Raw genomic sequence first — 57,404 nt, 5'->3', positions numbered from 1 at the left:
ACTACTACGCGCAAGGGAAGTCGCTTCTCGACTCGGCGGTCGAGGCCGCACGCGTTCGCTTCCGACCGATTGTCATGACCTCGCTGGCATTCACGCTCGGCGTCGTTCCGCTGGCAATTGCCACGGGGCCGAGCGCGGCAAGCCAGAACGCCATCGGCACCGGTGTTCTTGGTGGGATGATCTCGGCGACCGTGCTTGCGATCTTCTTCGTGCCGGCCTTCTTCGTCTTTGTCCTAAAGGTCATGCGGACGAAGCGCCCTGTCGAAGATGACGGTGTTGAGGCCACCCCTCAATCCGCGGAGGCCACCCGTCCCTGATGAGGTGGGCAATAAACTCAGCAGCATGAAAATGGCAGCCGTGAGGATCCCCGACACGGCTGCCATTGTCGTACTAGCTGAGCAAGGAGACCACGCCGCTGGCAACATCGTAGCGGCCTGCGACAACTTTCAGCTCGTTGTCCTTCAGGGCCTTTGCGATGATCGTCGATGTTCGGCTGAGCAGAGTGGCCTGGATTTTCGCATTCACATCGATGGCGGCATCGAGGTTGTCGCCTGCTGCATTCACCGCCGGCCAGATTGGCGCATAGAGGGCTCCGATCTGCCCAGGAACGGCCTTGCCCTCGATGGTCGCTTTGACCGCACCGCAATTGCTGTGACCGAGGACCATGAGCAGCTTGGCTCCCAGAACGGCAATCCCGTATTCGAGACTGGCGGTAACCTCCGGCGTCGCGATATTTCCGGCGATGCGAACAACGAAGAGGTGCCCGATGCTCTGGTCGAAGACAAGCTCTACCGGCACCCGGGAGTCTGCGCAGGACAGCACTGCGGCGAATGGCTCCTGCTTCTCCGCTGTTTTCGATTTGAGGATCGAAAGGTCCTCGTTGGGGGACTGAAGGCGTCCTTCGGTGAAGCGCTTGTTTCCATCAAGCATGGCCTGGAGCGCCTGATCCGGCGTCAATGCGCTTTGTGCGACCGCCGGCCGGGAAGACGACATTACCGCTCCAGTGATCAATCCCGCGGTGCCGATGGCGCCACATAAAAAGCGGCGGCGGGAAAAGGCGGCCTCGCTGATCGCCTCCGTTCCGTCTTTCGAGCAACCAAAACAACCGCAGGACATGCGATGATCTTGCGCGAAATTCTGCATGGTTCGACTCCTGGCTTTGAGACGGATCCTCAAAAATCGTCGCTTCTGGAATCCGCACGAAAATAGAGCTTCTGAATGATCGCCATGATCAGAGCAGTCGCCTATCCAAAGACAATCCACCCATTCACCGCCTCGAAGACCGAGAGTTGCCGCCATTCCTTTCCAAGAACGATGTCTCCGTAGCCGACTGTGGTGAACGTGGCGGTCGAGAAATAGGCAGCATCTTCCAAGGTAGGCAGGGCGCCCAAAGCGTAATAGACGGAGGCCCAGAGGCAGATGTCGAGCACGATCGGCACCATCAGGTAGCTGACCCACACGACCGTTGCGGCGGTGGCGTGGCGACCAAGGTATTCGGGGTCGATCCGCCTGAAGGTGCGCAGCCCCACTTCCATGAAAACGGCCTGGATGGAGACGGTGGCCGCAATCAATCCGATCGCAAGAAGAAGTTTGGCAATCACGATGCCTCCAGCCGACATCAGTAAAACGATGGCGCGCGATCGGTCGGATTGTCGTTCACCACGCCCAATCGTGCTCACGCAGAGCATAGCGTTTGGTTCATTTGATGCATTGAGCAGGATCAACGGCGAAAGGAACATGGTGCAATCCGCATGCGTATTTGCTGGGTCTTGATCAAGGTCAATGCGTGATGCCCCAAGGAGTCTGTAGACTTCCCCGGACGCGTTAGAACCAGACGGAGCCTGTCGTGCAAAACGCTCGGTCGACACCGGGAGCCTCGAGGCTCAATGCAACAAGGGATGCGGTGATCGGCGAGATCCGCAACGCGCCGCTTCTTTCGCTCCTCATCTTTGTGCCGGTGGTTTTGATCACCGAGATGGTTTCGCCGGAGGCTCACACGCTTTTGTTCTTTTTGTCCGTGCTCGCGATCGTTCCCCTCGCGGCACTCCTCAGCCGCGCAACGGAAGCCGTATCGACGCGGACGGGAGATGCTGTTGGAGGCTTGCTGAATGCTACGCTCGGAAACCTGACTGAACTTGTGATCTCGCTCGCAGCCCTGCAGGCCGGCCAGTATCTGTTGGTGAAGGCATCCATTGCCGGCGCAATTGTCACCAACACGCTCTTCATGTTGGGAGGTTCGTTCCTGCTCGGTGGTCTCAGATACCACGTACAGGAATTCAATCGCGTTAGTGCGCGCTTCCAGGCCTGCCTCTTGTTCCTGGCGACCGTCGCGGTTCTGGTGCCGTCACTGGTCGGCAATGTCGACCAAGGCGCAGCGACGCTGCACAAGCTTAGCCTCGGCTTGGCGGTGATCCTGATCCTGGTCTACGCAATGGGAATGCTGTTCTCCCTGAAAACGCACCGCGAACTCTTTGCAAGTGTTTCGGAAGCGTCGGAGGAGCACAGCAGCTGGTCTCTCGCCACGAGCATCACGGTCCTGATTGTCGTCACCTTATTCGTCGCGCTTATCAGCGAAGTCTTCGTGCGATCGGTCCAGGCGGCTGCGGAAGGCATGGGAATGACGCCTGCATTCGTCGGTTTCATCGTCGTAGCCCTTGTCGGCGCGGCAGCGGAAATGACCACGGCCTTTTCGGCCGCGCGCGCAAACAGGCTCGACCTGAGTGTCGGGATCGCGCTTGGCAGCGCTTCCCAGATCGCATTGTTCGTCGCGCCTGTTCTTGTCATCGTCAGCTACTTCATCGGCCCCGAACCGATGTCGTTGCAGTTCTGGCCGGGTGCGGTGGCGATGATGTTTATCGCGACGATGGCCGCAGCTTTGCTTTCGAATGGCGGACGTGGTGCTTGGTACGTCGGCGTGCTGGCGCTTGCGGTTTACGCCATCTTCGGCCTGACGCTGTTCCTGTTGCCGCCCGCCAGTCCCTCCTGAAGAGTTCCGACCGAACTTGCGCACGCACGCGCCTCTCCAAACGAAGCGCCTGATGGCTCGGGCTTTCGCAGGATGAGGCGTAAAATGCGCTGCGTAAGGCCGACTTAGCCCAGATTCAGCGACAAAATCGAATGTCTGTGGCGCGCACTCCTTGACACCTTGATCAGCGCAGCAAACTAATTCCTTGTTGCACAGGAGGAGCACATGGCCGACGAGACCAGCATGACCAGCAATGCCGATACCGTAACCGCCGATTCCGCGCCCAAGGCTGCGGAGCCGAAGAAGACGCGCGCGCCGCGCGCCAAGAAGGTAACCTCTGACGTTGCGAGCTCCGGTGCGAAGGTCGCTCCTGCTGCATCAACTGCGGCGGCGACAAAGACCGGCAAGCGGACGCGTGCTGCGCGGGCCAAGCCGACGGTCGCGGAAGTTTCAAGCGCCGCGACGAAGACCAGCAAGCCACGCGCCGCCAAGCCTGCGGTCGTCGCGAAGAAGGCACCTGCTTCCGCGAAGGATGAGATGTCTGACCTCCTTCGCTTGGAAGAAGAAAATCAGAAGCTCCGCAAGCTGCTTTCGGAAAAGCTCCGCAACGAAAATGCGGACCTTCGCAAGCGTCTTGGCATGGGCTGACGACCCAGGGCGACAGCGCCAAAGCGAGCGTTATTTCTGCCATATCAGGACGGAGATTTCGGCGTCGGCGACCGCCGCCGGAATCTCAACTCGGATGCGTGATCAAGCACGAGGTTGAGAAGTAATGGCAAGGTCCCCTTGGAAATTTCTTGTCGGACTGACAAAGCGGCGCGGCAAGGAAGAGGCGGAGCCGGCGGCGAACACGCCTGCAACGTTATCGCCGATCGAGGCGCAAGAGGAAACGGCGGCAAACGATCGTCAAGGCGCGCTAGCCGCCGACATCAAATCTGACGCTGACGCCGCTGCTGAAGAGCCGAAGCTGCGTTCTGACGAGGTGGTCCCTTCGCCGGCGAGCGCTCCGCAGGCCGGTATCTCCAAGCCGCAAATCTCCGCCAGATCCCGAAAGACAGCAGTCCCTGGGAGACAGGCGAAGCCAGTCGAACTGCCCGCTTCGCGTACAGAGGTTCAGCCAAGTTCACGCGCGGATATCTCCACCGAAATCCACGAACTGGATGATGAGATCAAACACTTGCGCCGCCAATTGGCCGAACGACTTCAATCGCAGAATGCCCAGTTGAAGAAGATGCTGGAGCGATTTGAGCGGTAAAGCGTCGCCGGTGAAGACATGCCTTTCCACCTCGACCCGGCAGTGCGGTTTCGATACGAGGAGTGAGTTAAAGACAAAAAAAGGTCGGAACGACATATCGTACCGGCCTTTTTCGCTCGCCCCAGTTACGCCCGCCAGTACATCCGTGGTCAACCGCAAGAGACGATGGTGAGATTGAGTGTACAGCTTTCGGACGGTCTTTCAACCGGACTAAACGCCGCTCCGGATTAGCTAAAAGGCTGAGCTTGTTCGCCTCCACGTCGGCTCGAGCGGCAAGTCGAACCGAGCGAGCGATCTTGCGGAAGAGCAGCCTTGTGCTGTCCCGCAGAACCTCCGTCATAGGGGGCGTAAGAAGCCGCCGACAACGCAGGTGAAGCGGTCGCCTGTTTCAGCATCAAACTGTTGATGGAGCCGGTGTGCGTTACCGTAACATACAGGCACTGCCACTAACTTTCGTGCAAGGTGCCCCGGTTCAAGCTCACACCCATTCGAGAGGGGATGAAATGCTGAAGGGCGGATTTCGACTGGCGGCCATCGCACTGGCCTCCGTTGCATACATGACGGCGGCATCGGCGCAGACGATGAGTTACGCGGACGCCGTAACGAAGTTGGCGAACGATTGCGGTGCGGATATTCAGAAACTCTGCAAGGGGCTCAATCTCGGCGGTGGACGCATTGCCGATTGCCTGCAGCAGAATTCAGCCAAGGTGTCGGACACCTGCAAGGGGTCGCTGACGGCGGCGTTCCAATCGATCTCGCAGCGCGAGCACGCGCAGACGGTCTACAAGGGAGTTTGCCAGCGCGACATGTCGAAGAGCTGCTCCGGTATCAAGGGAGACGGTTTCGTGCTGGCGTGCCTGGTGAAGAAGGAAAGCCGCGTCAGCAAGGAATGCAACCAGGTGATCACCGATGCAGGCTGGAGGTAAGCAGATGAGACGCATTCTTTTGAAGACGACGCTGCTGTTTGCCGTGGCCCTTCTTCCGGGCCTCGCACCGGCTCAGGAAGTCTCCCAGGATCGCATCGTCAAGGGACTGGGCAAGCTGACATCCGCGGCGCCGGCGATCGACCTCGAACTTCTGCGCCAGGAAGCGATCAATGGCGGCAACAAGCAGATGGGTGAGCTGCCAAACTGGAAACGGCTGGCAAAGCTGCCCCAGATGGTTGTCGAGATCAATTTCGAGAATGACTCCGTTGCCATTCAGCCGGCGTCCTATCGCACGCTCGGCATGATTGCCGATGCCCTACATCACCCGAATATGTGGGCCTACAATTTCCTGATTGTGGGTCATGCGAGCTCAACGGGCGATGAGAAGCACAACCTCGATCTCAGCGAGCGTCGGGCTGCCGCGATCAAGGAAGCGCTCTCGACGACCTTTGCCGTCGATCCTCAGCGCCTGTATTCACTCGGCGTCGGAGAATACCTGCCGATCGACGGCACCCAGGGCGACGCGTCGAACAACAGGCGTGTGCAGCTCATAAACCTTGGCGTCTTCAAGAAGAAATCCTGAGCTGACCGGCTCTAGGTGCGGCGAAACTGAAGCCGACGCGAATGTCGGCTTCGGTCCAAATTTTCCGTCAAACCGGTTCCCCAAATCGGTGCGTGTATCCACCTTCCTGAAAGTCGTCGAAGCCGTGCGACCAACGCTTGCCCGGCCAGACATAGTCCACTCGGCCTTCCGCCGGCCGGTAGATGGCCGTGTAGAGAGTGGGGTAAGAACCGCTCCTGGAATATAGCGGCGGTCGCAGGAACAAGTCGGTCAGCCGCGACAACGACATGCATGGCTCTTCAAGAGCCTGCTGGATTGCGAGCTGCCGTGTCATGGAAGATGACGAGGGGCGGCTGGTTCGCTGATGGTTCGTGCAGGCCTTCAACCGCGAGATGATCGGTCGCTGGCGAGGCCCGAGCAACAACGTCGCGTAGTGGCCTGAACGATCGAGCACGGTGACGTTCTGAGGAAGAGCAACGGGTATCCGGCAAAGCGCTGCGACGGCCTGATCGACGCGGCGACACGTTTCGAGAATATACCGGATCACCAGGATGATCGAAAAACCGACGCCCTGCGTGCGTCCACCACCGAGCGTGACGCTTGCCGCCAATCCTTCCTCGTTCATGCCATCGACGCAACCTCCCCATGGTCTCTGCGCCTTGGAAATCACTCTCAAGCTCGACCACGCCGACATCTCAAATCGCTCGGAGACGATCTCGGGTGGATAGTCGAAGTTGCGGATCAATGCCGGACCCTCCGGCCCGAGCCATACCGCCTGACTGCAGCCAAAACGCTCAGGCGCGGGCCGGTAGTGGCTCAGCATCCGATGAGCCACCTCGTCATCTCCAACCAGAGCGCAGGCGCTGTCATAGTATGGCATCAATTCGGGCATGTGCTGCAGGAGGGCGGTGCGACAGTCGTTGGCGGTCGGCGTGGCCGACGCGGCTTGCCCGAAATACCACTTCTCGGCTTCGGCTCGCCCGGCAACGAACCGGGACAGCCATGCGTCCCCAGGCCGATCTTCCCGTGCAGTGACGAAGGTCTTCTCCATAGCGGCGGCAGTATAAGAACGGCTTTGGCGGAGTGGCAAGTCGCGTTCCGCGATACGGCCAATAGCTGTTGGACTGCTTCGGCTTGTCTCGGGTGGCAGTCGCCGTTCGGCGGATGTGCGATACCGTAATATACGCCCTGTGCGGGCCTCTATCATGCATAATAGCTTCCGGTCCCGATCAAGCGATCGGGGCAAAAAGGGCGAATGCATCGAATGGAATCCTCGACGAATGACGCGTGTCACGAAGGCGCGCCGGTGCCCGGTCCTGGCTTGTTCGCCCCATCGAAATCGTGTGCTTCCGAAGTGGAGGCCATCCAGAGGAGACGTGCAATGATCAGATTGAAACCGTTGCTTGCCGCTTCATTCGCCGTGATGCTCGTTGCAAATCTGCCCACCGCATCATGGGCGACTGACCAAGCACAACAGCGGCGTGCCGGTCGCGACGTCAAGCAGGAGACCCGGCAAGGTTCGCGTCATGCAAAGCAAGATTGTCGCGCTGCCAACCAGCAGAGCAATGCCGCGTGTCGGCAAGACAAACGGCAGACAAAACAAAGTGGTCGTGAGACGGCGCGCGATCTCAAGTACTGATTGCGCGTGGGCGACTTGAAGAGTGTCGGACTGCGAAAAACGGTGGTCCGGCCTCAGGAAACGGCATACTGGCGGGCGAATATCCATTCCGCCAACGGTTGCTCCAGCACCCGCTGCGGCTGATCAAGACAAAACGAGAGAAGACTCGCATTCGGGCACTCTGGGGATAGCGCGATGGGCTGGAATCGACTGTATAGCTTGAGAAGCTACATCAAGTCGTCGCTGTGGCTCGTGCCATTTCTAGCCCTCATTTTCTACATCCTTGCAATTCGACTGGTCTATCTGCTCGAGCCGTGGCTGATGTGGACCGAACGGTGGCCCTGGGGGCTCGCTGGTTCTCAGAGGTTGCTGGAGACGATCATCACGATGACGTTGACGTTCGTCGTGTTTACGTTCGGCTCGCTACTGGTGGCGATCCAGATTGCTGGAGGCCAACTCACACCCCGGATTATCGCGACGACCTTGCTACGCGACAATGCGATCCGCTTTACCGTCGGTCTGTTCATTTTCACTCTGTTGTTCGCGACAGGGGCGCTGGCGAGGTTGGAGACCGACGTCCATCAGGCGGTCGTCGGTGTCGCGGGCATCCTCGGCTTCCTGTCCATCGCCGCCTTTCTTTACCTGATCGACTATGCGGCCCGCCTCCTCAGGCCGGTGAGCATTGTCCTGAGGGTGAGCGAAGAAGGGCGGGCCGTCATCGAAGAGGTCTATCCTACGATGGCGACGGATGACGAAGTGGATTGCTCCCACAACCCGAGACCAAGCGAGCGGCCGGCAAAGACTATTCTCTATAGCGGAAGGCCAGCCATCATCGTGGCCGTCAATACGAAGGCCTTGTTCATCCTGGCTGAGAAGACAGGCTCCGTGGTGGAACTGGTCCCACGGGTGGGTGACTTCGTCGCCTCCGGCGAGCTTCTTTTTCGGCTTTATGGCGCTAGCGTTCCGGAAGAATCCGCCTTGCGAACGATGATCGCTTTCGGGCCGGAGCGAACCCTCGAGCAGGACGCGACGTTCGCCTTCCGGATCATCGTGGATATCGCCATCAAGGCGCTCTCGAAGGCCATAAACGACCCGACGACTGCCGTTCTCGCCATCGATCAATTGCAGCGCCTGCTTTGCTACGTCGGCAAACGCAGCCTCGTTGGAGAGGCACTTCTGAACGAGTCCGGAGAACTGCGCGTCGTCTGTCGTACGCCGGATTGGGAGGATTTCGTGAAGGTGACATTCAGTGAGATCAGGTTCTACGGCGCTGAAAATTTTCAGATCGCACGCCGTCTGCGCGCCGTGCTGGAATATGCCCTGCAGGTGCTGCCCGAATTCCGGCGCCCTCCGCTCCGAACCGAAATGGATCTGCTCGATCGGCGATTGACCGAGCTCTATCATTTTCCGGAGGACCTTGCGCTCGCCAGGATAGCCGATTCGCAGGGCTTGGGTGGCGGGAAAACTACCGTTGCCCAGCCCACGCCGACAATCACGATGTGATTTCGCGCGACCTGCAATGGAAGCGAAAGGCGGGGCGCAAAGCCGCGCCACCGGCAATCCGGATGACTACTGCGTCACTTGTACGAGGTCGGCGTCCAGGCGCTTGCGAACCAGGTTCGGCATCTTGGCAATTTTAATCGCCTCAAGGTTGGAAGGGGTATCGCCTACCTGGATCAGCGCAACCATACCCATGCCAACATGCGGTGTGCATCTGACGACATAGGCGCCGGGCAGGTCGAATTGTCATGCCAGAAGTCGATGGACGTTCTGGATTTTCTGACGTCCAGAAAGGGCTTTCAAACGGAGCCTCATACGGCGATCGTCAAGGGAAGCAACGACGAAAGCTATAGCATGACGCTTGTCCGCCTTCAGTCGGATGCGTTCACCGAGTTTCTCGAGGGACCAACCGTTGCTGTGATTGTTGAGCCGATGGTTGCAACACCGCTGAGGGACCGCCGCGAGGTCCTGATGCAAACCTACAAGCTCACGCCCACCGAAGTCCGGATCGCAATCAGCATCGCATCCGGCAATTCTCCGAAGGAGGTGGCCGTCGCCGATCGCATCGGATACGAGACAGTCAGAACCCATGTCAGAAACATCTATTCCAAGCTTGGGATCAACTCCCAGATCGGCCTTGAGTCGCCGTTGATGCGCTGATTGGTCCATCTGTCGCCGCAGGCTTAGGCCAGCCTCGTCGCTGCCAACGATTTGAGCGACTGCAGCGCTTTCCGCTCCCACGCTCCGGCGCCCTGTCGCCGGGCGAAGTCGAGCGCATCTCGAAAAGACGCCTCCGCGTCATTCTCCCGACCGAGACGAACTTCGACTTCGCCTCGCAGTCTGAGAAGCTCGGCAGTGAAGTAGTTTTCACCGGTCCGCTCCACCAGCGCAAATGCTTCGTCCAGCGTTGCGGCTGCCCGTTCGATGTTGCCTGTTCGCAGGTAGCTTCCGGCGAGCAGGCCGAGGTAGCACGACCTGTCGATTTCCTGTTCGCCGAGGTTGGCGTAGGTCTCTTCCATCCTCTCGATACCGAGGAGCTTGTGTTCGCCATGCTCCATGATCCAGCCCTGGAAGAACGAGGCGACGTTTGCCCACATGCGAAAGCCGTTGTCTCTTGACAGCTTCGAGAGCTCATCGACCTTATGTTGAAGGGGAACGAAATCGTCGCGAAGACCGTAGAGGATGCAGCAGTTGCCGAGGCAAGCAGCCAGTCGGTAGGCGGAGTGCCCTCGCGCATCGAATTCCGCGGCGGTGTACAGCTCGGTTGCTCTGGTTTCGTCGCCCATCAACTGCAGCGTCCATGAGAGGTAGAGCATCGTCATGCTCGGGAAGTCGCTGCCAATTTCCTTGGTACGGTCCATGTGCAGCAAGGCGCGCTCCAAGTGATCCCGAGCTTGTTCCAGGTGCCCTTGCGAAAAGAGGCACATACCCCTGAATTGCAAACCGAGCACAAGCGCCTTGATGCTGCTGCGCGAGTTGCCGATCAACAGGAGTTCGTTGCCTGCCCATTCGGCATCGGCGAAACGTCCCGAGTTGAGTGCGGTGCCAAAGAGGCCGTCCAGCGCGTGGATGGGCGCATCCACATCACCCAGCTTCTCGCTGAGGCGGATGACGTTGCGGTAAGCCGCACTGCCTTCCGATGTCACGAAGCCGAAGGTGGCATAGAGGACATCGCCGCGTTCGAGCTCAAGCTTGAGCTCCATCCGGTCTCGTTTTAGAGAGGCTGGGCATCTCGCAAGACAGGCAAGGCCATTGGCAAACATGTTTGCCGCTTCCACCTTGGCCCAGGTTCGGCCGGTATTGAGGCCTGCGGCAAGCCATCTTTCCGCTGCCTTCTCGAAGAGACCAGCTTCGGCGAAATGCTGAGCTAGCACCTCTGGGTGCTCTTTCGATAGCTTCGGATTGATGCTCTCGATGGTGCGAGCCACCTCGCCGTGGAGTTCGCGGTACCGTTCCTTGAGAAGGGTTTCCCGCGCTGCTTCCTGCAGGAGAGCATGCGTGAACGCGTAGTTTGCCTTGCCGGTCGTGGCCTGCCGGGTAACCAGTCCGGCCTCCACCAGTCGCTGCAGCGCCGGCTCAACAACAGCCGGAGCGAGGCCGCACACCTGAGCGACAACGGGAAGCTCGAACTCGCGACCTACGACCGCCGCCACTTGGGCGATCATCTTCCCAGGACCGATCTTGTCGAGCCGCGACAGCAGCGAGGATTGGATGGAGCTTGGCAAGTTGATCGCGGATTTGTGGGGGCTTTGCGTGGGCTCTTCGAAAGAGAGACCACTTTCCAGGGCGGCTCGTCCCAGTTCTTCCAGGTAGAGCGGAACGCCCTCGCTTTTTTCCAGCAGAAGTCTGCCGGTTTCGTCTGCGAGATCCTGTCCGGCAACGAGGCTCTGCAGAAGCGTAACTGCATCCTCTTCGGAAAGGCGATCAAGCGCGATTTGGTGGAGCGCAGGCGCGTTGAGCTGCCAGGGTTCACGGGAGGTCACGAGGAACAGGATGGGAAAAGGTCCAGGTTCCGCGATCAACGCGTCAAGCAGATCTCGCGACGAGGGATCGATCCATTGCTCATCCTCGATCGACAGAAGAACTGGCTCGATCTGAGCGAGGTGATGTAGCCAGTCGATCAGGATTCGATGCGACAGGTCGCGGTGCTGCGCCGGCGAGCGTGCGCCGACCAGCTCATGAGAGTGATCGATCGCCAGGAGATCGGAAAACACAGGCAGCGATTCTGTAATCGGGACATCGCTCAACGCAAGAACGGCTTTGAGCTTCGCCATTGCGACGTCCGGCGTGTCGCTTGTGCTTATGCTGGCGTAGCGCTTCAGCAGTGTCAGGAAGGGAAAAAGAGCGCTATTGGAATATGTGTTAGAGCACTGAAGTGTTAGATAGGCACCTCGCGGAATGCGGCGCTGGACCTCGAAAAGCAGTCGCGATTTTCCGATTCCCGGTTCGCCGACGATGAGAGCTGCCTGGCCGCGCTTCTGTGTGAGCACCTCTCGCCACAAAGCGAGCAGGCTCGCGATTTCCGGCTCACGACCGACGAGCTCCGTCAGCTCCCGTCGCTTTGCGAAGCGATTTTCGAGCATCTTCGGCCTGTCTGCCCGCCAGACATGAACATCATTGGGGAAACCCTTCAGCGACTGCGAACCGAAATCAGAAAACTCGAAGGCGCCGACGGTCGCGTCGTAAGTCCGCTGATCCGTCAGGATCGTTTGCGGTTCGGCGATCGTCTGAAGGCGTTGAGCGAGGTTGGGGATCGACCCCAGCGCCACTGTCGAAACGCCGGCCGGTGCGCCGACAAAGTCCCCAACGACAACCAGGCCGCCGGCGATCCCGATCCGCACACGCAACGGCGGCTCGCCTGAGACCGTGATCCCGGGGATCAGCTGTAGGATCTCGAAAGCGAGTTCGAGCGCGCGTTCGGCGTCATCTTCCTCCGCGATCGGATAACCGAACAGCGCCTGAAAAGCGTCGCCGACATAGTTGGCGGTGATGCCGTTGTGCTTTCGTACGGCCGCGGTGCATTCCGCCAGATAGGTCTTTGTCAGTTGGGTGAAGTCTTCCGGGTCCATGCGGGTTGCGTATCCCGTCGAGTCGACCAGGTCGCAGAAAAGGATCGTCAGTTGGCGGCGCTCTGCCGAGGTCGCAAAAGCTTTGGCGGCTTCCCCGGCATTTAGCAGTCTTATCGCTGCTGCTATTTTCTTGCGCGGGCCAAGAGGAAGATCCATTTCGCGCAGATCTTCTTCCGAGAGCATGCGAAGGCTGTCGCTGTCGATCTGCGATAGCGCGAAAACGCCAGCGAGGTGCTCAAGCCCCAAACCCTTCAGCCATTCCCTCACTTCTTCCATCGAAGCTCCCGGCAAACTGGTGACCCACTCGCTCGCTCCTTAGGCATCGGAAACGAGGATAGCATCTCTCCGGCCGGGCCAGAAGCAACATAAGGCAAAAGACATCTTCCGCCACAACCTGGGCGAGTTTTGGTTTGTGGTGCAGTTGGACGTTGGTCAAGTTGACGCGTCAGTTGCATTCAACGTCCGCGAAAACGAGTTCGCCACGTTCGGCATATTGAATGCCGGTTTGGTCGAAGCAGAACCGCTTCGGCAGGATTCGCGCAAGGTAGCGTTGGCCGCACATCGCTGGCAGGTCAGCCCGGAACTCGCGTGGGGTTGTGGCGGGTGCCGGCTCGGTAAATCGCCGGTGGCCGACATAGGAAAGGTTGCGGATGGTCATCAGGCCGCCGGCGCTGCCAACGTTGCCGGCGATCGCAACGAAGCCGTCGTCCCTTGCTTCGGCGACCGCAGGATACTCTTCTTCCTCAGGAGGCTTCCGAGATTGGGGTATGGCGACCGATCTGATCGCGATGTTGAACCGAACGTCGTCGCGCTGCGGAATGCCCCCGTAGTCGTTGAGGTAGCGCCAGTTCAGGCGAAGGACGCGGTCAGCGCCGCCGTCATCGGCGGTGGATGAAAGTATGGCGATGTGCAGGTCCGTCGGTCGAGAGCCGTCTCCACCCGATGGTTTGGCGGGAGGAGGGCAGGCGGTGTAGAGCGGGCGGTAATTGCATTCGGCGCCGCCTGCTTCCCAGATGCAGTTGCTCAATTGTCGCCAGTCGTCTTCGTCGATCTGATGCCCGCCGGCACCAACCTTGCCACCATCCCGCGGAACCATCCAGGGGTGGATCTTGCCTTGTCCGGAGCGGCGGGCCCAGTCGGTTCGGTGTGCATCGATCTCGCGGAGTTTCCGCAGTTCCGCTCGAACGCTGACGGTGTCGGACCAGGATGGGGCGGTGATGACGGGGTCTCGCCCCGCCGCGTCCGCGGCAAGCCGCTGGCCGGTAACCTGCGTGGTCAAGGTATGGCATTCGGTGCAGGTTCCGGAAGGGTCCTGCAAGGTTTGCGCTCGGGCAAGATCCGTCGCGTAGGCGGTGGTATAGGCCGAGCCGATGACACGAAACGGCAGGCGTTCCTCATGCGGCATCTTCGGAATGTAGTCCCCAAGGCTAAACGCCGAAGCGCTCTCGCCGGTTGCTCCGCCTTCATATCCGATACGGGCCTGACCCATGTGCGGGCTGATCACGTAAGGGCTCTTGTTGTCGTGACAGGCTGAGCATTGGATCTGGAATGTCGGGTCATAGAGCCCTGCGGCTTCCCTCCGCCCGCTTTCATCATGATACGATCGGCCGCCTGGTGGAGTGAAGGCTCGCCTCCAGTCGAAGTGAGATCGGTCCTTGCTGCCGTCGAAGAAGACAATTTCTCCGCTTTGTCTGTTGAAGCCGATCACGCCCAAACGCGCGAAAGTCGGATTATCCCTTTGCCAGTACGGTTCGGGATCGATCTCCTGATGCGGGCTGGATTTTCGGCAGAGCGCGGTCCATTCGACGTTCCCGATGACCTCGCGGCTAACGCGGGAATTCATGCCGCAATAAGTGACGTTGCCGGCAAGCGAGGGCTTGTCGCAGCGGGCGATCTGCGTACTCCATTTGACGACCCTGCCGGCGGCATCGCGATGTTCGAATTGCAACGGCCTTCCGGCGATACCGGGATTCGGTTTGAGGTCGACGATGTTGCCGTCGATCTCCAGAGGGATGATCTTTGCAGCGCTGTCGCCGCAATCGATATCGGGAATGGGACCAAAGACGGCGCGTACCTCATCTCCAAATCGCGTGATGATGTCGGTGCCAGCGGATGCCGGCGCCCAGAGGACATCGCCGTTCCAGCGGTTTACAAGTTCGGCGAAGGAAACGGCCGCACTGCTTGCTGCCGCAGGTCGGACCACTTCAGGCGTGTTGCGGAGGCGGCTCGGAACCGACCCGGCTCTCGTTGCTGCCGCAAGTCGATGGCCGGGATCGACGGCAATCCACGCAGAACCCGTCACCAATGCGGTTGAGCAGACGAGCAATCCGAAAGCGAGAGGCCGCATCGGCGGCATTTTGCTCAGCGAGCCCTGAGCGCGACTTTCGGCCCGTCCGGAAGGACCAGGACCATCGCGAATTTCCAAGTGCCCGCGTCTCTCTTGAACGTCGTTATCATCGTCGCCGTGTAGTCGAGAACAGGTGTCTCGATCTCGGCGAACTGGATGGTCACGACGATGGTGGACTTCCCTTCCACCGTGTCTTTGTCGACCAGATTGAGGAGCGTATTGCTTTCGATATGGCGCCTTCGACCACGATCTCCCATCAGAGAGTTGATCTGCTTGAGATACTCGATCACCTGAGCCTTGCCGGTCTTCTTTTCCAGCTGATTGCGCCCTGCACAGGTTTCGTAGGTGGCGCCATCCAGCAGCATGTTCTCGACACCCTGATCGCTGGAGTCATCGAGCGCCCAGTTGTAGCGATGCAGGAGGTCCATGATTTCCTGCCGGTCGGAAAGCGCGGGATTTTGAACCGTGCGGAGATAATCCGGTCGAAGCATGAAGGTGCACTGCGTTGTTTGCGCTTCGGCTGAGCTCGCGAGAGAGAGCCCTGCGGTTGCCGCCAACGCCAATGCGGCCAGCTGCGAGCGAACGGAATGCCTTTTTCTCATGGATGCCATGCTCTGCCCCCATCAGTTAAGAATGACATGTTTGAACGCGAAGGTCTGCGAAGCTGATATGGAACGTCGTTCACTAGACAATTGGCCGGGCGTTGTGATCGCCATCACCTGCTGAACACTGCCGGCGACCGAGTTCGAGGAAAGCCCCCAACCCACAAGGTATATCGCTTATATTAGGCTACGCTTATTGTCTGGTCGTGACAATTCCGAGATTGCGAACCTCTCTCGACATCGGCGGGCACGCCGACGAACGCCTTGTCAGACGATCGCGGGCGCAATGATCTTCCGGCGCACGAACACGTTCTGGAACAGTGTCTGCACTGCCGGGCCGCGACCGGAGCCTGGGCCAAGACTAGCTCTGACCATCGCCGCCGCGACCGTTTCATAGAAGTGCTCGCCGAACGGGGCATCGCCAAGCGCGTCGACGAGGATGTCGCGCATGTCACAGCTGACCTGCTGCAAGTCTTCGGGCTTGGCTGCCTTGTTCCCGACCCTGATCGCCAGCATGCCGGCAAGAATTTCGAAGAAGGCGCCGGTGAAGACCCGGGAGAAGGAATGCGGATTTGCAGCGACCTCGGTTGCCGAGCCGGTATTGTTCAGACCAGCCGGATCCTTGTAGAGGTGGTTGTTCCAAGCGTTGCGAAGGCAAGCGACATCGGCCTGCTTCGGGTCCTCCATGCGTAGAGCGGCGCCAAACTGTTGCGCGACACGCGAGAGGCTGGAATCGCTCCAGAAATTCCGACCGGCGGTTTCCTGAAGCACGGCAGCGCAGAATGTGGGAAGCTGCATCGCGCAGAGTATGGCGCTCATGTCTCCGAACGATTCGTGAAACGCGTCCGTTTCCAGAAAGCCTCGGTCAAACAGATCCGGGCGGAGCGCATCCAGTATGGCGTGACCGAGTTCGTGGCAGAGCAGGTCGGGGCTTGCCCCGGAGTAGACAACCACTTCCGGATGTCCAACAGGCGAGCCGTGATAGAAGCTGAGCGACTGTCCGTCATACTTGGATTGCAGCGCCACATCGCGGTCGAGATACACATCGAGAACCGCCATCCCGTTCCACTCCGCGGGCGGAGTGCTGCTCGCCGCCCAGAAGTCGGCGGCTCTGCGTAGTGTCGATGCGGCGTTCCAATAGCGGAAATCCTCGGTGGTCTTGTCGCTGCTATAGGGGCGAGCGGCGGGAAAATTGAAGGCCAACGGCAGTTTTGCGACATCAGGTATCGGCGCGGTGGTGAACCTGCCGACCAGGGCGGGGTCTTTTTCCCAAACGGTAATTGTACCTGGCATAAGCGCCTCCCTCTACGACCGTTTTAAAGACAATGATCTTCATTCTCAGAGCTTTAAAGTCATGCGCATCAAACGGCGGTGAACCGCCGAGGAACTTGGAGACTTCGAACTTCCTGTACCGATGCTGAGCGGCGGTCTGTCGCCGCGGCGTCTGAGGGGCCTTCATGGCATCAACAACCGCAAGGTTGGATGGCCCCTTTTACGCGCATATTTTAGGACGACATCCTTGGGCTGTCCACATGTCTTTTGACGGCGTGCTCAATCTCAGGCGGAACCTCGGACGACAATGCCGCATGGCAACCGTTCGACGCCCGGCTCGAGCTTTTCCCCGCGGGAAAGGCCGAGGATCGCCAAGCCCGCGCGGTGCCCGAGCTCCTTGAGTTCCATGTCGATCGTCGTCAGTGGGGGACGCGTCTGCTTGGACACGACCTCCCAGTTGTCGAACCCGATGACTGCGACGTCGTTGGGGATCGAGATCCCCCGATCACGAAGCGCGTCGATCACGCCGCGCGCAATCTCGTCGCTGCCACAGAAGATTGCATCGGGTTTCGGGCCCGATTTGGAATAGACCTCATCGATTGCGGAGTGTCCCCATTCCTCGGACCAGTCGCCGAACATCACCTGTCCGGAAGATCCCACAAGCTCCCTGTAGGCATCCGCACGGATGCGGGCTGCGAGATAGTTCTGCTCGCCGGTGATATGCATGATGCGTGACCTGCCGAGGGTCTGGAGATGCTGCACGGCGATGCGCGCACCCTGGGCGTCATCAGGGTGGAAGCTCACGCTGTCGGCAGGTCCCTGCGCGAATGCGTAGATAACCGGAATCCGGAGTTTCACGAGTTCGGGCGGCGGCTCAAGATCGATGCGCGTAGCGGTGAAGATGATCCCGTCGACCTGGCGGTCCAGCAGGGCATCGAGATGAAGCTTGGCAAGCCGCGGATCATTGTTGGTCGCGCAGAGAAAGAGCGAGACACCATGGTCGACGAGGATTTCGGACACGCCTGCCGCCATCGGGAGCGTCAATCGACCATAGGTATCGTTTGTCAGCATTCCGATCGCATGGCTGCGCTTTGTCAGCAACCCACGCGCGAGTGCGTTTGGCCTGAAGCCAAGCTCATCGGCAATCCGTTTGACCTTTTCGCGCGTCTCGGCGTTCGTCCGGCCCGTCCCGTTCAGCGCGTTCGAAGCTGTCGAAATGCTGACACCCGCGGCTTTTGCCACGTCGCGAATTGTCCTGCGTCCATGGTCTGAATCGTTCAAACTCGCTCTCTCCTAGCTTGCCTGCTAAAACCTTTTAACAGAAAAAATATAGAAGCTAAAAGGTTTTATCAGAAAGTCGTGTGCATCGGGCTATGGTCATGTCGACATGTAATATTTTCTCATCTAACGTTGCGTTCGTCCTGAGGTCCTGGAGCCTCGCATAAGAGAAGGGGAACCCGCATGTACCGTCTAAGAACTACGATTGCAGCTGTTGCACTGTTGGCGAGCACTTCTCTCGCGAGCGCTGAAGAAATCACGCTATGGGTGCGTACGTCATCGGGGGCAGTGCTCCAGGGGCTTGCTGAAAAATATAACGCCGCCCATTCCGACAAGGTCAATGTCACCCAGATCACGGCTGAACAGATGGTGCCGAAACTTGGTGCCGCGATCGCCGGCGGCGCAGCGCCCGATGGCGCGGTTCTCGACCTCATCTACCTCCCGACCTTTGCCGCGAACGACAGCCTTGAAGACATCAGCGACTTCGTAAAGGGTCTTCCTTACGCTGCCGCGCTCAGCCCCTCGCATATTCGTCTGGCCACTTATGATGGCAAGGTGTACGGCGTCCCCGCATTGCCCGACGCTTCGGTCATTGCCTACAACACGGACCTCTTCAAGAAGGCGGGTCTCGACCCGGACAAGGCGCCGGCCTCCCTCGAGGAGATTGCTGCCGATGCAAAGAAGATTCACGCACTCGACAAGGAAACCTACGGCTTCTATTTCGTCGCCAATTCCGGCAGCTGGCTGATCTACGACTTCCTACCGCATCTCTGGGCCGCCAGCGCCGATGTGCTGAGTGATGACGGCCGCACAGCGACCGTCGATACGCCGGCGCTGCGCGACACCGTCGCGGCTTATCGCGACATGTGGAAGTCCGGCGCCATCCATCCGACCTCGCGTTCGGGCAATGGCAACAACGCGGTCGAAGCCTTCGCATCGGGCAAGGTCGGCATCCTCATGACCGGCTCGTATATCGTCAACTTGCTCACCAGCAAGTATCCGGATGTGAAGTTCGCGGTTGCTCCGATCCCCGGCCCGAAGGGCGGCGCGTCGAGCTTTGCCGGCGGCGATACGCTGGCGCTCATCAAGGGCGTCAGCGAGGAAAAGAAGAAGGTCGCCCTCGACTTCGTGAAGTTCTACATGGAGCCGGAACAGCAGGTCTACATCACGCAGGAATCCGGCATGCCGTCGCGCACCGACCTCGCCAAGGAAGCCTACGCGAAGTTCGATCAGCGCAACCTCATTGCCTACGACATCCTGGCGAAGGCCCGCACGCCTTACACGTTCTCGTCGGATGAGTTGTTCGTCAGCCGCACCGGTCCGTTCCTCAACCTGATCCAGGGCACGATCTTCGGCGATGACGTGGATGGATCGATCAAGAAGGCGCAGGCCGACTTCACCAAGATCCTCGACCGCACCAACCCGTAACGGCTGAGCGCGGGGCGGCCTTTCGCCCCGCACTTCTCCAGTTGCTGATGTGCATTTTCGAGTTCTTCGAGGAATGATTGTGGTCGACACACCGACAAAGGATATGAAACAGCCGATCTCCGGGGAGCCGGAGCCACAGGGCTGGCTTGGATTGGCATTTATCCTGCCTGGCTTCCTGCTTATCCTGGTTCTGTTTCTGGTTCCGCTCGCCATGACGATATGGATGAGCTTCTACAACTGGCCCCTGCTTGGGCGGAAGAAATTCATCGGCCTTGCCAATTACGGTGAGTTGCTTGGCGATATGCAGCTCTGGCACTCGCTGGGCTTCACCATGCTCTACACGGTGCTCGTAACCGTCGCGATCTTTGCTGTGGCCTTTCCGTTGGCGCTGCTTGTCGATCGCCCGCTGCGATCTGCCGGCTTCTTCCGTACGATCTTCTTCATGCCCGTTGTCATTGGCTTCGGCGCGGCATCGACACTCTGGATGTGGTTGCTCAACCCCGATAGCGGCGTTTTTGCCCAGGTGTTGCGCGGCATCGGCCTTATCAGCGCAGCACCCCGGCCGCTTGAAAGCTTCTGGCCGGCGCTTGCCGTGATCATCCTGATGGTCGTCTGGAAGACCGCCGGCTTCACCATGGTCATTCTGCTGACCGGTCTACAGGGTATTTCCAACGATGTGATCGAGGCTGCCAAGATCGACGGCGCCAGCGTCTTCAGCCGCTTTCGCCGGATCACGCTGCCGCTGATGCGCAATTCGCTTGTGCTGGCCCTGGTCCTCAACGTCACCTCGTCGATGCTCGCCTTCGATCAGTTCTTCATCATCACGCAAGGCGGCCCCGAAAACAGCACGATCTCGGCTGTGTTCTCGATCTATCTCGCATCCTTCTCATCCTACCGGCTCGGTTACGGCTCTGCGCTCTCCTTTGCGCTGCTGATCGTCCTGGTTGCCATTAGTGCCATTCAATTCGTGCTGTTGCGCGAACGCGCGGAGGAAGGCTGATGACCTCCACCCAATCCACTTCGAGCAGCAATACGCGCGGTGGTCAGGCCGGCTATCTGTTCTTCCTGCTCGCTTCGATCCTGCTTGCGATCTTCTTCATCATGCCGATCGTCTGGTCGCTGGCGAATTCGTTCAAGCCAGCCGCGGAAGCGCTCGCCAATCCGGCCGCGTTGTTCTCGAAGACCTTCTCGCTGGAAAACTACCGCCGCCTCGAGAATGTCGGTGCCGGATGGTACGTTTATGCGGGCAATTCCGTGCTGATCGCGGTCGGGACGGTGCTGCTGACAATCACCGTCTCGGTTCCCGCCGGCTATGGCTTCTCCAAGTTCAAGTTCCCCGGTCAGTCGATGCTGTTTGTCCTGATCATGGCGACGATGATGATCCCGTTTCAGTCTATCCTGACGCCGCTGTTCCTGATCCTGAAGATGCTCAGCCTGCAAAACAGCCTGTTCGGCCTCGTTCTGATCTACGTTACGTTCCAGCTGCCGTTTTCGGTGTTCATGATGCGCAACGCCTTTGATGCCGTTCCCAAGGCGCTGATCGAAGCGGCGCGCATCGACGGTGCCTCGCAGGCGACGATCCTGCGGCGCATCATGTTGCCGATCGCCTTGCCTGGCGTCGCGACGGTGGCGATGTTCGCCTTCCTGAATTCGTGGAACGAGTTCCTGGCCGCACTCATCTTCCTGTCGGATCAGAACAAGTTCACTCTGCCGATCATGCTGGTGAACGTGTCGTCGGGCCTCTACGGCATCATCGATTGGGGCGCGCTGCAGGCCGGCATCGCGGTCACCATGATCCCCTGCATCATCCTCTTCCTTCTTCTGCAACGCTACTATGTGCGCGGCCTGACGGCCGGCGCCGTGAAATGAGAAGCGGCCCGTCCGCCCAAGGAGTCTTCATGTCTAATGCCCAGAAAGCACAGCGGCTGCCGATCGACCGCTACGTTCCGGCCGACCACGCTCGCGTCACCTTCGACGGCGGTTTCTGGAAAAGCTGGACGGAAACCGTCCGCGATGTCACCATTACCACTCAGCACATGCGGCTGGACGAGGAAGGCTTCCTGGAAGTTCTCGACTTCGACAAGCCGGCCGGTCCGCTTGCGCGCCCGATCCAGCCGAGCGGCCTGTCGATGCAGCACTTCTTCGATTCCGATTTCGGCAAGTGGATCGAAGCCGCCAGCTACACGCTGAAAAACAATCCCAATCCTGATGTCGAGGCGAAGATCGATGCGATCGTCGAGAAGCTCGAGCACGGCCAGATGGCTGATGGCTATCTGAACAGCTGGTTCATTCGCCGCGAGCCGGAGAACCGTTGGACCAACCTGCGTGATCTTCACGAGATGTATTCAATGGGCCATCTCCTCGAAGGAGCCGTCGCCTATTTCGAAGCGACCGGAAAGCGCCGCTTTCTCGACGTGATGATCCGTGCGGTCGATCATATCATCGATACGTTCGGTCGCGAGCCGGGCAAGCTTCGCGGCTACGACGCGCACGAGGAGATAGAGCTGGCACTCGTCAAGCTCTACCGCGTGACCAAGGATCCGCGCCACCTGAAGCTGGCGACCTACTTTGTCGATGAGCGCGGCCAGATGCCTTCCTATTACGACGAGGAAGCGCGCAAGCGTGGCGAGGATCCCGCAAGCTACGTGTTCCAGACTTACGCCTACAGCCAGGCTCACATGCCGGTGCGCGAACAGACCCAGGTTGTCGGTCATGCCGTTCGCGCGATGTACCTGTTCTCCGCCATGGCGGATCTCGCTGTCGAGAACGACGATGAGAGCCTGAAGAGCGCCTGTGACCGGCTGTTCGACAATCTGGTCGGGCGCCAGCTTTATGTCACCGGCGGCCTTGGCCCATCGGCGTCCAACGAAGGCTTCACACGCGAATACGATCTGCCGAACGAGACCGCCTATGCCGAGACCTGTGCGGCTGTCGCGCTCGGCTTCTTCAGCCACCGCATGGCCCAGATCGAGCTCGACAGCAAATTCACCGACAAGCTTGAGACGGTGCTCTACAATGGCGCCCTTTCCGGAATTTCGCGCGACGGCGAGCATTATTTCTACGAGAACGTCTTGGAGAGCCATGGCCAGAACCGTCGCTGGAAGTGGCACTACTGCCCTTGCTGCCCGACCAACATTGCTCGGTTCATCACGTCGCTCGGCCAGTATTTCTATTCCACGAAGGCCGATGAGGTGGCGATCCATCTCTACGGTGAGAACACGGCCGAACTTTCCGTCGGCAACGCCTTCCTGCGCCTGCGGCAGAAAAGCCAGTACCCTTGGAATGGGGATGTCGCCATCTCGCTTAGCCTTGATCAGGCAAAGCGCTTCACGTTGCGGCTTCGCATTCCAGGCTGGTGCCGCGATGCGCGTGTCTTCGTCAATGGCGAGACCATCAAGCTCGATGTCACCAAGGGCTACGCCGCGATCGAGCGGGAATGGAAAGACGGCGATACAGTCAGGCTGGCCTTCGATATGCCGGTCGACCGCCTTTACGCCCATCCTGCGGCGACTGAAGACAATGGCCGCTTTGCGCTTCGGCGCGGCCCGGTGATTTTCTGCGTGGAGGAGGCCGATCTCGGCACCGAACCACAACGGCTGAGGTTGCCGACGCAGGGCAAGATCGCCGCAAATTTCGACGAGACGCTTCTTGGCGGAGCGACCGTGCTTGAAGGTGATGCGCTCGAAGCGGATGCGTCCGATTGGCAGGACACGCTCTATCGCACACAGCCGCCGGCACTCAAGCCAACGCGCTTCAAGGCAATCCCGTATCACCTCTGGGCAAACAGAGAGCCGGGCGCCATGGCCGTCTGGCTGCACGAGAAGTAGGGGAACACGATGGCTCGCCTTGAACTTCGCAATATAGTCAAATCTTACGGCATCTACGAAGCCGTACGCGGCATCAACCTCACGATCGAGGATAACGAGTTTGTCGTCTTCGTCGGTCCGTCGGGCTGCGGCAAGTCTACGACGCTGCGCATGATCGCCGGCCTGGAACATATCACCGGTGGCGACATCGTCATCGGCGATCAGGTCGTCAATCGGCTGGGGCCCGGCAAGCGCGACATTGCCATGGTTTTCCAGAATTATGCGCTCTATCCGCATATGAGCGTCAGGGAGAACATTTCGTTCTGCCTGGAGCAGCAGAAGCTCCCTAAGGCGCAGATCGACGAGCGTATCAACCGCGCCGCCGAGACGCTGCATATCACCGAACTTTTGTCGCGACGTCCGGGCCAGCTTTCGGGCGGGCAGCGTCAGCGTGTCGCCATGGGGCGCGCCATCGTACGCAACCCGAAGGTCTTCCTGTTCGACGAACCGCTTTCCAATCTTGACGCCAAGCTGCGCGTTCAGATGCGTACCGAGATCAAGCGCCTGCACCAATTGCTGCCCACCACGACTGTTTATGTTACCCATGACCAGGTCGAGGCGATGACGATGGCCGATCGTGTCGTCGTCATGAACGGCGGCATCATCGAGCAGGCGGGGCCGCCGCAAGAGCTATACCATCGTCCGGTCAGTCAGTTCGTAGCGGGCTTCATCGGCTCGCCGTCGATGAACTTCCTGAACGCGAGGCTTGAGAGTGTTGGAGACGGATTGGTTGTCATTCTCGACGATGGCAGCCGGCTAGCCGTTCCCGCATCCCGGACCGCAGAATATAAACAGCATGCGGGCAAGCCCGTCGTATTCGGCATCCGGCCTGAATCGATATCGAGCCTGACGCCGAAACCCGGTTTTGAAATGGTAGAGGCGAATATCGATCTCGTTGAACCGTTGGGGCCGGAAACGATGATCTACTTCAATATTGGGCCGGTCATTCTCTGCGCGAACGTCGATCCTGAAAGTGAGCCACGTCCGGGGTCGCGCGTGCCGCTTTCGTTCAATATGAACCGCATGCACCTTTTCGATCCGGCCGGGGGCCGGTCACTGTCATCCTGAGGGCGTCAAGGATGACCAAGTAGAAGCGTTCTGGCCGGCATCGTTGCCGACCAGAACAGGGCACGCTTGGTTCTAGTCCAGGGGGCCTCCACGCTCGCGCACCATCTGGCGGAGGCGGGAGAAGACTGCCGAGGACTGGCGAACGCCGTCATGCTCAAACTCGTTGGTCACCCAGGCTTGGACATTGCCGACATCCCTCGCTGTTGCCAGCGATAGTTCGGCATCGACATACATGTCGTCGAAGTAGACGGCGGCAGCCACGGGGATTTCGCTCGATGCAAGCCGAGCGGGATCGTAGAGCGGTTCGAATTGGTCGTAGCGTGCAAGTGCCTCGACCGCATCGCGGAACGGCCGCAGCGAGCGGATTTCCTCAAACATCCACGGGTACATCATTTCGCCGGTCAGGAGCAGCGGTCGGCTTCCTTCGCCAAACTCTGAAAATTCCGGCCGTACCCGTTCGGCGGCCCAAGCGGTCGCGCCCACGCCCTGGCCATAGATGCTCTCCTGCAGGGCGGCGAACATCGGATTGCCGTCATAGGAGGTGAGGGACATGACGGACGCCAGGAAGGCGTCGGAGAAGCGTGTTTCCTCGTGGTCGAAGAAAGCCTCATCGATCAGCCAGTGGATATTTTCGTATCCCGGCGCCATGCCGAAATCGATGCCGACGGTCTGCAATCTGCGGATCGTCAACCGGTCGCCATCCGGAAGACGGACATCCTCGGACGCGATCTTGTCCGCGATCCGACCGATGCGGTCGCGATCGTCTGGGTATCGCTTGTAGTATTCCCGGTTCTTGGCGGCGACGCGCGGATAGGTGCGTCTGTAGACCTCGTCTGCCTTTGCCGAGAACCCTGCAAGACCGCCCGTAATATAGCAGGCTGCCAGCCCCTCGGGAGCCCGCGACAGATAGGTCAGGGTCAGGAAGCCGCCGTAGCTCTGGCCGAGCGTCTCCCAACGAACGCCGCCAAATACGCTCTTCCTGAGATGCTCGCAGTCGGCAACGATGCTATCGGCGCGGAAATGGCTGAGATAGTGGGCTCCCGCATTTCCATCGGCAAACGCCGCCATGGTGGCGCTCTCGATGCGGGTGCTTCTGCCGGTGCCACGCTGGTCGAGCAGCACGACGCGGTAATTCTTGAGCGCTTCCCCGAGCCACGATGGACCTCCGCCCACCGGGCGCGGCGACTTGCCGCCCGGGCCGCCCTGCAGGAAAAGCAGTATGGGCAGCGTTTCCTTCTTGCGAGCGGGATCGCAGACCTCGCGCGCGAAAACCTTGATTGTCGCGCCATCCGCCTTCTTCCAATCGAGCGGCACATCAACGAGGTGGTCACGGACGTGGACGCCGGGGATCGTGTATTCGCTGACGAGCATAATGAAATCCTGGAGAATGTTGTGTCCCAACCGGGCTACAGCCGACGCTCGCAGGGATCAAGCCCCGAATTGTACTGCGTCGGAAAATGTCCGTAGAACGTCTTTCCACTTAAACACGTAGTTTCAATGAGGTAATGCATTATTCTGAAGTGATTTATGTGGTTTCTTCGAGCGGAGCCGATATTCGTCTGCGACCACCGGCACATTGGACCATTTTCTTACCAAAAGTCGTTATAGATATCATATAGATGCGGCGTATCTCAAAAGTAATGGTGGAGGTGATAAATGAGCGCCTTAGCGTCTCATATCCATTCCAGAGCGACGCTCGACGCTCAGCGAAAGGACCGACATCGATCGCCGATAAGTTCTCGCACGCCTACGGATCAGCAGACGTCTGTAAGTATGCCGATTATGCCAAGCAGGACGCTGGACAGGCTCAGGACGGCGCAAATCACGGCCCAGAAAATGGCCTTCCTGCGCGGCTCCGACGCCCGCTCGCTATGGCTCAACGTGGCACCGACCCAGCCGGCTTGGGCCAGAACAGGATCCGCGGGCTCAAACGACACTACTCCGTCCGACCATCGCGGACCGGCGCCTTCGCGAAGCGCTTCCCATCCGCAATGGGCCGACAGGCAGCTTGTGAAAAAAGCACATAGAGCAAGCAATACGGAAACCGTCGGCATCACATCCCCCCACTGCCTGATGAACAACACGCTTAAGGCCCGTCGCGGACGTCTACGCGGCGGGCCGGCCAGGTTGGTTGTGATGTTGACGCCACGGCGCCACCCCGGCATGCACTTACAATAACACGCAGCCGGCGTGTAATCCCATCGGTAATTCGGGTGATGCTAATGTGCTCCTTGCGTTCATCGGGTGTGTCGTCCAAGAGGCCAAACCCTTTCGACAAGCACGTGCGACAGGCGCAATGAATCTGGTTCGCGTCGCTGCGCAGTAAACCTCGCGTCAATGAAATCGTGCCACTCTCGCGACGATCAGATGTCGGGATGGAGGAACATGATGGTGCTGTCGTCCCTGATAGAAAAATTAACGCGCCGCGGCGCTCCTTCCGACCTTGGCGCCATGGGCCGTTCCGGGGACGTCAAACATCTGCAAAAGGTGTTCGATCACTGCTCACGGGCGGCGAGGATCGGTGTCTGGGAATGCGCGCTCGCGGACGAGAAGCTTTATTGGACCGACATGGTCTACGATATCTTCGACCTGCCGCCGAACACGCCATTGGTGCGCGACGAGATCGTGGCGCTTTATTCGCCTGAAACTATGAGCGAGCTTCATCGGCTCCGTTCCGCCGCGATCGAGCAGCGCGGCGGCTTCTCGCTCGATGCTGAGATCGTCACCCATAAAGGTAACCGCCGCTGGGTCAGGATCACGGCCTCCGTCGAATGTGAAAACGGTGTGCCGGTGCGCATCTTCGGCCTCAAGCAGGACGTCACCGCAGAGATGATCATGATGCGCGAGATTCGTCGCAGGGCCGAATTCGACCACCTGACCGGACTGCATAACAGGTTCAAGTTCCATGAGCGGCTTGACCAGTTGTGCGACTTGGGATCCGACACCGCTCTCCTGCTGGTGGATCTGGACGGCTTCAAGAACGTCAACGACACGCTCGGCCACAAGCAGGGCGACCTGTGCCTGATCGATGCGGCGGCTCGCCTCAGCAGTGCAGCGGAAGGCGCGGATCTCGTGGCCAGGATCGGAGGCGACGAGTTCGCGGTGATCTACAGCGGTAGCGCCGCGAAACACATCGAGCACATCGCCAGCAGGATCGTCGGCGCTCTCAATTGGCAATTGGGCGAGGGGGCATGCATTGGCGCATCGATCGGCGTCGCCCACAGCCTGCCGGGGATCAGTTCCGGCGTCCTCTACGAGGAGGCGGACAAGGCCATGTACGAGGCGAAGACGCAAGGGCGGAACCGCTTCGTCCTGTTTCGCCCTCAATCGAACTCCCTGAGTGCCGCGTAGCACCGCAAGAAATCGAATGCACAGCTGTGCAATTCTTTTTTGAAATAACCCCATTGTCATGAGTCTGTTACGCATGGGGGATAGCACGGCCTTCTACATCCGAGCCAATGGAGAAGGTTATGAACAGACGCGATTTCCTCGTCACCACCACTGCCGCAGCCGGCATGCTGATGCTTCCGCGCCTCGCATCGGCGGCGACAACGACGATCGATCTCTATAGCGGATCTGACGCGAACATCATTGACTTTTGGAACAACACCGTCCGTCCGGCCTTCGAAAAGGCCCACCCGGATCTCGCGGTGAAGATCACCGATGCAGGCGACAATACCGGCTTGCGCGCGATTGCAGACCGTGCCTTGGCCGCATTGAAGACCAACACAAATCCGCAGGCTGATATCTTCGAGCATTTCGATCCGCGCCTTCCGCCAGCTGGTGCGCAAGCTGGCCTGTGGGTCGAGTTCTCGGCGCAGAACATCGAAGGCTTCGATCACGTCAATCCGCTGGCAGTCGATAGCAAATACTCGTTTCCTTATCGCGGATCGCAGGTTCTGCTGGCTTACGACAAGGCCAAGCTGGATCCGAAGGATGCGCCCAAAACCTGGGAACAGCTGACGGCCTGGATCAAGGCCAATCCCGGCCAGTTCATCTACAACCGTCCGGACAAGGGCGGCTCGGGCGGCAACTTCGTTCGTCGTGCTATTCACGAAACCAACGGTCGCGACCCGAAGAAATTCACGATCGACAACTTCACGGCTGATTATGCCAACCAGGCACTGACACCGGCTTGGGCGCTGCTCAACGACCTCGCACCGTCGCTCTACGAAAAGGGCGCCTATACGGCTGGAAATACGCAGTCGATCCAGCTGCTCGCGCAGGGTGTCGTGACGATGACGCCCGTATGGTCCGACCAGGTCTTGCAGGCGATCTCGCAGGGAGTTCTTCCGGAGACTACGGGTCTTGTCCAGCTTGGCGACCTGGCACTCTGCGGCGGCTTCTCGCGCATGACGGTGTTTTCGAACGGCGCCAATAAGGATGCGGCGATGACGCTCGCGGCATTCCTTCTGACGCAGGAAATGCAGGAAGCCATCATCACCGAAATCGGCGGCTTCCCTGGCATCTCGTGGGATCACATCTCCGATGAGCTGCGCCAGAAGTATGCCGACGTCATCCCGGCCACGATCCCGACCTTCCCGGGTGGCGATTGGGAAACGACGATCAACGACGGCTGGTACCGCAACGTCGCGCCGGGCATCAGCCGCACCTGATGCGCAGGGCAATGACACTTCCGCTGCTGGCGCGGCATTCCGCGCCGGCGAGCAACAAGGGTTGGGTGGGGCTTCCGTTGGTTGCCCTGCCTGTTCTGCTGCTGGCCTGGCTGATCATCTATCCAATCTTCTCGGCGGTGGCGAGCACGGTCTTTATCGCTCAGCCTGACGGCACTTCGGCGCTGTCGTTCGCCTCCTATCACTTCTTCTTCAGTGACCAGTACAGCCGCAACAATCTCTGGATCACGCTCTGGACGACGTTGATCTGCGGCCTCATGCTTCTGGCAACCGGTCTTCCGATCGCCCTGTATCTGCGATTTTCGCGCGGCCCGCTGTCGGCCTATGTCCAGGGACTGGCGATCTTCCCGATGTTCGTGCCGTCGATCATCCTGTCTTATGCGCTGATCCGCACCATCGGGCCGAACGGTGCGGTGGATGTACTGCTCAATGCTGTTGGTCTGCCGAAGCTGCCATCGCCTTATCTGACACCGTGGGGACCGGTCATCGGCCTCGTCTGGGACAACCTGCCGCTGACCGTCCTGATGCTAACGGCCGGATTGGGGAGCATTCCGAAGAGCTCGATCGAGGCCGCGCGCGATGTCGGTGCTTCGCCGCTGCGTGTCTTCCTGTCAATCATTCTGCCGCGCATGGGAAATTCCCTGCTGGTGACGACGTCCTTCGCGATCCTCGGCATCTTCTCGTCATTCACCTTGCCCTACCTGCTCGGACCGGCCTCGCCGGAAATGATGGGGCCCTTCATGCAGCGCACCTTCTCCGACATGAACGATCCCGTCAATGCCTTGACGCAGGCGGTCATTGCCTTCGGCTTCTGCCTCGTATTCGGGATCTTCTACGTTCGCTCCATTGCTCGAAACAGGGGAGGCAAATGATGAAGCCACTGAACGTGGCCATCGCCGAGGCGGATTGGATCGGCGTCCTGCTGGCATTGCTGTTGACGCTTTTCATCGCCCTGCCGCTTGTCGTCGTCGGAACCTGGGCCTTCAGCGAGGTCTGGCGCTACCCTGCCGTTATCCCGCAGCAGTTCGGACTTCGCTACTGGTCGCTGACGCTGTCGCGGAAGGATGTCTGGGATGCGCTCTTCCTCAGCCTGCGCCTCGCGACGACGGTCACCGTTCTTTCTGCGGTCATTTGCCTTCCGGCCGCCTATGCTTTTGCGCGCATGAAATTTCCGGGCAGGAACGTCCTCTTTCTGTCGTTCCTTGCCTCCCATGCCTTTCCGAAATTCGGCCTGCTGGTCGCGATAGCCGGCATCTTCCTGCAGATCGGGCTGATCAGCACGTTTTGGGGTGTGGTCCTCATTCAGCTGGTCGGTACGCTGATGCTGATGATCTGGATTCCGGTCGCGGCCTTCCAGAACGTCGACCGGCGGATGGAGGAGGCGGCGCGCGACGCGGGGGCTTCCCCGTTGCGCGTTTTCTGGTCGATCACATTGCCGCAGGCGGCACCGACGATCGTGGCCGCCGTGCTGCTGACATTTGTCGGCACGTTCTATGAAACGGAAGGGGCGTGGCTGATCGGAGCACCTGAAATCCGCACAATGCCGGTCCTGATGGTCACGTTCATCAACAACCAGATCGTCGTTCAGTACGGCGCGGTGCTTTCCGTCATGCTGTGGGTGCCGTCTTTCATCGCACTCATGTTCGCTCGCAGAGTGGTCGGCACCGGAACCTTCGCGAAGGGGCTGGGAGCATGATGTTCATTACGGCGAATGACGCCAGGAAGGGCTCCACATGGCGCGCTTGACCATAAAGGGTATCTCGAAGAGCTTCGGCTCCTCCCACGCGGTTCGCGATGTCTCGCTCGATGTCGAGGATGGAGAACTGGTTTGCCTGCTCGGCCCCTCCGGCTCGGGCAAGTCGACACTGCTTCGCATGATCGGCGGTTTCGAAGCGCCGACCGCCGGAAGCATCTTGATCGATGCCAAGGATGTGACGTCGTTGCCGCCGGAAAAGCGCCCGACGGGGATGGTGTTCCAGAGCCATGCGCTGTGGACCCATATGGATGTCTTCAACAACATCGCGTTCGGCCTGAAACTGCGCCGCCTTCCCAAGGCGGAGATCCGCGAACGCGCCGAGCAGGCTTTGGCGCTCGTTGGTCTCGCCGATTACGGAAAGCGCGTGACCACGCAGCTTTCGGGCGGCCAGCAGCAGCGTGTGGCGCTTGCCCGGTCGCTCGTGCTCGAACCGAAGATCCTCTTGCTCGACGAACCCTTCGCAAGTCTCGACCAGCATCTGCGCGAGCGGTTGCGTGAAGAGGTGCGCGATATCCAGCAGCGGCTGGGCATCACGACGCTTTTCGTCACGCACGGGCAGGACGAGGCACTGGCGCTGGCCGACCGGATCGTTGTCATGCGCGACGGCAGCACCGAGCAGATCGGGCCGCCGGACCGTATCTATCGAGAGCCGGAGACCGAATTTGTCGCCGGCTTCATCGGTTCGATGAACTTCATTCGCACGACAATCAAAGCTGGACTGAGTGAGCATGCGGCCTTCGCGCTCCCGGTCCCCGTCGCGGATGGCGATGTCGTGCTTGCGGTCCGCCCGGAAGCTCTGTCGCTTGCTGCGGCCAAGGGGGCGGGCGCCGGTATCGTTCACCGCAGTATCGACTTCGGCACCCACAAGGTCGTCGACGTTGATCTTGCCGACGCGACGCGGGTGAAAGTCATGACATCGAGCGACAGCAACTGGACAAAGGGTATGCCGGTGAATCTCCTCGCTACGGCGTTCAGAGTTTTCCGCGACAATCGCCTGGTGCACGAGTTCACCACATCGGAGTCGCGACAGAATGATCGGGTGTTTGGACATGCTTGACGGGCGCGGGATTGCAGTGGAACGAGCCGGACATCGTACCTGGCTGAAATGGCATCGTGGACACCGCTTCGCCGGTGATATTTCTTTTACGAGCGAGCGCATCGTCGAGGGAATGGAACTCGGAGCCAGCGTGGAGATCGACCTCGTGGGCTTCGGCGGAGACGGTTTCGCGGTCCTGCACGACGAGACGCTTGATGCCGCGACGACGGGTACAGGCCCGGTTCGGGAGGCGTCCGAGACCTATCTGCGCGGTCTCCATCTCCGCGATCCCTTCGGAGCGCCGAGTGCGCATAAAGTGATGATGCTCGACGATCTCGCGCGCCTCCTGGCCGAGATCGACCGCGATCCCAGAGCCGGTCTGCAGCTTGACCTCAAGGAGAACTCGAACAGCATTCGAGACGCAGACATTGCCGCATTCGCGGCGGCCATTGCACCGGTTGCGGACTCCGTCATTCTTTCAGGCGGCGACGCTCTTGCTGTCGAGCGGCTCTCGAAAGCCGTGCCAGAAATGGCGATCGGTTACGATCCATGTCACGACGGAGCGATCGAACGACTCATGGAAACGCGTGATTTTGCAGGCTTCGTAGCGGGCGCAGTGCATGCGTCGCCTCGCGCGAGAATGATCTATCTCAATCGCCGCCTGGTTCTCTTCGCCGATCAGGCAGGCTTTGATATGATCGCGGCCTTCCACGATACGGGCCGGGTCGTTGATGCCTACACGATCAACTCCGCGGTTCCGTCAGCCTTGCCAACCGTGAGACGGCTGCTCGAGCTGAAAGCCGACCAGATCACGACCGATGACCCGGTTGGTCTGGAGCGGCTTCTGATGGAAGATCAGGCCTGAAAGCCTTCGACGAGCCAAGGGTGGAGAAGCTGGTTTCCGGCGAGGATGTCGCCGTTCTCTGTGACAGGGCCGCCGTTGAAGGCGGTAACCACGCCGCCGGCCTCGCGCACGAGCAGCGCAGATGCTCCGTAGTCGTGCAACGATAGCCCGTCCTCAAAGAAACCGTCGAGGCGGCCACAAGCGACATAAGCGATCGACAGCGCTGCCGAACCCAACCTCCGCACGCCTGCGGTGGTCGCCATCAAACGCTTCAATGCGGCGAAATAGACGCTCTCGGAAACGGCTTTCAGTTGGCCGGGCACCGGCAAGCCGGCACCGACAAGCACGTCTTCGGTTCCCTTGGAGCTCACACATTCGATCCGCTGCCCATCGAGATACGCACCGCCACCACGCTCGGCGCTGAAAAGCTCGTCCAGCATTGCATCATAGACGACGCCAGCCACGAGCTCACCGTTTTCGACGATCGAGATGGTCATGCCGAAGTGGGGGATGCCCCAGGCGAAGTTCGTCGTTCCGTCGATCGGGTCGATATAGATCACCGGCGCTCCGTCCGCGGCGTTGCGGTTGCCGACTGCCTCTTCGCCCTTGATGGCATAGGTCGGAAAGGACTTGTTCAACTCATCGACGATGATCCGTTCGACGGCAACGTCGATCTCGGTCTGATAGTCCCGCGGTGCTTTGGCCAGCAGTTCGCCATCCATGCGACGGCGGAGCGACGAGCGCGCCTTGGTTCCACCGATGAGGACGGCTTCAGCGAGCGCCGTGAGGCGTCGAGAGGCGTCTGGGGAGATGCGGGAGGACACTTTAGCGGCTTCGGAGGAGTTTGGATTCGACATCATTCGAAAGCTCATGGCAGAGCCCTATGAACCTTTGATGACGAGATTTTTCCCTTGTGGCGCCAAGCGAAATTTCTCTGAATAATGTGTCCCTTCAGATGCTTGAAGCTCAACTTAGCATTTCGCGACGAACGCACACATTCCGGACAGAGACACCGTGAGAGCTACCGATCGCCCTTTGCCGAAAGGGCAAGAAGTCCGAGCGCGACGGTAAACAACAGGGTTGTTACGAACCGGTCCGGATATTGAAGGAAATCCGGGATCGTATCCGGGTCAGGGCCGTCGAACGACACGTACTGACCGTAGACGAGCACCAAGAGCGCAATCGCCGCTGAAAATCCCGCGATTCTGGCAAGCTTGACCATCCTGTTCTCTCCGCAACTTTACGGGGACGTTCCCGACGCGACCTCGGTAAAACGACCTGGTCGTTAAACGGGTCAATTGGGTCGAAAGTGGGATTGGTGCCGTTGCGCGGTCAGCGGTTGACGACTGTCCGGCGATAATGCGGGAGGATGTGATCGCGTGTCAGAGGCGCGAGCGGAACGCTCGCGGCGCCGTTGATCGAAATCCAGCGGATTTCGGCGATCTCGGCCGTTGGGCGGGCTATCTGATCGCCGATCTCGACTTCGAAAACATCGGCGACGACGAGATGGTCGGGTTCGTTTGCCGCCCCTGCCTGGAAATGGCCCAAGTACCGCATGCTTGGGCTGGATATCTCCAACCCGAGTTCTTCCTGCAGTTCTCGAACAAGCGCCTGCTCGGCTGTCTCATCAGGCTCCAGCTTGCCTCCGGGCTGCATGAAGGCCGACGTCCCTTTCTTGCGGACCAGCAATGTTTCGTCGCCGTTCCGCGTGAGAAGCGCCGCGGCAATCTGAATTCGTCGTTCCATCATAGTCTCGAAGCGGTGGGCTGCAGGTTCGGTGAGCTATATCGAGGGCATGCCGATGCCGCAACAATGAAGCGCTGCGTGCAGGTGCGGGTTGGGCCACCTGCCGGACATCGAGCGGCGCGACCTTGTCAGGCTACGGCCTTGAATGGCTGCCCACTGTTGACCGCCTTGCCATCTACGGGTGGAAGGTAGATGCTGTTCTTGCCGAACCCTCTGTATTGAGCACCCCTTGCGGCGGCGTCGCTGCCTGGTTCCCGAACCCACTTGCGGCGGTTCAGCTTGAAGCGCTTGACCAGTTGCTCGAGTTCGTTCGCACCCACGGAAAGCGCCTCGGCAATCGCACTCATGTTGATCACCATGCCGGCGTTCTCCTGGGTCATCGTGTCCAGGGCGCTCATGGCGATGTTGATTTCGCCAAGGCTTGCCGATTGCTCGGAAGATCCGCTCGAAATCGCGTCGATGTTGACGTCGATCGACTGGACGTATTCCTCGATGCTCTTGAGCGCGTCTCCGGTCTCGCCCACGAGGCGCACGCCTTCCTTTACTTCCGCCGAGGAATTGCCAATCAGGTTGGAGATGTCCTTGGCAGCATCGGCAGACCGTTGAGCGAGCGCGCGAACTTCCTGCGCGACCACCGCAAATCCCTTGCCGGCGTTTCCGGCGCGGGCGGCCTCGATCCCGGCGTTGAGGGCCAGAAGGTTTGTCTGAAATGCAATCTCATCAATCATGCCGACGATGTTCGAGATCTCGTTCGAAGCCGCGCTGATGCGATCCATGGCGCTGACCGTCAAGGTAACCACCTGGACAGACCGCGACACGGCGGAGCGAGCCTCGGACACGAGCTTTCGGGCATCCGCTGTGCGCGTCGATGCCTCCCAAACCGTCTGCGTTATCTGTTCGAGCGTGGCGGTTGTTTCCTTCAGCGCCACAGCCTGCTGCGCCGAACGATCGGCGATGCCGCTGGTACTCTCGCGCATGTCGCCGCTCTTTGAAGAGAGCATGCTGGTCTGACCGAGAACCTGTTCGAGTGTTTCCTGAAATTTGGCCAGGGACTGATTGAAATCGTGACGCAAATGGTCGAATTCCGGTACGAAGGGATCGTCGATCGTTACCCTGATGTTGCAGTCGGCCAACCGCTCCAGCCCGGAGCCAATCTCCTGCAGAGCGCGTACGCGGCCCGTTACATCCGTGGCGAACTTCACGACCTTGATGACATTGCCATCGTGGTCAAGGATGGGATTGTAGGTCGCCTGGATATAGACGGCGTTTCCGTTCTTGGCCAACCGCTTGAACTCGTCGCTGAAAAATTCACCTGCGGCCAGCCGTGACCAGAACTGAGCATATTCGGGAGATGAGACGTATCGCGCCTCGCAGAACATGCGGTGGTGCTGCCCGACTATTTCCTCGAGCGAATACCCAAGGCTGTCGAGAAAGTTCTGATTGGCCGCCATGATCTTGCCGTCCGGCGTAAACTCGATAATGGCCTGAGCCCGCGACAATGCCGCAAGCTTGCCGCTGCTATCGATGTCCCGCAATTTGCTGGCGGTGATGTCGGTGGCAATCTTGACGACCTTGATGACTTTCCCACGGCGCATGACCGGATTATAGGACGCCTCGATCCAAATCTCCCTACCATCCTTGCCGATGCGCTTGTACTGCCGCTGATCGAACTGCCCTTCGGAAAGTCGTTTCCAGAAGGCGCTGTATTCGGAAGATTCGGCTTCGGCCGGATGGACGAATATGCGATGATGCCGCCCGACGATCTCGTCTCTTTGATATCCGACGGCGCTGCAGAAGTTCTCGTTCGCATCGAGGATCGTTCCATCCGGCTTGAAGGAGATGATGGCTTGCGACCGATCTAGAGCCTCAAGGATTTCGGACGCGTTGCCGCCAAAAATAGATCTCAGTTGCAAACCATGGCTCCAATCAACAATAATTAGAATTTTCGGAATAATGTACGCAATACATTAAGTTGCTGTTACAGATGGGGCCGCGTCGGTCGCTATACTTTGCAATTTGCGCTAAAAGCTACGCTTTCAACCGGTAGTCATTGAGAGCGCCGCGGCTGCAATTCTTGCTGGACGTCCTCTCCTGACACCGGCTGAGCGCATCCCCGATCCTTGTCGTTCGGATTTTCAGGTTGCAGTCAGCCTTCTTCTTCAGAAGGGCTATTAGCGTCGGCGGTGAGGTTGGGCGAAAGCTCCGCCATGCCCGGCGACCCTCCGTCAGGTACTCGGCACCGCGGAGACGGAAACATCCATCCAGCGGTGAAAGCTCGGCGCATCCGCCAGGCGCAAGCAATCACTCCCTGACGCAACAGCCATTCCGTCACGGCGCGGAGGATAAGGGCATCATTCGGTGAACGTTCTTCTGGTTGAAGACAACGTCGATATCGGCGACGCGATAGCGGCTCACGTGATCGCCGACGGGAACCGGGTCGACTGGTGCATGAATCTGCGGGACGCCTCCCGGAAATTGTTGTCGAAGAAATATGATCTCATCCTTCTGGACCTGCGCCTTCCCGATGGCAATGGCCTTACGTTTCTCGAGGACATCCGCAGCGGGAAGGACGATGTTCCGGTGATCATCATGACGGCGCAAGACCAGCAAAGCGATCGGTTCGAGGGAATGGTGCGAGGAACGAATGACTTTCTCGTCAAACCCTTCGATCTCGCTGAATTGTCGAACCGGATGAGACGCATCAAGAACTGCGCGCGATAGTTTAAAGCGCTTTGCGAGCCAGCACCTGGGATCGGCTTAGGTGTATGTCGACCGTCAGCCATTTCGCTATCACTCTAAAGTTGGTGCTTTCAGGTTGACGTCAGATTTCTATGACCAAATCGCGCCGCGCCGGGGTGCTTCGGGGAAGAAAAGCGCTCCAATTCAAATTGCTGCCTATTTGGAGCGGATATGACTGATCAGCCTACGCGTCTGGTTCTGCACACGCATTCGCGCGATGAAGTATTTGCCGACGAGCGCGAGTCGATTGCGGATTTTTCATTCAATTCCACCGTTGCCAACGTCTTTGACGACATGGTCAGTCGATCGGTGCCGTTTTACAGCGAGATGCAGCGTATGGTTTGCGAGCTGGCGCGAGACTTCGCACAGCCTCATTCCAATCTCTATGATATCGGCTGCTCGACCGCCACGACGCTGCTCGCGCTGGATCACATGGTCGACAGCCATGTCGATTTTGTCGGCGTCGACAATGCGCCGGAGATGCTGAAAAAAGCCGCCGAGAAGATCGAGGCATCAGGAACCAACCGGTCGATCGATCTGGTAACGGGCGACCTCCACAGCGGTTTCGTCGTCCAAGACGCCAGCGTCGTGACCCTCCTTCTGACTCTGCAGTTCGTTCGCCCGCTCTTCCGCGAGCGGGTGATGAAAACAATCTATCAGGGCCTGAATGAAAACGGCTGCCTGTTGCTCGTGGAAAAGCTGACGAGCGAGGATACGACCTTCAATCGCCTGTTCATCGACCACTACTACGACTTCAAGCGTCGTAATGGGTATTCATCCATCGAGATCTCCAAGAAGCGCGAGGCCTTGGAGAATGTTCTCATTCCCTATCGATTGGAAGAGAACATCCAGCTGCTTCGCGAAACGGGCTTCAAGAGCACCGAAGTGTTTTTCCGCTGGTACAATTTCTGCGGCATTGTCGCGATCAAGTGAGACGACGTCATGAAGAACCTTATGCTGAAGATCGGGACGTTCTTCTTCAAATACCGGAACCAGGCGTTTCCGCTGATCATCGTCGCTCTGTTCGCCTTGTTTGCGCCGACGACAGCGATGTTCGGCAGTGGTGCGGCCGAGCAATGGAAGGATGGTGTGGCCATCCTTGTCGTGCTCTCGGGACTGCTATTGCGCGCAACGGTGATCGGTTACGCCTACATCCAGCGCGGTGGGCGGAATAAACGGGTCTATGCCGCCAATCTGGTCACCGAAGGCATGTTCGGCGTCTGTCGCAATCCTCTCTATGTAGGGAATATGCTGATTTACGCCGGCCTCTTCCTGTTCCATGGAAACCCGGTGGTGGTCATCGTCGGATGCCTTCTGTTCGGGTTCATCTATCAGTGCATCATCCTCGCGGAAGAAGAATTCCTTTCCGCCAAATTCGGTGACGCCTACAGCGCCTATTGTCGGGATGTGCCAAGATGGGGCCTCAAGCTGAGCGCGTTTTCCGCTTCGACAGAGGGCATGGTGTTCAATCTGAAGCGCGTGGTGGCCAAGGACTACTCAACGATGTCCTCGACGTTGATCGCGCTGCTGGCCACGGAGTTCTATCGCGTGGCGGCAGATTCGATAACCGAACAGGAAGTGTCCTATGCAGTCCTTCTGGTGGTGCTCTTCGTCGGCGTCGTTGCGCTCACAGGTCTCGTGAGTTCGCTGAAAAAACGTGGCGTCTTCGACGAACTGACCGCTGCGCACTGATATCTTGTCAGGCGTTTTCCTGCTTGCACGGTATGTATCCGGTGCTGGCTTAGGCCATTGCCACGATCACGTGTGCCTGGATCTTGGCGCTAACTTCGCCCGTCCCATGCCGCTTCGCCAGTGCCGACGTCGCGTGGTCGGTTGCGGCGTCAAGTTTGCCGGGATCTCTGGCCTCGATTTCGCTACGCAGTGGCGTTCCCTGGCAATAGGCAACGGCGACAATGTGCGGTGAGGGGGCGCTGCTCTCTTCGGCCAGCGTATCGATCTCAACATGCGAGAATCCCGCATCCGCCAAATCACTGCGGATGAGATCCTTGTCGTAGTAGCCGTGCGGCGTGCGCGCGAGAAAGCGAGGCGGATCGTCCGGGAACATCTCTGCGAGAGCGGTCGTTATCTCATCCGCAAAGACATTCTCCTCGATCCGATCCCAGACGCTGAACAGAAAGCGCCCGCCTGGTTTCAGAACGCGCTTCGCCTCTCGATAGGCAGCTGAGCGGCTCGGAAAGAACATCGCCCCGAACTGACAGCAAACGACGTCGAAGGACGCATCCTCGAAAGGGAGATCGAGTGCATCCGCCTGCCGCCATTGGACGCGGCTATCAGACGGCTGTTGCGAACGGGCGTAATCGAGCATCGCCTGGTTGAGGTCGGTGGCGACGTAGCGTGTATCTGGGGCAAGTTTGTTGGTCATTGCGCGCACGACGACACCGGTGCCCGCGGCAGTTTCCAGGACCGAGCTTGGCGAGAATGACGCTGCTCGCCGCGCAAGGTCGACGGCATAGGGTTCGAAAATCATCGGAACCATATGTCGGTCGTAACTCTCCGGGATAGAACCGGCGAACTCCTTGTCAGCCTCCAACATTGGCGGTCGCCCTCCGTCGGTCGTTATGGATTTGGAGACTATCATAGGATCCAGTGTCCTGCGCGCCCTTATGGGAGAAGCCCGGCGTGGCGCTTCGCGAGATCCGTTCACAACTCCGAGAGCACCCCATTGAAGCATGGCCGGGTTGCGCTAGCTCACCGGGGTCGACGAGGAGAAGCCGCATGCCACATGACGATCTGGAATTTCGACTGCTGTCGGAAGCTGTGCAGCAGTGGTATCGATACTATGAGGTCACTCCGGATGAGCAATGCTCAAGCACGCTTTGCAATGCCGCGATCGACCTGTTCAACCGGGGCTATCGCACCGCTGACGACGTGGCCACCATGCTCATCGGAACCTACGTCGGACGCTGGGCTACACGGGTCAACGCACCAATCTCGACGACAGTCCATTAAGCTGATCTCGTCCGCCGTCAGCCCAATTGCCTTCTATAGTTCCGGCGATCTTTCCGTTTTAGCTTTTTCGAGAGGCTGGAAAACTTTCCGGTCATGGCTGACCAAGGCTCTTGACTGGCTGAATATGCGAAGAGCTTGCGTTGTTCCAATCTCTCGATGCTAGGAGGCGCACCGTTCGTCCTTGGTTGTGCCTGACGGCGAGGTGAAGCCCCTGGCTATATCTGCAAGCGTTACGCCCGCAAATCGCTTCAGCAGCAGTTGCTCGGCATCGGCGAAGACGTCCTTGAGGGTGGCGTTGACCGCCTTTTCGATGGGGCAGCCCGGCATATCGTAGGCAGGACCGAGAGCGAAGACGGATGGCTCGCCAACCGCGCGGTGAATATCGAGCAGCGTCAGCTCTTCGAGTGGGCGTGCCAGTGTCCAGCCACCGCCGTGTCCCTTTTCCGAATGTACGTAGCCGCTTTCCCGCAAGCCTGCCATCGTCCGCCGGATCACGACCGCATTGGCATCGAGCATGCTAGCGATCATGTCCGAGGTCAGTGCCCCATCATGCTGGCCCATATGGATCAGGACGTGCAGCATGCGCGAAAGTCTGCTGTCCTGTCTCATGCCGTCTCGATCCTGTCATGAACGCCTGTTTCTCAAAGCACCCTAGCACGAACTCTTATTCGTAACAACGAAAGTGTCGTGACTATTGACTCTCCAATGTCATGATACTTATGTTGTGGCGAGAAAAGGAGGGCGCAATGACCGACATCGTTCACGACGTGATTATCATCGGTGGAAGCTATTCCGGCTTGTCCGCCGCCCTGCAGCTTGGTCGCGCTCGCCGGGATGTGCTCATCATCGATGAGGGCCAGCGGCGCAATCGGTTCGCGAGCCATTCGCACGGCTTTCTGACCCAGGACGGCGTTGATCCGGCGGTCATTGCCGACAATGCTCGCGCCCAGGTTATGAAGTATTCGACTGTGCTGCTTCTTTCAGGCCGTGCTGACAGCGCTGTCCGACTGAAAGCTGATCACCCGTCGGGAGCGGCCTTCGACGTTGTGGCGAACGGTCGGAGCTACTTTGCCCGCCGGCTTCTGCTTGCGACCGGGGTCCGCGACATCCTGCCCGAAATCACCGGGCTGCGGGAGCGTTGGGGCAAGTCCGTGTTTCATTGCCCCTATTGCCACGGCTATGAACTAGACCGCGGCGAGATCGGAGTTATCGCCGCATCGGCCTTGTCCATGCATCACGCGCTGATGTTGCCCGACTGGGGCCCGACGACCTTCCTTCTCAATGGCGCTTTCGAACCGGATGCGGAGCAACGTGACGCCCTTTCCGCACGCGGCGTGAAAGTCGAATATGCACCGATCCGCGAGCTCTTTGGCCACGCGGATATCCGGCTGGCGGACGGCCGCGAACTGTCTTTCGCCGGGCTGTTCGCGCTGGCGCAGTTCGAGCTGACGAGCCCGATTGCCGCGACGATGGGGCTGGAGCTGGAGGAGGGGCCGCTTGGATCGGTGATCAAGACCGATCCAATGAAAGAGACGAGCATGGCTGGCGTCTTTGCCTGCGGCGATGCCGCACGTGCGATGGCATCCGTTGCGCTTGCTGTCGGTGACGGCAATCTGGCTGGCGCCGGCTTGCATCGGTCGCTGATGTTCGGCGCTATTTGACGCCGGGCGGCGGCGTCAAACTCTGGAGATGATCACTTTGGCGAAGTGGCGGCGCTGGCTTGCTGTGCTCGGATTGCTTGAGCGGCCGCGGCGCCGCCGCCCTTGTCGTCGCCTCCAACCTGAACGGTCGGTTGGGCGAACGAAATGCCGTTTGCGAGGAACACTTCGCGAATCTTGGCGTAGGCTTTGCGGCGGATATAGGTCTGCATCCCCGGCACGGTGGTCATGGCAAAACTCACGACAATCCCGTAGTCGGCGAACTGCTCCACGCCCTTCATTTTCAATGGCTCGATAAAGAGCTTGCCAAGTTCTTCGTCCTCTTTCAGCTCGGCGCCGACCTTCTTGGTCAGTTTCCGCGCCTTCTCGATATCGGTCTCGAAGCCGACGGTAATCCTGAACTTGTCGATGACCCAGTCGCGGCTCATATTCTCGACCGCTCCAAGGTCCCCGAACGGCACGGTGAACACGGGGCCGCGGTGATGACGGAGGCGGACAGATCGCAGGCTGAAGCCCTCGACCGTTCCCTTGTAGTCTTTCGCCTGGATGTACTCGCCAACGCGGAAGGCATCATCGAGCATGTAGAACACGCCGCTGATCACGTCTTTGACGAGCGTTTGCGATCCGAAACCGATCGCGACACCAAAGATGCCGGCTCCGGCGATGAGCGGTCCAATTTGCACGCCCAACTGCGACAGCACGACCAGTCCCGCAAGCACGGCGACGACGACAGCCAATGCATTGCGGAAGATCGGAAGAAGCGTGCGGAATCGCGCCCGCCGCGCAGCATCCGCGGGGTTGAGCGATGTCGTGTCAGTCGTGACCCGCAGCGAGCGATCAATCCAGCCTCTGGCGAGCTGCCAGAGGAAATCGGCGCAAACGAGGATGAGGACGCTCTTCAGTCCGCCATAGAACAACGAGACGAGGACAGGATCCCGTTGGCCGAGCGAATCCGGGTTCAGATGCCAGACCAGAGCCAGCCATCCGACCGCAAGAGCAATGATCGCGGCGCGCGCTCCCCGGATGATCAGCACGCCGCGAAAGCTGGTGGGATCGCTGGTGAAGGATGCAGCCAGTCGACCGGCTGCATTGAGGATTGCCGGCAGAATGAGCACGTAGATGCCAATCCAGAAAAGGCCTCTCATATTGAGGCACCAGATCAGCCAGAGCACGACCAGAAAAGCCATTGTGCCGAGCTTCCAGGGTCGCGACCGGCTTGATGTCGCCCATACCATCTCAATCGCCAGACATAGCCCGATGATCGAGAAGCAGTAGCTGATTGCATCCGTAACAAGCGGCGGTACGCCGAGCGGCTCTCCGATGGTGGCGGTGGCGGCCGCGAGGCAAACGACGCCGATGAACAGCAATAGCCGGTTGTGCAAAGGCGGCGCGATATCGGCTGCGTGGAGAAAGGCTGCCGCGAGGCGGAAGATGATGAAAGCGGAGAGATATGCGAGCAGCACGACACGGGCGAGAGGTGGCCAGTCCACCGCAAAGAACACGATCGCCATCGCGCCCGTAAAAATTCCGACCGGCGCTAACCGTCCTATCAACGTTTCCCGACGTATGGCCAGCTTGCGATAGATAAACTCGGCGACCAGACCTAGAGCAACCAGCCCGCTGAATATGATGAATATGGGCGCATAGCCTCTGCTGGTGGCATCGCTGCGCGCTCTGGAGGCCGCTGCCGCGACTTCTCCGGGGATTTCGGGGATTGCCGCTCTGATCTGGTCGACGCGCGCGCGGGCTGCTGTTTCCCATTTCGCCAACGAACCAGTCGACGAGGGGTTGGCGGCGGGCGTTCCAGTCTCTTTGCGGCTGTTCAGCCAAGCCTGCACGTCCTTGTCCTGTAGCAGGCGCACAAGTTCATCTATCTTCTCCTGCGAGGCCGGAGCCGGGGCCTGTGCGAAGGCAGAGAACGCAAACAGTAGCCCGACGAGGAAAGACAGTGACCATTTCATGCTGAATATCCTATTGCGTCAGCGTCTGAGGCTTCAGGTCGCCGCCCAGCGTGTCGTCCGGCTGCTGGGGCTTCTTTTTTCGGATGAGCGGCTGCTCGATAATTGTTGCCGGTGCTGCCACGGCCGCTCCGGCAACCGTGCCGATATTCGTGACAGTGCCGCCGACGACGGCCGTGATGCCCTCGCCAAGCGAGACTTTTGAATCGGTGAGCGTCTGCCCGGTCATGAGGCGCTGGCCGATGAGCTGAACGATCTCGGGGCTCTCGGCGAACTTGCCGTGATTGAGGCCGTCTTCCGTCTTCACCTTCGTCAAATCGATCGCCGTGATGCCGGCTTTCTCCAGCTTCGAGCGGTACGGTTCCTCCGCGGGATTAATTGCGCCGAGGCGCGAGACACGTCCCGTGATGAAGCTGGAGACCGCAAGCGCCTTGTCGTCCTGGGAGACAAAAATCGTGAATTTCGGTCGCGGCTCGCCCATTTCCACATACTGTTTCGCAAAGACCTGAATGTCGATGTCCGGGGAGGCAAGGATCACGTTGTGAATTTTGGCGTTCACGTGTCCATCCCGTATGCCCATCTGGCGCAGCGACTCCATTGCGAGCCACGTTCCCATGGAATGGGCCATGACGGTGATATCCTTGACATTGGGGTCGGCTGCCAGTGTACGAAGGGCCTGCTCCAGTCCGGTACGAGAGTAATTGGTACTCTCCTTGTCGTACTGGTAGGCCGTGATCTCGGCTCTCGACGGCCACGTAAACAGCACCGGCGTCGCCTGCATCTTGCTGTCCTGCACGATCTGCGCCAGCCGGAAAACGGAATCTTCGTAGGTGTTGTTGAAACCGTGGATGAACACCAGGGCATGCCCGCCATTCACGTGCTGCCCAAACCACGCGCGCCCCTGGGCGATCGTGTCGATCTGCTGGACATTGGTGACGGCAAACTCCTTTGCCGGGTCCGGCGGCAACTGCTGCGGCCATTGGACGGTGCCGGACTCGCGCTTGGGCGGGATCGACACGGTGATCTGCGTCAGATGCGGCTTTGCGCTTCGTTCGCCGTTGAAGAGGGTTGCCGGATCTCCGGAGGGCTCACGCGTGGTGGCAACCAGCATTTCGACCTTGGATGTCGGTGGCGTATTCGCCGCGAGCTTGACCGGCATCATAACGCCGTCCGGATGTCCGCAGCCTGTCAGAACAAGGAGAAGAAGGGTACCACTACGTCTTAACATACACGCATTCCAGCTACCGCCCGGGAGGAGGGCTCTCGAGACTGGAGGCTAGCAGCCGGTAGGTGGCGAGGCCTGTAGCATCACGTAGATTCTGTACCCATTGACGCTCCTGTGGTGCGGAATTGTCACGCGTTTGCTGGGTAGAAAGAGGGACCGTTTTCCACGGCCGATTGCGCCTGATACTGGGGGCCACGCGAGGCCAGAAAAGAGGACTCAAATAGTTAGCAAGATCAGGAAGATTACATGGAGCGCGAGGCCAAGACGGGGCAAGGCATTGCATTTGCGTGGAGACGCCCAAATTCTTTCAGGCTATGAAGGCTCACCGCCGATCCAACCGAAACCGAGGTTTGTTCCATGCCGCTGAAAGTGCTCTTCGTTGGAGGTACCGGCCAGATCTCTTATCCATGCGTGGAACGTGCCGTCATGCAAGGCCACGATCTGAGCGTCTACAACCGTGGCCTGACAGGAAATCCGCTGCCTGCAAGGGTGACGTCTATTGCAGGCGAACTCGGATCCGCAGCCTATGCCGAGCTAGCGAAGGCGCGTTACGACGTCATCTGCCAATTCATCGCCTTCACGCCGGACCAGATCGCGCGCGACATCGAACTGTTCTCGGGCAACTGCGGCCAGTACATCTTTATCTCTTCGGCTTCGGTCTACCAGAAACCGCCGCGACATTACGCGATCACCGAGGAGACGCCGGCGATCAATCCGTACTGGCCTTACAGCCAGGCAAAAATCGCCTGCGAGGAGTTGCTGACGAATTCCAAAAATCTTGCGTGGACGATCGTGCGCCCCAGCCACACCGTTCGAACCCGCCTGCCCATCATGCTGGGAGACGGTGACGTCGTCGCGCGACGCATGCTGGACGGCGAGCCGACGATCGTCGCGGGCGATGGCCATACGCCCTGGACGCTGACGCGTTCTATCGATTTCGCGTGGCCGTTCGTCGGGCTTTTCGGCAAGGATGCGGCGCTGCGCGAGGTTTTTCACATCACCTCGGATCGTGCGCACCTCTGGGACGACATTCAACGGACGATCGCCAGATTGCTCGGTGTTGAAGCCAAGATCGTCCACGTGCCGACGGACACGCTGATCAAATACAATCCGGATTGGGTAGGGCCGCTTTTGGGCGACAAGGCCTGGACTGCGATCTTTGACAACTCAAAGGTCAAGCACGTAGCGGGCGACTTCGCGTGCGCGGAAAACCTCGATGAAATCCTGGCCGAGCCGATCCAGCACCTGAAGCAGCGCTTCTCCAAGAGCCGACCACCAAGAGGTGAACTGGATGCATTGATCGACAGAATCTGCGCCGCGCAAAGCGCGCTGGGCTGAGACCCAACCGCTCACTGTTTGGGCAGCATCGATTTCTTGCGGGTCGCGGGTTTCCGTGGTGTCAGCGGCAAGCCGGCATCGCAATTTCGCGCAATCAGGGTTTCGGTGATCGATACGTCCGCATAGGTCTCCTGCATCCGAATGTAGATTGCCGACAAGCTTGGATCGAGTGAGAGCGCCTGGCGAACCAGAAGCTCGGCCCTTTCGACGTTGCCGCACGCCATGTTTGCGGCAACCTGGTAGAGCGAGGTCCGCCGGGTCTGGAAAGGCAGCGTCAGCGCGGCGCGCACCATCTCCTCGAAGCGTTCCAGCGCGTAGAGCGCCGCAACGCGCTCTTCGGTGATCCAGACCGGCAGAAAAGGATCGAGCGTCTCGGCGCGATCGAGCATATCGAGTGCGCGTTCAGGCTCCCCGGCATAGACATAGAAAGCGGCACTGCGACCGAGGATGTAGGCATCGTTGGGTGCAAGTTCGTGGGCGCGGATGTGGTGGTAGCGCGCCGATACGAAGTCGCCCGACTTCATCTTGATCGCACCCATGATGCGATGGGCTTCCGGGTCGGTGGGGTCGAGCGCCAGCGCGTGCGCGACCTGCATCTCGGCCCGAGAGAGGTCGAAGCTCGGCAAATTGCTCCACGAGCAGACATGCATGGCAAAGGGCCGGCCGAAACCCGGGTCGGCGGCCATCGATCGCTCGAACCATGATATCGCTTCGTGGATATGGTTGTCGGACACGCCGGTCAGGCGGTGGTGGTCGAGCCCGCGTAGATAATACTCATAGGCCGTCATATTCTCCGGACGCTTCAGCCGTGCCGCCGCCAGCTCCGATTGCTCAACGCGTCCGGAAACGGTTGCCGCGACGCGCGCGATGATCTCGTCCATGACGTCAAGCAACTCGTGGAATGGACGCCTGATGCGGTCGGACCAGATGACCAGACCTTCTCCGGTTTCCAGAAGCGAGATATTGATCCGCAGATCGTCTCCCGCTTGACGGATCGAGCCGCTGATGACGTAGCCAACGCCAAGAAGGCGACCGATCTCGACAGGGTCTTTCGTCGCCAGCGCGCTGGCTGCCGTCCGGGAGCTGACGAACACGCCCTTCAGTCGACTGAGCTCGAGCGTCAAGTCGTCGGTGATGCCTTCCGCCAGGAAATGCTGGTCGGCAATGGCGCCGGGTGCGACATCAAACCGGGCGACTGCGATTGAATTTGTGCGAGGCGATTGCGTGGGACTCGGTGCGGATCGCGTGGGAGCGAATTGATAGAGGTGGCGGTCTACGAGATCGGTGACGCGATATATCCGGATCGGCTCGAAGATCCCCTTCAACTGGCGCTCACCGATGTCTTCGAAACCGCAGGGCGAGACGCGCCGAACCTGATCGTAAAGCAGTCCCGAAACCTCGATCGCGCCTGGGGGCGCGGATGCCTCGATGCGCGCAGCGATATTCACGCCGTCGCCGCGAAGGTCCGAACCCACGACAACGACATCGGCGACATGAAGGCCGAACCGCATGTCGCCGCCGCTCGATCCAGGAAGGGCTGCGATCTCGGCGCGCGCCTCGATCGCGGATCGAAGCGCGTTGACCGGGCTGCCGAACTCCGCGAGCAGTGCGTCTCCCGCCGTGCCGAAGACACGGCCGTCATGACGCTGGACGACCATGCGCACCGTGTCGAGCGCAGCGTCGATCCGGGCAATCGCGTCTTCCTCGTCCAATTCCATGGCGGGGGTCGAACCGACGAAATCCCCTACCATGATCGTGGCCAGCTTGCGCTGCATGCTCGCTACCCCACAACAGAAGCACATGAGGATGCTAGTTTAGCATATTAGCGATCGCTTGGTGTTTGCTACTGGAAAACGCTTCCGCCAAGCAAGAGTGAGCCAGCTGCCCCCGCGTTATTATTCGGAAAGCACCAGCCGCCTCGATGTGGCTGCGGACAGATGTTCGGCGATGGCGCGTCGAATCTCCGTGATCGTATCGAACACACGGTTGTCGAGGTCGATGACATGGAAACGGACGGCGATGAACCTCAGGCGGTTGTCCATGGGAACCGCGATCCCGACTTCCTGACCATTGAAGACGACAGCTTGCTTGCACATAACAATCCTCCGCCAGCGCGAGACCGGCGCACCATTAGCAAAAACGAATGAAAGATTTGCGACGTCGCTAGATGGTCGCGCGCCGAGATCGGATTAAGGCGAGACGAAGTATTCGCGCCACCCACGAGGAATGGCGAGGTCGAATATAGCCGGTCATCACTCCTCCCGATTGATTGCGCCAGGCGAATGCCGGCGACTTTTATGTGGGCATGATCGCTATCGAAAAAGGTAGTCCAGAAAACACACCCAAGCAACTGATTTCGGCTATGTTTTAGCGATTTAAATTATATGACAATTACCGCAGTAGCGAAGAGAAAGCTGACGTACGTCCCTCTGCGTGACGCGTGGAACGGTTCTTGCAAAGTTAGCGATGTGTTAGCTGCGTGAGGTGCGCTTGTAGTGAATTGGCACAGAAATGGTGAATTCGCCCCCTTATTGCTCGTCATGGGTGGACGAGAAAAATACAGACACATTGGGTCGCTTCGTGATGTCGCAGAAACGCTAATCATCTCGTGGCCCTCGGATGACGGCGAGGAATACATGACTGCTATCAAGGCCTGCCTTGAGGCGATCCACGGAAGGGTGGCAGCGCATGAGGCACGCGCCGCGCTTATCCGCGCTGCGGAAGAAGCCGGTATTCCGGTCATCACCGTTGTTCATTGAGGGGAGTGGAAGTCGGTTATGCCGTGTGGCAGCGGGTCACCGTGGCAAGACCGCTTCGCGACGTTTCATATGCCTGACCCGTCGAGTTCTGCGACATCCTCGCCTTCCCACGGGGTCGGCATCGAACTGCGGCTGAGATTGGCCGAGGGCATCGGCATCCAACACTTCAGTTCGGGTTCGGCGTATTCGATGATGCGACCGGGCGAAGAGTCGGACGCCCGCCAACCCTCGGAACCGAACCGATCGCTATGCGACCAATAGGCAAGGTCCACTTCCGCCGCGCCCTGCTCGGAGGGATGGATCGTGACGAGTATCCGACTGCCGTCTTTGGGCGCGCTCGCCATGTGGCGCCAACGGTCTGGTTCGATCATCCTTTTTCCTCCTGCGTCGCTTCGGGCTGCAAGTGTCGCCTCGCGATAGAAGGCGGTCAACCCAAACTTTCTAGGGCTGCCATCGATTGATTGTCTGATCGGCGGGAGGCTCAGCCGGCAAGAAATCGCGGTCACAGGTTTGCAGCTCGTCCCTATCGGTCGACTCGGTTCTGCGCCGACGGATAGCTGATCGACGTTACCGCCGCCTCGTCCTGCTGTGATCTGTTATCGGGAACCGTCCGTGCGATGACGATGGCGAGAACACAAAACGCCAGCCGCCAGGCGAAGGCGCGGAGGAGAGCTTCTGAAGCATCCATTGGTTGATCCCTGCATTGAAAGGCGATGCGACAAGGATCGTGAACAGGCGACTTTGCACAATGCGCAAGATACAAGGGAACCCTACGGAAAATCCGAAGAGCTATGGATGTGGTGAGTTATGCGCTTTGACTTGACCGATCTCCGCCTTTTTCTTCAAGTCGTCGAGGCGGAGAGCATCACCCAGGGGGCCGAGCGGGCAGGGATGGCCTTGCCGTCAGCGAGTGCGCGTATTCGGGGTATGGAGGAAATCAGCAGGGTCTCCCTGCTCGATCGAGGTGCACGCGGGGTTCGCCCAACCGCCGCCGGCGAGGCTCTCGCTCATCATGCGCGCATCGTTCTCGGGCAGATGGAGCAGATGCGGGGCGATCTCCAGCTTTATGCGCGCGGCCTGCGAGGCAAGATACGCATCTTGTCGGGCAGAGCGGCGATGGCTCATCTTCCTGATACCCTGCGCCGATACCTCTTAGCGCATCCCACAATCGACATAGACCTTGAGGAGCGGCAAAGCCCGGATGTCGTCGCGGCGGTGGCCGGAGGCCACGCCGATCTCGGCATTGCCGCGGACACGACTGATACGGGAACACTGGAAACCCGGCCCTTCGAAGTCGATCGCCTGGTATTGATAACCCCCGGCGACCATGCTTTCGCCGGTCGGGACGAGGTGGCCTTTGCCCAGGTTCTGGATCAACCCTTCATCGGACTCCCGGCCGAGAGCGCGCTGCAGGGGCATCTGGCCACCCATGCTGCCCGGGAAGGCAAGCCCTTCAAATTGCGCGTTCGCCTCGACAGTTTCGAGGACATTTGCGCGATGGTGAGCAGCGGTGTCGGGCTCGCCATTGTGCCCGAGGTCTACGCGCGGAGATACCAGGCGGAGATGGCCTTCCGGATCGTGGCGATAACAGACGGTTGGGCACTGCGACACCTTCTCATCTGCGCGCGCAGTTTCGACGCGCTTCCGGTCCATGCCCGAGCGCTCGTCGAATATTTGTCGAATGACGCGGATGATCGCTGAGTGCACGACAGCGTGCCTGCACGGCTTTGAAGAGGCAGCGTTCAATCCTGGAGGAATCTGACCGCTATCTCGGAGCTTCGCGCTCCATGCTTAACCGATGAAATCCGCGAAATACCACTTTTTTACCCGAGAGAGTTTATCGTGCCGCGCGGTCTTGGTTGTCAGGGCAAAAGCCTGTAAGACCTCGACCGAATAAACCTGCCGTTCAGTGGCGTTGTGTTTCAGCGCCATACACTCATGACGTTGGAATTGCGATGAACCTTTACGTGGATTATCTGGCCGAGATCAAAAGCAGAGAAACTCAGGGGCTCGCGCCCAAGCCGATCGATGATGGCGCGCTTACCGCTGAAATCATCACATTGATCGAGGATGCCGGCAGCGAATACCGCGCCGATGCGCTGAAATTCTTCATCTACAACACGCTGCCAGGTACGACGAGTGCAGCCGGCGTCAAGGCCGCCTTCCTCAAGAAGATCATCCTCGGCGAGACCCTCGTCCCCGAGATCGCTCCGAAATTCGCCCTCGAACTGCTGTCGCACATGAAGGGTGGCCCGTCGGTCGAAGTGCTGCTCGACGTAGCTCTCGGCAATGACGCCGAAATTGCCTGTCAGGCCGGCGACGTGCTGAAGACCCAGGTCTTCCTCTACGACGCCGACATGTTCCGCCTGCGCGATGCCTATAAGGCCGGCAATGCCGTTGCCAAGGACGTTCTCGGAAGCTACGCCAAGGCAGAGTTCTTCACCAAGCTCCCTGATGTCGAGGACGAGATCAAGGTCGTGACCTTCATCGCCGCCGAAGGCGACATCTCTACCGACCTTCTTTCTCCCGGCAACCAGGCGCACTCGCGCTCGGACCGCCAGTTGCACGGCCAGTGCATGATCACCCCTGAGGCACAGGCGGAGATCGTCGCCCTGCAGCAGCAGCATCCCGACAAGCGGGTAATGATGATCGCCGAAAAGGGCACGATGGGCGTCGGTTCCTCGCGCATGTCGGGCGTCAACAACGTGGCGCTGTGGACCGGCAAGCAGGCCAGCTCCTACGTGCCCTTCGTCAACTTCGCCCCAGTTGTCGCCGGCACCAACGGTATCTCGCCGATCTTCGCGACCACGGTGGACGTAACCGGCGGCATCGGTCTCAACCTGAAGAACTGGGTCAAGAAGACCGGCGACGACGGCAAGCCGATCCTCAACAACGACGGCAACCCGATCCTCGAGCAGAAGTTTTCGGTCGATACCGGCACCGTGCTGAAGATCGACGCCAAGAACAAGAAGCTGCGCGACGAAGCCGGCAACGAACTCGTCGATGTCGCGTCTTCCTTCACGCCGCAGAAGATGGAGTTCATGAAGGCCGGCAGCTCCTATGCCATCGTCTTCGGCAAGAAGCTCCAGACTTTCGCCGCCCAGACGCTCGGTGTCGAAGCAACCCCGGTTTTCGCACCGAACAAGGAAATCGCCATCGAGGGCCAGGGCCTGACGGCGGTCGAGAAGATTTTCAACCGCAACGCCGTCGGCGTGACGCCGGGCAAGGTGCTGCATGCCGGCTCCGACGTTCGCGTCACGGTCAACATCGTCGGCTCGCAGGACACAACAGGTCTGATGACGGCGCAGGAACTTGAGGCGATGGCGGCCACCGTCATCTCGCCGCTGGTCGACGGCGCCTACCAGTCTGGTTGCCACACGGCATCCGTCTGGGACAAGAAGGCCCAGGCCAACATTCCGAAGCTCATGTCCTTCATGAACAACTTCGGCGTCATCACCGCCCGCGACCCGAAGGGCGCGTATCACGCGATGACCGACGTCATTCACAAGGTGCTCAACGATATTACCGTTGATGACTGGGACATCATCATCGGCGGCGACAGCCATACCCGCATGTCCAAGGGCGTGGCCTTCGGTGCCGACTCCGGTACGGTGGCTCTGGCGCTTGCGACGGGCGAAGCCACCATGCCGATCCCGCAGTCGGTCAAGGTCACGTTCAAGGGCACGATGCAGCCCTACATGGACTTCCGCGACGTGGTCCATGCCACCCAGGCGCAGATGCTCAAGCAGCATGGCGACAACGTCTTCCAGGGCCGCATCATCGAAGTCCACATCGGCACACTGCTCGCCGACCAGGCCTTCACCTTCACCGACTGGACAGCCGAGATGAAGGCCAAGGCCTCCATCTGCATCTCGGAAGACGAGACGCTGATCGAGTCGCTTGAGATCGCCAAGTCGCGTATGCAGATCATGATCGACAAGGGCATGGACAATCATGCCCAGACGCTGAAGGGCCTGATCGACAAGGCGGATCGCCGCATTGCCGAGATCCGCTCCGGTGAAAAACCGGCGCTGACGCCGGACGACAATGCGAAATATTTCGCTGAAGTCGTCGTCGATCTCGACCTGATCGACGAGCCGATGATCGCCGACCCTGATGTCAACAATGCCGACGTCTCGCGCCGCTACACCCACGACACGATCCGCCCGGTCTCCTACTATGGCGGCACGAAGAAGGTGGACCTCGGCTTCGTCGGCTCCTGCATGGTGCACAAGGGCGACATGAAGATCGTTGCCCAGATGCTGAAGAACATCGAGAAGAACGAAGGCAAGGTAGAGTTCAAGGCGCCGCTCGTCGTCGCCGCTCCGACCTACAACATCATCGACGAGTTGAAGGCCGAAGGCGACTGGGAAATCCTCCAGAAGTACTCGGGCTTTGAATTCGATGATGTGAAGCCGAAGACATCGAACCGCACCGAGTACGAGAACATCCTCTATCTCGAGCGTCCGGGCTGCAACCTGTGCATGGGCAACCAGGAGAAGGCCGAGAAGGGCGACACCGTTCTCGCCACCTCGACCCGCCTCTTCCAGGGCCGCGTTGTTGAAGATACCGCCGAGAAGAAGGGCGAGTCGCTGCTCGCCTCGACTCCGCTAGTGGTTCTTTCAGCAATCCTCGGTCGTACGCCGAGCATTGAGGAATACCGCGTGGCCGTCGAAGGCATCAACCTGACGAAGTTCGCGCCGCCGAAGACGAAGCCGATCGACAGCCTGTCGGTTCACTACTAGTCATTTCGCACTCGGGAAGCTCTCCCGAGTGCGTGCCTCTCCTAGGCGATAAATCGCGGGTAGTTGTTGTCGTGTCGCCGCGTTGTAGCGGCGGCGCTGCATTAGCGCACAATCCGTGGCTGCTACAGCATGAACGCGCCATCGCGCCAAATCTCTTCTGCGGATGCAACTCGGCAAAGGTCGCGTGCGTAGAAGATCACCTCTAGGATTCTGTAGGCATTACGTTTCCCCGGCACGTCGGCCGCCTGGAGTTTCTTGACGCCTCCCAACAGCATCATTGATGATGTGTGCTGTCCCGAAGGCGTCGATTGTGGTCGGTCAATGTCAAGCAACGTCGAAGCCTTCGGGGTGAGTTGCAGCCATCCCAGCCGTTCCCGATTGCATGCCGAGACGTTCTCCGTTGTCTTTCAATGACAGTCTTGAGGTGACTCTGTAGGCGTTTGCCGGAGGGTAATGTCTCCAGGCTCCAACCATTCGCGGCTCGCCGCTATTCTGGTCCCTACCTGCGCGTATTCGACTTTCAATTCCCATGGAGCAGAAGTCGGCTTGCTCGACGGAATGTGAAATATATTTCGTGATCTGAATTATATTGACTATCATTCCTGATTGCCCTCTACTGCCCTCATCGAACTTCGAGGAGGAAGTTCGGTTTCAACGCGATCAGCGGCGTCCGCGTGACGCTCTCGGGCTTTTGGGAGGGGCTTCGGCCTCGAGGAGGAATCTTGCGCAAATTTATTGGCTCGACCGCCATGGCGGTTCTTGCAACCACGCTTCTGGCTGGCACTGCGACGGCGGCTACGGACAATCCGTTCCGCTGCAAGCCGGGCGAAAAATACGTGATGAACGTGATGGTCTCGGGCGTGGAATACTGGTTTCCCGTCTACGAGATGTTCAAGCAGGCCGGCCAGCAGTTCGGCTGCGAGACGGAATACACCGGCACGCCGGAATATGACGTCAACAAGCAGATCGCCAGCTTCGACCAGGCGCTGGCACAGAACCCAGCCGGGATTCTCGTTCATCCGATGAACTCGGATCCGTTCATCGAGCCGATCAACCGCGCCATCGGCCAGGGCACGGCGGTCGTCACCTTCGCAGCTGACTCGCCGCTTTCGAAGCGCGTTTCGTTCATTACTTCGGACAACACCCGCGAAGGCACTTATGCCGCCGACGCGATTGCCGAAAAGATGGGCGGCAAGGGCGAATATGCGGTGCTCGAAAATCCGGGCCAGGACAACCACGACAAGCGTATCGCCGCCTTCGTCAGCCGTATGGAGACGAAGTGGCCGGACATGAAGCTCGTCGGCCGCGCTGCATCCAACCAGGATCCGACGAAGGCCTATCAGGGGCTTTCGAGCATCATCCAGGCCAATCCGAATCTGGGCGCCGTGTTCATGCCGGAGGCGAATTCGGCGATCGGCGCGTCGCAGGCCAGCAAGGAAAACGGCGGCAAGGTGCTCGTCATGTGCGCCGACGTCAACGCCAACATTCTCGACATGATCAAGGCCGGCGAGGTTTTCGGCTCGATCAATCCGAACCAGGGCATGCAGGGTTACATGGGCTTCATGCTGCTCTGGCTGGCCAAGCACCCCGAGCTGATCGACCCGATGAACGACGCCAAGCGCTCCGGTTTCAACCCGATGAGCATTCCGGTCGTTGATAACGGGCTTTCGATCGTGACTGCCGAGAATGCCGACGACTTCTACTGGGACAAGTACCTGAAGCGCCGCGGCACCAAGGGTATCGAGGAGTAACCTCCTGGGCATGCACCATCTGCGTCATGTGGCGCGGATGGTGCTCCAAGGAGGAGGAGGATGAAGATGGCTCAACCGGTTCTGTCGATACACGGCGTTAGCAAGCAATTCGGCGTTATCCAGGCGCTGACGGATGTCGATTTCACCCTCGAGAAGGGGGAGGTCCATGCGTTGTGCGGCGAAAACGGCGCCGGCAAGTCGACGCTCATGAACATCATCGCCGGCGTTGTGCAGCCGACCGAGGGAGAGATCCGCGTCGATGGCAAGGCTGTGCGCATATCGTCGCCTGCCGCCGCGCAAATGCTCGGCATCGGGCTCGTCCACCAGGAAATCGCGCTTTGCCCGGATGCGACGGTAGCCGAAAACATGTTCATGGCAGCCACCAACCGCCGCCGCTCACCCTTCATGAACTATCGGGCGCTGGAACGCGACGCGCAGGCTGTGATGAACCGGCTTGCCGCCATCGACGTCCGCCGCAAGGTTGCAGATCTGCCCATTTCCAGCCAGCAGCTCGTCGAGATCGCCAAGGCGCTGACACTCGACTGCCGCGTGCTAATCCTCGACGAGCCGACCGCGGCTCTGACGGAGACCGAGGCACAGCAGCTTTTCTCGATCATCCGAGATCTCAAGGCGAACGGTATCTCGATCATCTACATCAGCCATCGCATGGCCGAGATCTTCAGTCTCTGCGACCGGGTGACTGTTTTCCGCGATGGTCGCTATGTCTGCACCGATCGCATCGCTGATGTGACCCCGGATGATGTCGTCCGTCGCATGGTTGGCCGCGAGATCACTCAGCTCTATCCTGACAAGCTCGGGCCGGCCGACGTCGGCGGTGAGACGATCCTCGACGTTGACGGCCTGAGCGACAGCGAGCGGTTCCATGACGTGAGCCTTGAGCTCCGCAAGGGCGAAATTCTCGGCATCGGCGGGCTTATCGGCTCCGGCCGCACGGAGATTGCCGAAGGCATCTGCGGGCTTCGGCCGCGCAGGGCCGGTGCCATCCGCCTGCATGGCAAGCCGCAGGCGATCAACACCTATGCGGATGCGGTCAAGGCCGGCATCGTTTACCTCTCGGAAGACCGCAAGGGTTCCGGCGTGTTCCTGGAGATGTCGATCGCCCAGAATATTTCGGTGCTGAACCTCAAGGCCTTCACCAATCACGCAGGCCTGCTGAACGGTCGAGCCGAAGCAGCTCTTGCTGAGGATTTCGCGCGTCGGCTTGGCGTGCGCATGGGCGGCGTCGAGGCGCCGGTCAAATCGCTTTCGGGTGGCAACCAGCAGAAGGTGGCGATCGCCAAGCAGCTCGCCGTCAGGCCGAAGGTGATCCTGATGGACGAGCCGACGCGCGGCATTGACGTCGGTGCAAAGACGGAGATCCATCGTCTGTTGCGGGAGCTTGCGCGCTCCGGGATCGGCGTCGTCGTCATCTCGTCTGAGATGCCGGAGTTGCTCGGGCTTTGCGACCGCGTTCTGGTCGTCAGGGAGGGGCGCATCGCCGGCGAACTCAGTGCAGACAACATGACGGAAGAGGCCGTGATCCGCCTGGCATCAGGGATCGGGTCAGCAAGGACGGCAGATCATGCCGCGTGAAGATGGAAGGGGAGAAACGGGCATGGCAATCGACACGATGACGGCGGAGATACCGAAGGCAGGGGCGTGGAAACGCATCGGCACGATGCGTGAAGCGGGATTGATCGCGATCATCCTCGCCCTCTGCGTCGCCATGAGCTTTGCCTCGCCGCACTTCCTCACGCTGGGCAACTTCCGCGCCATGCTGATGAGCTTCTCCGTCGAAGGCATCGTCGTCGTCGGCATGACGATCCTCCTGATCGTCGGCGGCATCGATCTGGCTGTTGGTTCGGTCGTCTGCTTTGCGATGGTGCTTTCCGGCTCGCTGTTCCTCGCCGGGCTCGACCCGTGGACGGCATCGCTGATCGGCATCCTTGCCAGCGGCGTCATCGGTGCGATCATGGGCTTCTTCGTGAC

General features: G+C 59.5%; 51 protein-coding genes and 3 pseudogenes (2 of these 54 cut by a window edge). 32 read left to right on the top strand and 22 right to left on the bottom strand.

The window, feature by feature from the left end; genetic code table 11:
* On the top strand, positions 1-317 hold the final stretch of the coding sequence (locus ASE04_RS03020) for an efflux RND transporter permease subunit (protein ID WP_056811747.1). Its footprint begins 2,833 nt before the window's first position; 317 of the gene's 3,150 nt are visible here — the last part of the coding sequence; the start codon falls outside the window, past its left edge; it ends in the stop codon at positions 315-317.
* A 73-nt stretch (positions 318-390) separates the two neighbouring features.
* On the opposite strand, the gene ASE04_RS03015 is transcribed toward ASE04_RS03020, so the two are convergent.
* On the bottom strand, positions 391-1,143 hold the full coding sequence (locus ASE04_RS03015; protein WP_056811744.1) for a carbonic anhydrase: 753 nt from the start codon (positions 1,141-1,143) through the stop codon (positions 391-393).
* Positions 1,144-1,247: 104 nt separating this feature from the next.
* Positions 1,248-1,619, bottom strand: a pseudogene (locus tag ASE04_RS03010) (ion channel); the annotation flags it as partial.
* Between the two features lie 227 nt (positions 1,620-1,846).
* On the opposite strand from ASE04_RS03010, the gene cax reads away from it, so the two are divergent.
* The 5 genes from cax to ASE04_RS02985 all read left to right on the top strand — a co-directional run bounded on the left by cax (position 1,847) and on the right by ASE04_RS02985 (position 5,729).
* A complete protein-coding gene (cax, locus tag ASE04_RS03005) occupies positions 1,847-2,986 on the top strand; it encodes a calcium/proton exchanger (protein WP_056811739.1) in 1,140 nt (379 codons plus the stop codon).
* Between the two features lie 204 nt (positions 2,987-3,190).
* Positions 3,191-3,613 (top strand): hypothetical protein, encoded by a 423-nt coding sequence (locus ASE04_RS03000; RefSeq protein ID WP_056811736.1) that lies wholly within the window; start codon positions 3,191-3,193, stop codon positions 3,611-3,613.
* A gap of 124 nt (positions 3,614-3,737) precedes the next feature.
* Complete coding sequence (locus tag ASE04_RS02995; RefSeq protein ID WP_056811733.1) at positions 3,738-4,220, top strand: hypothetical protein; 483 nt, start codon at positions 3,738-3,740, stop codon at positions 4,218-4,220.
* Positions 4,221-4,723: 503 nt separating this feature from the next.
* Positions 4,724-5,146 carry a hypothetical protein gene (locus tag ASE04_RS02990; protein WP_056811731.1) on the top strand — a complete coding sequence of 141 codons (423 nt, stop codon included), beginning with the start codon at positions 4,724-4,726 and terminating at the stop codon, positions 5,144-5,146.
* A gap of 4 nt (positions 5,147-5,150) precedes the next feature.
* Entirely contained in the window at positions 5,151-5,729 is a 579-nt protein-coding gene (locus ASE04_RS02985; protein WP_056811728.1) for an OmpA family protein, read from the top strand.
* Positions 5,730-5,796: 67 nt separating this feature from the next.
* Here ASE04_RS02985 and ASE04_RS02980 read toward each other — a convergent pair whose 3' ends face one another.
* Positions 5,797-6,759 (bottom strand): C45 family autoproteolytic acyltransferase/hydolase, encoded by a 963-nt coding sequence (locus ASE04_RS02980; protein ID WP_056811726.1) that lies wholly within the window; start codon positions 6,757-6,759, stop codon positions 5,797-5,799.
* A 330-nt stretch (positions 6,760-7,089) separates the two neighbouring features.
* Between ASE04_RS02980 and ASE04_RS29805 the strand changes: the two genes are divergently transcribed.
* Together ASE04_RS29805 and ASE04_RS02975 are read left to right on the top strand one after the other, a co-directional pair.
* Entirely contained in the window at positions 7,090-7,347 is a 258-nt protein-coding gene (locus tag ASE04_RS29805; RefSeq protein ID WP_156408692.1) for a hypothetical protein, read from the top strand.
* 174 nt (positions 7,348-7,521) lie between these two features.
* A complete protein-coding gene (locus ASE04_RS02975; RefSeq protein ID WP_056811722.1) occupies positions 7,522-8,829 on the top strand; it encodes a DUF2254 domain-containing protein in 1,308 nt (435 codons plus the stop codon).
* A gap of 66 nt (positions 8,830-8,895) precedes the next feature.
* Here ASE04_RS02975 and ASE04_RS29800 read toward each other — a convergent pair.
* Positions 8,896-9,072 (bottom strand): annotated as a pseudogene (locus ASE04_RS29800) (plastocyanin/azurin family copper-binding protein); the annotation flags it as partial.
* Between ASE04_RS29800 and ASE04_RS32010 the strand changes: the two are divergent.
* A pseudogene (locus tag ASE04_RS32010) lies at positions 9,055-9,486 on the top strand (helix-turn-helix transcriptional regulator); the annotation flags it as partial. The pseudogenes ASE04_RS29800 and ASE04_RS32010 sit on opposite strands and share 18 nt — an antisense overlap.
* Before the next feature lie 23 nt (positions 9,487-9,509).
* Here ASE04_RS32010 and ASE04_RS02965 read toward each other — a convergent pair.
* From ASE04_RS02965 to ASE04_RS02945, 5 genes are all read right to left on the bottom strand, one after another.
* Complete coding sequence (locus ASE04_RS02965; RefSeq protein WP_056811717.1) at positions 9,510-12,671, bottom strand: ATP-binding protein; 3,162 nt, start codon at positions 12,669-12,671, stop codon at positions 9,510-9,512.
* 169 nt (positions 12,672-12,840) lie between these two features.
* Positions 12,841-14,742 (bottom strand): hypothetical protein, encoded by a 1,902-nt coding sequence (locus ASE04_RS02960; protein WP_200960671.1) that lies wholly within the window; start codon positions 14,740-14,742, stop codon positions 12,841-12,843.
* A 14-nt stretch (positions 14,743-14,756) separates the two neighbouring features.
* Positions 14,757-15,344, bottom strand: coding sequence for a nuclear transport factor 2 family protein (locus tag ASE04_RS02955; RefSeq protein ID WP_210172101.1), 588 nt, complete (start codon positions 15,342-15,344; stop codon positions 14,757-14,759).
* A gap of 267 nt (positions 15,345-15,611) precedes the next feature.
* Positions 15,612-16,637, bottom strand: a complete 1,026-nt coding sequence (locus tag ASE04_RS02950; RefSeq protein WP_056811712.1) for a hypothetical protein — start codon at positions 16,635-16,637, stop codon at positions 15,612-15,614.
* Between the two features lie 264 nt (positions 16,638-16,901).
* The gene (locus ASE04_RS02945; RefSeq protein ID WP_056811710.1) at positions 16,902-17,897 is read right to left on the bottom strand and encodes a LacI family DNA-binding transcriptional regulator; all 996 of its coding nucleotides are present in this window, start codon (positions 17,895-17,897) and stop codon (positions 16,902-16,904) included.
* A 180-nt stretch (positions 17,898-18,077) separates the two neighbouring features.
* Here ASE04_RS02945 and ASE04_RS02940 point away from each other — a divergent pair, with 180 nt between their 5' ends.
* The 5 genes from ASE04_RS02940 to ASE04_RS02920 all read left to right on the top strand — a co-directional run bounded on the left by ASE04_RS02940 (position 18,078) and on the right by ASE04_RS02920 (position 24,256).
* Entirely contained in the window at positions 18,078-19,322 is a 1,245-nt protein-coding gene (locus ASE04_RS02940; RefSeq protein ID WP_056811707.1) for an ABC transporter substrate-binding protein, read from the top strand.
* A 73-nt stretch (positions 19,323-19,395) separates the two neighbouring features.
* Entirely contained in the window at positions 19,396-20,322 is a 927-nt protein-coding gene (locus ASE04_RS02935) for a carbohydrate ABC transporter permease (protein ID WP_443216838.1), read from the top strand.
* Complete coding sequence (locus ASE04_RS02930) at positions 20,322-21,191, top strand: carbohydrate ABC transporter permease (RefSeq protein WP_056811704.1); 870 nt, start codon at positions 20,322-20,324, stop codon at positions 21,189-21,191. Before ASE04_RS02935 ends, ASE04_RS02930 begins: the two co-directional genes overlap by 1 nt.
* A 29-nt stretch (positions 21,192-21,220) precedes the next feature.
* Positions 21,221-23,149: a glycoside hydrolase family 127 protein gene (locus ASE04_RS02925; protein WP_156408691.1), complete on the top strand. Its 1,929-nt coding sequence runs from the start codon at positions 21,221-21,223 to the stop codon at positions 23,147-23,149.
* Positions 23,150-23,158: 9 nt separating this feature from the next.
* The gene (locus tag ASE04_RS02920) at positions 23,159-24,256 is read left to right on the top strand and encodes an ABC transporter ATP-binding protein (protein WP_056811698.1); all 1,098 of its coding nucleotides are present in this window, start codon (positions 23,159-23,161) and stop codon (positions 24,254-24,256) included.
* A 72-nt stretch (positions 24,257-24,328) separates the two neighbouring features.
* On the opposite strand, the gene ASE04_RS02915 is transcribed toward ASE04_RS02920, so the two are convergent.
* On the bottom strand, positions 24,329-25,627 hold the full coding sequence (locus ASE04_RS02915; protein ID WP_056811862.1) for an alpha/beta fold hydrolase: 1,299 nt from the start codon (positions 25,625-25,627) through the stop codon (positions 24,329-24,331).
* Between the two features lie 1,017 nt (positions 25,628-26,644).
* Between ASE04_RS02915 and ASE04_RS02905 the strand changes: the two genes are divergently transcribed.
* The 6 genes from ASE04_RS02905 (at position 26,645) to ASE04_RS02880 (ending at position 32,547) form a co-directional block, all read left to right on the top strand.
* On the top strand, positions 26,645-27,607 hold the full coding sequence (locus ASE04_RS02905; RefSeq protein ID WP_082597232.1) for a sensor domain-containing diguanylate cyclase: 963 nt from the start codon (positions 26,645-26,647) through the stop codon (positions 27,605-27,607).
* Between the two features lie 119 nt (positions 27,608-27,726).
* Complete coding sequence (locus ASE04_RS02900; protein WP_056811692.1) at positions 27,727-28,872, top strand: extracellular solute-binding protein; 1,146 nt, start codon at positions 27,727-27,729, stop codon at positions 28,870-28,872.
* Between the two features lie 11 nt (positions 28,873-28,883).
* Positions 28,884-29,762: an ABC transporter permease gene (locus tag ASE04_RS02895; protein WP_056811689.1), complete on the top strand. Its 879-nt coding sequence runs from the start codon at positions 28,884-28,886 to the stop codon at positions 29,760-29,762.
* A complete protein-coding gene (locus ASE04_RS02890) occupies positions 29,762-30,586 on the top strand; it encodes an ABC transporter permease (RefSeq protein WP_056811685.1) in 825 nt (274 codons plus the stop codon). The genes ASE04_RS02895 and ASE04_RS02890 overlap by 1 nt, the downstream gene beginning before the upstream one ends.
* A gap of 37 nt (positions 30,587-30,623) precedes the next feature.
* Positions 30,624-31,703, top strand: a complete 1,080-nt coding sequence (locus tag ASE04_RS02885; RefSeq protein ID WP_056811682.1) for an ABC transporter ATP-binding protein — start codon at positions 30,624-30,626, stop codon at positions 31,701-31,703.
* Positions 31,696-32,547, top strand: a complete 852-nt coding sequence (locus ASE04_RS02880; protein ID WP_056811679.1) for a glycerophosphodiester phosphodiesterase — start codon at positions 31,696-31,698, stop codon at positions 32,545-32,547. Before ASE04_RS02885 ends, ASE04_RS02880 begins: the two co-directional genes overlap by 8 nt.
* Here the strand turns inward: ASE04_RS02880 and ASE04_RS02875 are convergent.
* From ASE04_RS02875 to ASE04_RS02860, 4 genes are all read right to left on the bottom strand, one after another.
* Entirely contained in the window at positions 32,538-33,383 is an 846-nt protein-coding gene (locus tag ASE04_RS02875; protein WP_056811856.1) for an inositol monophosphatase family protein, read from the bottom strand. The genes ASE04_RS02880 and ASE04_RS02875 overlap by 10 nt on opposite strands.
* Positions 33,384-33,547: 164 nt before the next feature.
* Positions 33,548-33,748 carry a hypothetical protein gene (locus tag ASE04_RS02870; protein ID WP_056811676.1) on the bottom strand — a complete coding sequence of 67 codons (201 nt, stop codon included), beginning with the start codon at positions 33,746-33,748 and terminating at the stop codon, positions 33,548-33,550.
* Positions 33,749-33,858: 110 nt separating this feature from the next.
* Positions 33,859-34,272, bottom strand: coding sequence for an NUDIX hydrolase (locus ASE04_RS02865; RefSeq protein WP_056811673.1), 414 nt, complete (start codon positions 34,270-34,272; stop codon positions 33,859-33,861).
* Between the two features lie 128 nt (positions 34,273-34,400).
* On the bottom strand, positions 34,401-36,185 hold the full coding sequence (locus ASE04_RS02860) for a methyl-accepting chemotaxis protein (RefSeq protein WP_056811670.1): 1,785 nt from the start codon (positions 36,183-36,185) through the stop codon (positions 34,401-34,403).
* Positions 36,186-36,630: 445 nt separating this feature from the next.
* Here ASE04_RS02860 and ASE04_RS02855 point away from each other — a divergent pair, with 445 nt between their 5' ends.
* The 3 genes from ASE04_RS02855 to ASE04_RS02845 all read left to right on the top strand — a co-directional run bounded on the left by ASE04_RS02855 (position 36,631) and on the right by ASE04_RS02845 (position 38,703).
* On the top strand, positions 36,631-36,993 hold the full coding sequence (locus ASE04_RS02855; protein WP_056811668.1) for a response regulator transcription factor: 363 nt from the start codon (positions 36,631-36,633) through the stop codon (positions 36,991-36,993).
* 189 nt (positions 36,994-37,182) lie between these two features.
* The gene (cmoA, locus tag ASE04_RS02850) at positions 37,183-37,944 is read left to right on the top strand and encodes a carboxy-S-adenosyl-L-methionine synthase CmoA (protein ID WP_056811664.1); all 762 of its coding nucleotides are present in this window, start codon (positions 37,183-37,185) and stop codon (positions 37,942-37,944) included.
* A gap of 9 nt (positions 37,945-37,953) precedes the next feature.
* Positions 37,954-38,703 (top strand): methyltransferase family protein, encoded by a 750-nt coding sequence (locus ASE04_RS02845; protein ID WP_056811661.1) that lies wholly within the window; start codon positions 37,954-37,956, stop codon positions 38,701-38,703.
* Between the two features lie 49 nt (positions 38,704-38,752).
* Here the strand turns inward: ASE04_RS02845 and ASE04_RS02840 are convergent, their stop codons facing one another.
* A complete protein-coding gene (locus ASE04_RS02840) occupies positions 38,753-39,565 on the bottom strand; it encodes a class I SAM-dependent methyltransferase (RefSeq protein WP_056811657.1) in 813 nt (270 codons plus the stop codon).
* A gap of 182 nt (positions 39,566-39,747) precedes the next feature.
* On the opposite strand from ASE04_RS02840, the gene ASE04_RS02835 reads away from it, so the two are divergent.
* Complete coding sequence (locus tag ASE04_RS02835) at positions 39,748-39,981, top strand: hypothetical protein (RefSeq protein WP_056811654.1); 234 nt, start codon at positions 39,748-39,750, stop codon at positions 39,979-39,981.
* A gap of 159 nt (positions 39,982-40,140) precedes the next feature.
* Here ASE04_RS02835 and ASE04_RS02830 read toward each other — a convergent pair whose 3' ends face one another.
* Positions 40,141-40,590 (bottom strand): Rrf2 family transcriptional regulator, encoded by a 450-nt coding sequence (locus ASE04_RS02830; RefSeq protein ID WP_056811651.1) that lies wholly within the window; start codon positions 40,588-40,590, stop codon positions 40,141-40,143.
* A 146-nt stretch (positions 40,591-40,736) separates the two neighbouring features.
* Between ASE04_RS02830 and ASE04_RS02825 the strand changes: the two genes are divergently transcribed.
* A complete protein-coding gene (locus tag ASE04_RS02825; RefSeq protein WP_156408697.1) occupies positions 40,737-41,642 on the top strand; it encodes an NAD(P)/FAD-dependent oxidoreductase in 906 nt (301 codons plus the stop codon).
* Positions 41,643-41,674: 32 nt separating this feature from the next.
* Here ASE04_RS02825 and ASE04_RS02820 read toward each other — a convergent pair whose 3' ends face one another.
* Both ASE04_RS02820 and ASE04_RS02815 read right to left on the bottom strand, forming a co-directional pair.
* On the bottom strand, positions 41,675-43,600 hold the full coding sequence (locus ASE04_RS02820; protein ID WP_056811647.1) for a mechanosensitive ion channel family protein: 1,926 nt from the start codon (positions 43,598-43,600) through the stop codon (positions 41,675-41,677).
* 10 nt (positions 43,601-43,610) lie between these two features.
* Positions 43,611-44,825: an alpha/beta hydrolase gene (locus ASE04_RS02815; protein ID WP_056811642.1), complete on the bottom strand. Its 1,215-nt coding sequence runs from the start codon at positions 44,823-44,825 to the stop codon at positions 43,611-43,613.
* Between the two features lie 354 nt (positions 44,826-45,179).
* Between ASE04_RS02815 and ASE04_RS02810 the strand changes: the two genes are divergently transcribed.
* Complete coding sequence (locus tag ASE04_RS02810) at positions 45,180-46,160, top strand: SDR family oxidoreductase (RefSeq protein ID WP_056811640.1); 981 nt, start codon at positions 45,180-45,182, stop codon at positions 46,158-46,160.
* A gap of 11 nt (positions 46,161-46,171) precedes the next feature.
* Here the strand turns inward: ASE04_RS02810 and ASE04_RS02805 are convergent, their stop codons facing one another.
* Positions 46,172-47,935, bottom strand: a complete 1,764-nt coding sequence (locus ASE04_RS02805) for an adenylate/guanylate cyclase domain-containing protein (protein ID WP_056811637.1) — start codon at positions 47,933-47,935, stop codon at positions 46,172-46,174.
* Positions 47,936-48,055: 120 nt separating this feature from the next.
* Positions 48,056-48,256 carry a hypothetical protein gene (locus ASE04_RS02800; protein WP_056811633.1) on the bottom strand — a complete coding sequence of 67 codons (201 nt, stop codon included), beginning with the start codon at positions 48,254-48,256 and terminating at the stop codon, positions 48,056-48,058.
* Between the two features lie 399 nt (positions 48,257-48,655).
* Between ASE04_RS02800 and ASE04_RS02795 the strand changes: the two genes are divergently transcribed.
* Positions 48,656-48,919, top strand: coding sequence for a DUF982 domain-containing protein (locus ASE04_RS02795; protein ID WP_056811629.1), 264 nt, complete (start codon positions 48,656-48,658; stop codon positions 48,917-48,919).
* A gap of 65 nt (positions 48,920-48,984) precedes the next feature.
* Here the strand turns inward: ASE04_RS02795 and ASE04_RS02790 are convergent, their stop codons facing one another.
* Positions 48,985-49,290 carry a hypothetical protein gene (locus ASE04_RS02790; protein WP_056811626.1) on the bottom strand — a complete coding sequence of 102 codons (306 nt, stop codon included), beginning with the start codon at positions 49,288-49,290 and terminating at the stop codon, positions 48,985-48,987.
* A gap of 152 nt (positions 49,291-49,442) precedes the next feature.
* A complete protein-coding gene (locus ASE04_RS30575; RefSeq protein WP_156408689.1) occupies positions 49,443-49,607 on the bottom strand; it encodes a hypothetical protein in 165 nt (54 codons plus the stop codon).
* Between the two features lie 119 nt (positions 49,608-49,726).
* On the opposite strand from ASE04_RS30575, the gene ASE04_RS02785 reads away from it, so the two are divergent.
* The 5 genes from ASE04_RS02785 to ASE04_RS02765 all read left to right on the top strand — a co-directional run.
* Positions 49,727-50,620, top strand: a complete 894-nt coding sequence (locus tag ASE04_RS02785) for a LysR family transcriptional regulator (RefSeq protein ID WP_056811623.1) — start codon at positions 49,727-49,729, stop codon at positions 50,618-50,620.
* A 254-nt stretch (positions 50,621-50,874) separates the two neighbouring features.
* A complete protein-coding gene (locus ASE04_RS02780) occupies positions 50,875-53,664 on the top strand; it encodes a bifunctional aconitate hydratase 2/2-methylisocitrate dehydratase (RefSeq protein WP_056811620.1) in 2,790 nt (929 codons plus the stop codon).
* 749 nt (positions 53,665-54,413) lie between these two features.
* Positions 54,414-55,415, top strand: coding sequence for a substrate-binding domain-containing protein (locus tag ASE04_RS02775; RefSeq protein WP_443216840.1), 1,002 nt, complete (start codon positions 54,414-54,416; stop codon positions 55,413-55,415).
* Between the two features lie 66 nt (positions 55,416-55,481).
* A complete protein-coding gene (locus ASE04_RS02770) occupies positions 55,482-57,008 on the top strand; it encodes a sugar ABC transporter ATP-binding protein (protein WP_056811853.1) in 1,527 nt (508 codons plus the stop codon).
* Positions 57,009-57,030: 22 nt separating this feature from the next.
* On the top strand, positions 57,031-57,404 hold the start of the coding sequence (locus tag ASE04_RS02765) for an ABC transporter permease (protein ID WP_056811614.1). The gene runs 616 nt beyond the window's last position; only the first 374 of its 990 coding nucleotides appear in the window; its start codon is at positions 57,031-57,033; the stop codon falls past the right edge of the window.

Source organism: Rhizobium sp. Root708 (genome assembly GCF_001429725.1).
In the GTDB taxonomy this organism is placed as follows: domain Bacteria; phylum Pseudomonadota; class Alphaproteobacteria; order Rhizobiales; family Rhizobiaceae; genus Rhizobium.
Note: the sequence above shows the minus strand (reverse complement) of the source record. Positions and strands in the feature narration are given on the sequence as shown.

Coding starts and splice junctions, on each gene's coding strand:
- ASE04_RS02980 (WP_056811726.1), bottom strand. CDS start 6,759: ATGGAGAAGACCTTCGTCACTGCACGGGAAGATCGGCCTGGGGACGCA.
- ASE04_RS02940 (WP_056811707.1), top strand. CDS start 18,078: ATGTACCGTCTAAGAACTACGATTGCAGCTGTTGCACTGTTGGCGAGC.
- ASE04_RS02805 (WP_056811637.1), bottom strand. CDS start 47,935: ATGCAGCGCAAGCTGGCCACGATCATGGTAGGGGATTTCGTCGGTTCG.
- ASE04_RS02875 (WP_056811856.1), bottom strand. CDS start 33,383: ATGTCGAATCCAAACTCCTCCGAAGCCGCTAAAGTGTCCTCCCGCATC.
- ASE04_RS02785 (WP_056811623.1), top strand. CDS start 49,727: ATGCGCTTTGACTTGACCGATCTCCGCCTTTTTCTTCAAGTCGTCGAG.
- ASE04_RS02935 (WP_443216838.1), top strand. CDS start 19,396: ATGATTGTGGTCGACACACCGACAAAGGATATGAAACAGCCGATCTCC.
- ASE04_RS02895 (WP_056811689.1), top strand. CDS start 28,884: ATGACACTTCCGCTGCTGGCGCGGCATTCCGCGCCGGCGAGCAACAAG.
- ASE04_RS30575 (WP_156408689.1), bottom strand. CDS start 49,607: ATGGATGCTTCAGAAGCTCTCCTCCGCGCCTTCGCCTGGCGGCTGGCG.
- ASE04_RS02870 (WP_056811676.1), bottom strand. CDS start 33,748: ATGGTCAAGCTTGCCAGAATCGCGGGATTTTCAGCGGCGATTGCGCTC.
- ASE04_RS03000 (WP_056811736.1), top strand. CDS start 3,191: ATGGCCGACGAGACCAGCATGACCAGCAATGCCGATACCGTAACCGCC.
- ASE04_RS02930 (WP_056811704.1), top strand. CDS start 20,322: ATGACCTCCACCCAATCCACTTCGAGCAGCAATACGCGCGGTGGTCAG.
- ASE04_RS02920 (WP_056811698.1), top strand. CDS start 23,159: ATGGCTCGCCTTGAACTTCGCAATATAGTCAAATCTTACGGCATCTAC.
- ASE04_RS02810 (WP_056811640.1), top strand. CDS start 45,180: ATGCCGCTGAAAGTGCTCTTCGTTGGAGGTACCGGCCAGATCTCTTAT.
- ASE04_RS02865 (WP_056811673.1), bottom strand. CDS start 34,272: ATGGAACGACGAATTCAGATTGCCGCGGCGCTTCTCACGCGGAACGGC.
- ASE04_RS03015 (WP_056811744.1), bottom strand. CDS start 1,143: ATGCAGAATTTCGCGCAAGATCATCGCATGTCCTGCGGTTGTTTTGGT.
- ASE04_RS02835 (WP_056811654.1), top strand. CDS start 39,748: ATGCCACATGACGATCTGGAATTTCGACTGCTGTCGGAAGCTGTGCAG.
- ASE04_RS02880 (WP_056811679.1), top strand. CDS start 31,696: ATGCTTGACGGGCGCGGGATTGCAGTGGAACGAGCCGGACATCGTACC.
- ASE04_RS02815 (WP_056811642.1), bottom strand. CDS start 44,825: ATGTTAAGACGTAGTGGTACCCTTCTTCTCCTTGTTCTGACAGGCTGC.
- ASE04_RS02790 (WP_056811626.1), bottom strand. CDS start 49,290: ATGATCGAACCAGACCGTTGGCGCCACATGGCGAGCGCGCCCAAAGAC.
- ASE04_RS02775 (WP_443216840.1), top strand. CDS start 54,414: ATGGCGGTTCTTGCAACCACGCTTCTGGCTGGCACTGCGACGGCGGCT.
- ASE04_RS02905 (WP_082597232.1), top strand. CDS start 26,645: ATGGTGCTGTCGTCCCTGATAGAAAAATTAACGCGCCGCGGCGCTCCT.
- ASE04_RS02990 (WP_056811731.1), top strand. CDS start 4,724: ATGCTGAAGGGCGGATTTCGACTGGCGGCCATCGCACTGGCCTCCGTT.
- ASE04_RS02985 (WP_056811728.1), top strand. CDS start 5,151: ATGAGACGCATTCTTTTGAAGACGACGCTGCTGTTTGCCGTGGCCCTT.
- ASE04_RS02830 (WP_056811651.1), bottom strand. CDS start 40,590: ATGAGACAGGACAGCAGACTTTCGCGCATGCTGCACGTCCTGATCCAT.
- ASE04_RS02885 (WP_056811682.1), top strand. CDS start 30,624: ATGGCGCGCTTGACCATAAAGGGTATCTCGAAGAGCTTCGGCTCCTCC.
- ASE04_RS29805 (WP_156408692.1), top strand. CDS start 7,090: ATGATCAGATTGAAACCGTTGCTTGCCGCTTCATTCGCCGTGATGCTC.
- ASE04_RS02900 (WP_056811692.1), top strand. CDS start 27,727: ATGAACAGACGCGATTTCCTCGTCACCACCACTGCCGCAGCCGGCATG.
- ASE04_RS02820 (WP_056811647.1), bottom strand. CDS start 43,600: ATGAAATGGTCACTGTCTTTCCTCGTCGGGCTACTGTTTGCGTTCTCT.
- ASE04_RS02995 (WP_056811733.1), top strand. CDS start 3,738: ATGGCAAGGTCCCCTTGGAAATTTCTTGTCGGACTGACAAAGCGGCGC.
- ASE04_RS02925 (WP_156408691.1), top strand. CDS start 21,221: ATGTCTAATGCCCAGAAAGCACAGCGGCTGCCGATCGACCGCTACGTT.
- ASE04_RS02890 (WP_056811685.1), top strand. CDS start 29,762: ATGAAGCCACTGAACGTGGCCATCGCCGAGGCGGATTGGATCGGCGTC.
- ASE04_RS02965 (WP_056811717.1), bottom strand. CDS start 12,671: ATGGAAGAAGTGAGGGAATGGCTGAAGGGTTTGGGGCTTGAGCACCTC.
- cmoA (WP_056811664.1), top strand. CDS start 37,183: ATGACTGATCAGCCTACGCGTCTGGTTCTGCACACGCATTCGCGCGAT.
- ASE04_RS02770 (WP_056811853.1), top strand. CDS start 55,482: ATGGCTCAACCGGTTCTGTCGATACACGGCGTTAGCAAGCAATTCGGC.
- ASE04_RS02780 (WP_056811620.1), top strand. CDS start 50,875: ATGAACCTTTACGTGGATTATCTGGCCGAGATCAAAAGCAGAGAAACT.
- ASE04_RS02960 (WP_200960671.1), bottom strand. CDS start 14,742: ATGCGGCCTCTCGCTTTCGGATTGCTCGTCTGCTCAACCGCATTGGTG.
- ASE04_RS02840 (WP_056811657.1), bottom strand. CDS start 39,565: ATGTTGGAGGCTGACAAGGAGTTCGCCGGTTCTATCCCGGAGAGTTAC.
- ASE04_RS02845 (WP_056811661.1), top strand. CDS start 37,954: ATGAAGAACCTTATGCTGAAGATCGGGACGTTCTTCTTCAAATACCGG.
- ASE04_RS02955 (WP_210172101.1), bottom strand. CDS start 15,344: ATGAGAAAAAGGCATTCCGTTCGCTCGCAGCTGGCCGCATTGGCGTTG.
- ASE04_RS02950 (WP_056811712.1), bottom strand. CDS start 16,637: ATGCCAGGTACAATTACCGTTTGGGAAAAAGACCCCGCCCTGGTCGGC.
- ASE04_RS02975 (WP_056811722.1), top strand. CDS start 7,522: ATGGGCTGGAATCGACTGTATAGCTTGAGAAGCTACATCAAGTCGTCG.
- ASE04_RS02915 (WP_056811862.1), bottom strand. CDS start 25,627: ATGCTCGTCAGCGAATACACGATCCCCGGCGTCCACGTCCGTGACCAC.
- ASE04_RS02800 (WP_056811633.1), bottom strand. CDS start 48,256: ATGTGCAAGCAAGCTGTCGTCTTCAATGGTCAGGAAGTCGGGATCGCG.